General features: G+C 38.4%; 53 protein-coding genes, 1 other RNA gene and 1 pseudogene (2 of these 55 only partly in view). 1 reads left to right on the top strand and 54 read right to left on the bottom strand.

The window, feature by feature from the left end; translation table 11 throughout:
- The 16 genes from A3G9_RS0101715 to ezrA form a co-directional block, all read right to left on the bottom strand.
- Window positions 1-1,647, bottom strand: the 5' portion of a protein-coding gene (locus A3G9_RS0101715; RefSeq protein ID WP_002821756.1) for an ABC transporter ATP-binding protein. 201 nt of this gene lie to the left of the window's left edge; 1,647 of the gene's 1,848 nt are visible here — the first part of the coding sequence; the start codon lies at window positions 1,645-1,647; the stop codon falls past the left edge of the window.
- Window positions 1,640-3,391 (bottom strand): ABC transporter ATP-binding protein, encoded by a 1,752-nt coding sequence (locus A3G9_RS0101710; RefSeq protein WP_002821755.1) that lies wholly within the window; start codon window positions 3,389-3,391, stop codon window positions 1,640-1,642. Before A3G9_RS0101710 ends, A3G9_RS0101715 begins: the two co-directional genes overlap by 8 nt.
- 45 nt (window positions 3,392-3,436) lie before the next feature.
- Window positions 3,437-4,090, bottom strand: a complete 654-nt coding sequence (gene trhA, locus A3G9_RS0101705; protein ID WP_002821754.1) for a PAQR family membrane homeostasis protein TrhA — start codon at window positions 4,088-4,090, stop codon at window positions 3,437-3,439.
- 50 nt (window positions 4,091-4,140) lie between these two features.
- A complete protein-coding gene (gene recA, locus A3G9_RS0101700) occupies window positions 4,141-5,271 on the bottom strand; it encodes a recombinase RecA (RefSeq protein ID WP_002821753.1) in 1,131 nt (376 codons plus the stop codon).
- Between the two features lie 116 nt (window positions 5,272-5,387).
- Window positions 5,388-5,948, bottom strand: a complete 561-nt coding sequence (gene pgsA, locus A3G9_RS0101695) for a CDP-diacylglycerol--glycerol-3-phosphate 3-phosphatidyltransferase (RefSeq protein WP_002820342.1) — start codon at window positions 5,946-5,948, stop codon at window positions 5,388-5,390.
- Window positions 5,945-6,919 (bottom strand): helix-turn-helix domain-containing protein, encoded by a 975-nt coding sequence (locus A3G9_RS0101690; protein ID WP_002821751.1) that lies wholly within the window; start codon window positions 6,917-6,919, stop codon window positions 5,945-5,947. Before A3G9_RS0101690 ends, pgsA begins: the two co-directional genes overlap by 4 nt.
- Before the next feature lie 20 nt (window positions 6,920-6,939).
- Window positions 6,940-8,217 (bottom strand): EF-P 5-aminopentanol modification-associated protein YfmH, encoded by a 1,278-nt coding sequence (yfmH, locus tag A3G9_RS0101685; RefSeq protein WP_002821750.1) that lies wholly within the window; start codon window positions 8,215-8,217, stop codon window positions 6,940-6,942.
- Entirely contained in the window at window positions 8,207-9,460 is a 1,254-nt protein-coding gene (locus A3G9_RS0101680; RefSeq protein WP_002821749.1) for a M16 family metallopeptidase, read from the bottom strand. The genes yfmH and A3G9_RS0101680 overlap by 11 nt, the downstream gene beginning before the upstream one ends.
- A 7-nt stretch (window positions 9,461-9,467) precedes the next feature.
- On the bottom strand, window positions 9,468-10,901 hold the full coding sequence (gene cls, locus A3G9_RS0101675) for a cardiolipin synthase (protein WP_002821748.1): 1,434 nt from the start codon (window positions 10,899-10,901) through the stop codon (window positions 9,468-9,470).
- Between the two features lie 3 nt (window positions 10,902-10,904).
- A complete protein-coding gene (mreD, locus tag A3G9_RS0101670) occupies window positions 10,905-11,450 on the bottom strand; it encodes a rod shape-determining protein MreD (protein WP_002820347.1) in 546 nt (181 codons plus the stop codon).
- On the bottom strand, window positions 11,443-12,294 hold the full coding sequence (mreC, locus tag A3G9_RS0101665; RefSeq protein WP_002821747.1) for a rod shape-determining protein MreC: 852 nt from the start codon (window positions 12,292-12,294) through the stop codon (window positions 11,443-11,445). The genes mreD and mreC overlap by 8 nt, the downstream gene beginning before the upstream one ends.
- 12 nt (window positions 12,295-12,306) lie before the next feature.
- Window positions 12,307-13,314, bottom strand: coding sequence for a rod shape-determining protein (gene mreB, locus A3G9_RS0101660; RefSeq protein ID WP_002821746.1), 1,008 nt, complete (start codon window positions 13,312-13,314; stop codon window positions 12,307-12,309).
- Window positions 13,315-13,359: 45 nt separating this feature from the next.
- On the bottom strand, window positions 13,360-14,574 hold the full coding sequence (locus A3G9_RS0101655; RefSeq protein WP_002820351.1) for a bifunctional folylpolyglutamate synthase/dihydrofolate synthase: 1,215 nt from the start codon (window positions 14,572-14,574) through the stop codon (window positions 13,360-13,362).
- Window positions 14,567-17,275: a valine--tRNA ligase gene (locus A3G9_RS0101650; RefSeq protein ID WP_002821745.1), complete on the bottom strand. Its 2,709-nt coding sequence runs from the start codon at window positions 17,273-17,275 to the stop codon at window positions 14,567-14,569. Before A3G9_RS0101650 ends, A3G9_RS0101655 begins: the two co-directional genes overlap by 8 nt.
- A 1-nt stretch (window position 17,276) precedes the next feature.
- A complete protein-coding gene (locus A3G9_RS0101645; protein WP_002820771.1) occupies window positions 17,277-17,486 on the bottom strand; it encodes a hypothetical protein in 210 nt (69 codons plus the stop codon).
- A gap of 141 nt (window positions 17,487-17,627) precedes the next feature.
- Window positions 17,628-19,331: a septation ring formation regulator EzrA gene (ezrA, locus tag A3G9_RS0101640; protein WP_002821744.1), complete on the bottom strand. Its 1,704-nt coding sequence runs from the start codon at window positions 19,329-19,331 to the stop codon at window positions 17,628-17,630.
- 271 nt (window positions 19,332-19,602) lie between these two features.
- Between ezrA and rpsD the strand changes: the two genes are divergently transcribed.
- Window positions 19,603-20,217 (top strand): 30S ribosomal protein S4, encoded by a 615-nt coding sequence (gene rpsD, locus A3G9_RS0101635; RefSeq protein ID WP_026163821.1) that lies wholly within the window; start codon window positions 19,603-19,605, stop codon window positions 20,215-20,217.
- Window positions 20,218-20,301: 84 nt separating this feature from the next.
- Here the strand turns inward: rpsD and pnuC are convergent, their stop codons facing one another.
- The 38 genes and pseudogenes from pnuC to A3G9_RS1000000110185 form a co-directional block, all read right to left on the bottom strand.
- Entirely contained in the window at window positions 20,302-21,072 is a 771-nt protein-coding gene (gene pnuC / locus A3G9_RS0101630; RefSeq protein ID WP_002821742.1) for a nicotinamide riboside transporter PnuC, read from the bottom strand.
- A gap of 150 nt (window positions 21,073-21,222) precedes the next feature.
- Window positions 21,223-22,857 carry a chaperonin GroEL gene (gene groL / locus A3G9_RS0101625; RefSeq protein ID WP_002820778.1) on the bottom strand — a complete coding sequence of 545 codons (1,635 nt, stop codon included), beginning with the start codon at window positions 22,855-22,857 and terminating at the stop codon, window positions 21,223-21,225.
- A gap of 3 nt (window positions 22,858-22,860) precedes the next feature.
- Window positions 22,861-23,136 carry a GroES family chaperonin gene (locus tag A3G9_RS0101620; RefSeq protein WP_002820779.1) on the bottom strand — a complete coding sequence of 92 codons (276 nt, stop codon included), beginning with the start codon at window positions 23,134-23,136 and terminating at the stop codon, window positions 22,861-22,863.
- A 112-nt stretch (window positions 23,137-23,248) separates the two neighbouring features.
- The gene (locus tag A3G9_RS0101615; RefSeq protein WP_002821741.1) at window positions 23,249-23,914 is read right to left on the bottom strand and encodes a redox-sensing transcriptional repressor Rex; all 666 of its coding nucleotides are present in this window, start codon (window positions 23,912-23,914) and stop codon (window positions 23,249-23,251) included.
- An 83-nt stretch (window positions 23,915-23,997) separates the two neighbouring features.
- A complete protein-coding gene (gene tsaD / locus A3G9_RS0101610; RefSeq protein WP_002820781.1) occupies window positions 23,998-25,023 on the bottom strand; it encodes a tRNA (adenosine(37)-N6)-threonylcarbamoyltransferase complex transferase subunit TsaD in 1,026 nt (341 codons plus the stop codon).
- On the bottom strand, window positions 25,020-25,535 hold the full coding sequence (gene rimI / locus A3G9_RS0101605) for a ribosomal protein S18-alanine N-acetyltransferase (RefSeq protein ID WP_002820782.1): 516 nt from the start codon (window positions 25,533-25,535) through the stop codon (window positions 25,020-25,022). Before rimI ends, tsaD begins: the two co-directional genes overlap by 4 nt.
- A complete protein-coding gene (gene tsaB / locus A3G9_RS0101600) occupies window positions 25,519-26,244 on the bottom strand; it encodes a tRNA (adenosine(37)-N6)-threonylcarbamoyltransferase complex dimerization subunit type 1 TsaB (protein WP_002820783.1) in 726 nt (241 codons plus the stop codon). The genes rimI and tsaB overlap by 17 nt, the downstream gene beginning before the upstream one ends.
- On the bottom strand, window positions 26,241-27,239 hold the full coding sequence (galE, locus tag A3G9_RS0101595) for a UDP-glucose 4-epimerase GalE (RefSeq protein WP_002820784.1): 999 nt from the start codon (window positions 27,237-27,239) through the stop codon (window positions 26,241-26,243). The genes tsaB and galE overlap by 4 nt, the downstream gene beginning before the upstream one ends.
- Window positions 27,240-27,273: 34 nt before the next feature.
- Window positions 27,274-28,023, bottom strand: a complete 750-nt coding sequence (locus A3G9_RS0101590; protein ID WP_002820785.1) for an acyl-[acyl-carrier-protein] thioesterase — start codon at window positions 28,021-28,023, stop codon at window positions 27,274-27,276.
- Complete coding sequence (gene rsmI / locus A3G9_RS0101585) at window positions 28,016-28,879, bottom strand: 16S rRNA (cytidine(1402)-2'-O)-methyltransferase (protein WP_002821739.1); 864 nt, start codon at window positions 28,877-28,879, stop codon at window positions 28,016-28,018. Before rsmI ends, A3G9_RS0101590 begins: the two co-directional genes overlap by 8 nt.
- A complete protein-coding gene (locus tag A3G9_RS0101580) occupies window positions 28,851-29,753 on the bottom strand; it encodes an AAA family ATPase (protein WP_002820787.1) in 903 nt (300 codons plus the stop codon). Before A3G9_RS0101580 ends, rsmI begins: the two co-directional genes overlap by 29 nt.
- Window positions 29,753-30,079 (bottom strand): cyclic-di-AMP receptor, encoded by a 327-nt coding sequence (locus A3G9_RS0101575; RefSeq protein ID WP_002820788.1) that lies wholly within the window; start codon window positions 30,077-30,079, stop codon window positions 29,753-29,755. Before A3G9_RS0101575 ends, A3G9_RS0101580 begins: the two co-directional genes overlap by 1 nt.
- Window positions 30,076-30,717, bottom strand: a complete 642-nt coding sequence (gene tmk, locus A3G9_RS0101570; RefSeq protein ID WP_002820789.1) for a dTMP kinase — start codon at window positions 30,715-30,717, stop codon at window positions 30,076-30,078. Before tmk ends, A3G9_RS0101575 begins: the two co-directional genes overlap by 4 nt.
- Window positions 30,714-30,941, bottom strand: a complete 228-nt coding sequence (locus A3G9_RS0101565; RefSeq protein ID WP_002820790.1) for a hypothetical protein — start codon at window positions 30,939-30,941, stop codon at window positions 30,714-30,716. Before A3G9_RS0101565 ends, tmk begins: the two co-directional genes overlap by 4 nt.
- On the bottom strand, window positions 30,938-31,543 hold the full coding sequence (recR, locus tag A3G9_RS0101560) for a recombination mediator RecR (RefSeq protein WP_002820791.1): 606 nt from the start codon (window positions 31,541-31,543) through the stop codon (window positions 30,938-30,940). Before recR ends, A3G9_RS0101565 begins: the two co-directional genes overlap by 4 nt.
- Window positions 31,543-33,327 (bottom strand): DNA polymerase III subunit gamma/tau, encoded by a 1,785-nt coding sequence (gene dnaX, locus A3G9_RS0101555; protein WP_002820792.1) that lies wholly within the window; start codon window positions 33,325-33,327, stop codon window positions 31,543-31,545. The genes recR and dnaX overlap by 1 nt, the downstream gene beginning before the upstream one ends.
- A 20-nt stretch (window positions 33,328-33,347) precedes the next feature.
- An RNA gene (gene ffs / locus A3G9_RS1000000109765) (signal recognition particle sRNA small type) lies at window positions 33,348-33,443 on the bottom strand.
- Window positions 33,444-33,466: 23 nt separating this feature from the next.
- Window positions 33,467-35,854 carry a Xaa-Pro dipeptidyl-peptidase gene (locus A3G9_RS0101550; protein WP_002820793.1) on the bottom strand — a complete coding sequence of 796 codons (2,388 nt, stop codon included), beginning with the start codon at window positions 35,852-35,854 and terminating at the stop codon, window positions 33,467-33,469.
- A 65-nt stretch (window positions 35,855-35,919) separates the two neighbouring features.
- Window positions 35,920-38,661 (bottom strand): cation-translocating P-type ATPase, encoded by a 2,742-nt coding sequence (locus A3G9_RS0101545; RefSeq protein ID WP_002820794.1) that lies wholly within the window; start codon window positions 38,659-38,661, stop codon window positions 35,920-35,922.
- A 148-nt stretch (window positions 38,662-38,809) separates the two neighbouring features.
- Entirely contained in the window at window positions 38,810-39,280 is a 471-nt protein-coding gene (locus tag A3G9_RS0101540; RefSeq protein ID WP_002820795.1) for a nucleoside deaminase, read from the bottom strand.
- Entirely contained in the window at window positions 39,255-39,869 is a 615-nt protein-coding gene (locus tag A3G9_RS0101535; protein WP_002821737.1) for a class I SAM-dependent methyltransferase, read from the bottom strand. Before A3G9_RS0101535 ends, A3G9_RS0101540 begins: the two co-directional genes overlap by 26 nt.
- A complete protein-coding gene (locus A3G9_RS0101530) occupies window positions 39,862-40,098 on the bottom strand; it encodes an acyl-CoA carboxylase biotin carboxyl carrier protein subunit (RefSeq protein ID WP_002816842.1) in 237 nt (78 codons plus the stop codon). Before A3G9_RS0101530 ends, A3G9_RS0101535 begins: the two co-directional genes overlap by 8 nt.
- Before the next feature lie 78 nt (window positions 40,099-40,176).
- A complete protein-coding gene (rplL, locus tag A3G9_RS0101525; protein ID WP_002820797.1) occupies window positions 40,177-40,542 on the bottom strand; it encodes a 50S ribosomal protein L7/L12 in 366 nt (121 codons plus the stop codon).
- 34 nt (window positions 40,543-40,576) lie between these two features.
- Window positions 40,577-41,170, bottom strand: coding sequence for a 50S ribosomal protein L10 (gene rplJ, locus A3G9_RS0101520; protein ID WP_002821736.1), 594 nt, complete (start codon window positions 41,168-41,170; stop codon window positions 40,577-40,579).
- Window positions 41,171-41,362: 192 nt separating this feature from the next.
- Entirely contained in the window at window positions 41,363-42,055 is a 693-nt protein-coding gene (gene rplA / locus A3G9_RS0101515; protein ID WP_002820800.1) for a 50S ribosomal protein L1, read from the bottom strand.
- 173 nt (window positions 42,056-42,228) lie between these two features.
- A pseudogene (rplK, locus tag A3G9_RS0101510) lies at window positions 42,229-42,645 on the bottom strand (50S ribosomal protein L11); the annotation flags it as partial.
- Between the two features lie 121 nt (window positions 42,646-42,766).
- Window positions 42,767-44,266, bottom strand: coding sequence for a gluconate:H+ symporter (locus A3G9_RS0101505; RefSeq protein WP_002821734.1), 1,500 nt, complete (start codon window positions 44,264-44,266; stop codon window positions 42,767-42,769).
- Between the two features lie 34 nt (window positions 44,267-44,300).
- A complete protein-coding gene (gntK, locus tag A3G9_RS0101500; protein ID WP_002820803.1) occupies window positions 44,301-45,857 on the bottom strand; it encodes a gluconokinase in 1,557 nt (518 codons plus the stop codon).
- A 309-nt stretch (window positions 45,858-46,166) separates the two neighbouring features.
- A complete protein-coding gene (gene nusG, locus A3G9_RS0101490) occupies window positions 46,167-46,724 on the bottom strand; it encodes a transcription termination/antitermination protein NusG (protein WP_002816367.1) in 558 nt (185 codons plus the stop codon).
- A 71-nt stretch (window positions 46,725-46,795) separates the two neighbouring features.
- On the bottom strand, window positions 46,796-46,972 hold the full coding sequence (secE, locus tag A3G9_RS0101485) for a preprotein translocase subunit SecE (protein WP_002816368.1): 177 nt from the start codon (window positions 46,970-46,972) through the stop codon (window positions 46,796-46,798).
- 128 nt (window positions 46,973-47,100) lie between these two features.
- Window positions 47,101-48,819, bottom strand: coding sequence for an arginine--tRNA ligase (argS, locus tag A3G9_RS0101480; RefSeq protein ID WP_002820804.1), 1,719 nt, complete (start codon window positions 48,817-48,819; stop codon window positions 47,101-47,103).
- A gap of 275 nt (window positions 48,820-49,094) precedes the next feature.
- Window positions 49,095-50,504 carry an arginine-ornithine antiporter gene (gene arcD, locus A3G9_RS0101475; protein ID WP_002821733.1) on the bottom strand — a complete coding sequence of 470 codons (1,410 nt, stop codon included), beginning with the start codon at window positions 50,502-50,504 and terminating at the stop codon, window positions 49,095-49,097.
- 656 nt (window positions 50,505-51,160) lie between these two features.
- Window positions 51,161-52,588 carry an arginine-ornithine antiporter gene (gene arcD / locus A3G9_RS0101470; protein ID WP_002820806.1) on the bottom strand — a complete coding sequence of 476 codons (1,428 nt, stop codon included), beginning with the start codon at window positions 52,586-52,588 and terminating at the stop codon, window positions 51,161-51,163.
- A gap of 485 nt (window positions 52,589-53,073) precedes the next feature.
- On the bottom strand, window positions 53,074-54,015 hold the full coding sequence (gene arcC, locus A3G9_RS0101465) for a carbamate kinase (RefSeq protein WP_002820807.1): 942 nt from the start codon (window positions 54,013-54,015) through the stop codon (window positions 53,074-53,076).
- A 109-nt stretch (window positions 54,016-54,124) separates the two neighbouring features.
- A complete protein-coding gene (gene argF, locus A3G9_RS0101460; protein ID WP_002820808.1) occupies window positions 54,125-55,180 on the bottom strand; it encodes an ornithine carbamoyltransferase in 1,056 nt (351 codons plus the stop codon).
- 16 nt (window positions 55,181-55,196) lie between these two features.
- A complete protein-coding gene (gene arcA / locus A3G9_RS0101455; protein WP_002820810.1) occupies window positions 55,197-56,444 on the bottom strand; it encodes an arginine deiminase in 1,248 nt (415 codons plus the stop codon).
- Between the two features lie 101 nt (window positions 56,445-56,545).
- Window positions 56,546-57,235 (bottom strand): Crp/Fnr family transcriptional regulator, encoded by a 690-nt coding sequence (locus A3G9_RS0101450; protein WP_002820811.1) that lies wholly within the window; start codon window positions 57,233-57,235, stop codon window positions 56,546-56,548.
- Between the two features lie 244 nt (window positions 57,236-57,479).
- Window positions 57,480-57,671, bottom strand: partial view of a competence protein ComX gene (locus A3G9_RS1000000110185; RefSeq protein WP_226489933.1) — the final stretch only. It continues 210 nt past the right edge of the window; only the last 192 of its 402 coding nucleotides appear in the window; its start codon lies off the right edge, out of view — the gene reads right to left on this strand; it ends in the stop codon at window positions 57,480-57,482.

Here is a 57,671-nt window from a genome sequence, read left to right as displayed (position 1 = left end):
AATTAAAATTTCTGTTCGCGTATCAACAGAGCTGGTAGCTTCATCAAGGATTAAAATTTCCGGATCAGCAAGAAAAGCCCGGGCAATCGTTAACAGCTGCCTTTGACCCTGCGAAATATTAGAAGCCGATTCATTGAGGATTGTTTGATATCCCTTGGATAGCTGGCGGATGAAACCATCGGCATAAGCCTCTTTGGCCGCAGAAACTACCTGGTCTTCAGTCGCTTGTTCGTTACCATATTTAATGTTGTCAAAAACAGTTCCGGTAAAGAGCCAAGTTTCTTGAAGAACCATTGCAAAATGAGAACGGGCTTCCGGTCGCGTCAAAGTCCGGGTATCAAAACCCTTATATCTAATTGAACCATCTTTTACATCATAAAAACGTTCGAGAAGATTAATAATCGTTGTTTTGCCAGCACCGGTCGGTCCAACAATTGCAATCATCTGGCCTTTATCGACTTTAAGCGAATAATCTTTGATTAATAAATTATCACTGTAACCAAATTTAACGTGATCGAAAGACAATAAGGATTTAGGATTCTTGATATTTTTCGGTAAATTTTTGAAATCGTTAGTCATTTCTTTCGCATCAAGAATTTCGAAAATTCTTTCGGCACTGGCAATCGTCGATTGAATTGTATTACTTAAATTGGCAATTTGAGTAATCGGTTGCGAGAATTGATTGGTATATTGTAAAAATGCCTGAATATCGCCAAGCGGCAACTGACCATTCGCAACTTGAATCGAACCAAAAACAGCAATTAACAAATAATCCAGATTATTTAAAAACTGCATCGCCGGAAAAATCAAAACAGAAATAAATTGAGCTTTCCAAGCGGCTTGATAATATTTTTGACTTTGTTTTTCAAATCTATCAATCACTGGAATTTCACGATCAAAGGTTTTAATGACCTCATGGCCAGAAAAAGTTTCCTCGACTTGGCCATTCATAATTCCCAATACTGCCTGCTGTCTGGCAAACAGTTTCTGGGCATGCGGAGCAATAAAACGAACAACAAAAATGCTGATTGGCACCGTAATGAAAGCAATCAAAGATAAAGACCAACTAATAGTCAGCATAAAGAAAACAACGCCGAGAAAAGTTAAGGCGGAAGTGACAATTTGAATCAGCGCTTGTTGAAGAGTCCCGGAAATATTATCCATGTCGTTAACAACCCGGCTCATAATATCTCCATTTTGATGCTGATCATAATATTTGATCGGCAAGCGAGCCATTTTGGCTTTGAACTCCGATCGCAAACGAAAGATCGTTTTCTGAGAAATTCTCGTCATGATAACCTGCTGAAGAAAACTCATAAGGGCCGAGAGAACATAAATAATAGATACTTCAATCAATATTTTGATAATTGGTTGGTAGGAGATTTGATATTTTTCGGACTTCAAACCAGCAACAACCCCTTTATAAATGATCGTTGTAGCCCGACCCAAAATTTTCGGTGCAGAAACAGACAACAAAACCGACCCAATCGCGAGAAGAACCGAAAAAACAACACCAATTCTGTTCCGACCAAGATATTTAAACAGTCTGACCGTCGTACCCCAAAAATTATGCGGGTGTTCGGCGACTCTTGCCATCGGCCTCGGTCCATTGCCGTTTCCACTCATTCTTGCGGCCGGATTACGCATAAATTTTACCTCCGGACTTGGCTAAGATATCATTTTTATGAAGTTGGGAATCGACAATTTCTTTGTAAATCGAATTATTTTTCAACAATTCTTGATGCGTGCCAAGACCAGAAATTTTTCCATCCTCCAAAACGAGAATCTGGTCAGCATCTGCCACGGTCGAGACACGTTGAGCAACAATGATTTTTATTGCATTTTTTATTTTTTTATCTTCGGAAAGTGCCTGCCGTAAATTGGCATCAGTCTTAAAATCAAGAGCAGAAAAAGTATCATCAAAAATATAAATATCGGCCCGTTTAATTACTGCCCGGGCAATTGATAAGCGTTGGATCTGACCACCGGAAAAATTATTGCCGCCTTGTTCAACCGGTGCATCCAAGCCGCCTTGTTCTTGAATAAAAGAATTTGCTTGGGCAATTTCCAAAGCACGATTCATATCTTGTTCACTGGCTTGAGAATTGCCATACTTTAAGTTGCCTCGAACAGTACCTTCGAAAAGAAAAGACTTTTGGCTGGTAAAAGAAATGTGTTTATGTAGATCACTTTGAGAAAAATCACGAACATCGTCTCCGTTAATCAGCACCTTACCGCCGGATACATCGAATAATCGAGGAACGAAATTGATAAGACTGCTTTTCCCTGACCCTGTTCCTCCAATAATCGCCAGCGTTTGTCCTTTATGAATCTCAAAATTAATGTCATCAAGGACTTTCTTACTCGAACCGGAAAAAGTAAAGTCGACATGGTAAAACTTCAAATCGTCAATTGGATCAAGTTTTTTCGGTTTAATCGGATCGTTAATAGTGTCCTTGATATCAAGAACTTGCTGAATTCTTTGTGCAGATGCCTGAGCCCGTGGAACAACAACAAAAATCATTGAAAGCTGCATGAAAGAAAACAACATTTGTGTTGCATATGTAATAAAAGACAAGAGATTGCCAACCGGCATCAGACTCCCGGCAATTAAATGAGCACCAAACCAAACAATCGCTATATTCGATGCACTGATAATGAAGGTCATCGCCGGACTCATCAAACTGGTAATCACGTAAGCGTTAATTGCATTTTGTGTGAGATTTATATTAGCCTTTTTAAAACGATTTTGCTCGAATTCATCTTGATTAAAGGCACGAATAACCCTCACTCCAGTTAATCCTTCACGAAAAACCAAATTGATTTGATCCGTTAAAGCTTGAATCTTTTTAAAAAGGGGTACCGATTTGGTCATGACCAAAATGACAACCAAAGCCAAAACCGGCATTGCGGCAGCGAAGACCAACATTAAACGAGGACTCTTAAAATAAGCCATCACGCTGGCACCAATTAACATCATTGGAGATCTAATCATCATCCGAAGCATCGAATAAGTGACATTCTGCATTTGGACAACATCATTGGTCGTTCTCGTAATCAGTGACGCCTGACCAAGTTTTTCAAAATCGCCATCCGCCATTTTTGTAACCTTGCGAAACATAAAACTTCGCAGTTTGACGCCAAGTTTTTGAGAAGAAGTAGCTGCCAGTAACTGGTTACAGATTGCTCCGACAATTCCAAAAAAACTAACAATCAACATAACCAGACCGGTTTTCCAAATATAAGAAATATCATGTTTGACAACACCAATATTAACTATATTCGCAGTAATCGAAGGCAAAATAAGATCAGCGGCTACCTGAAAAAACAAACAAAAAATAGCCAGAAAAACAACGAATTTATTTAAATTTTTATAAGCCAGCTTGAACATGCATTTTAAAATATATGTTACGCCAGTTTTAAAAAAAAAATCAAATTACATTGTCAGATAGATTGAAGAATACATTAAAGCCGTCCCGAGAAGAACAAACAAATGCCACCAGACATGGTTCCACCAAATTCTTGTATTCAAATAAAAAAAAGTTCCCGCCGAATAAGAAATTCCGCCCCAAAACAGCATCCAAAGTGAACTAGTCGGAATACTGTCTTTAACAATCGGAAATAGAAAAACAATTAACCAACCCATTGCCAAATAGATCAAAACCGAAATCCAGCGATACCTGCCGATAAACATGAAATCGTAAACAATTCCTCCGATCGCCAAGATAAGGTTGGCAACCCATATCCACAAAGCAATCGGGTTTTTAATGAAAATCCAACAAAAAGGGGTATAGGTTGCCAAAATTATTAAGAAAATCCCTAAATGGTCAAAATGTTGGAAGATCCAAGCACAATGGGTAAAGATCAAAGCATGAAAAAGAGTGGAATTTAAAAGAAAGATAATCAGACAGACTGAATAAATAATCAAGGCCGTTAGGTCGATCGCCGAAGTATAGCCTGTGTCTGCAGCTCGAATAAAAAGAAAAATAATTCCAATGATTGCGGCAGCAAAGCCGAGACCATGAGTAATCGAATTAAAAATTTCTTCAACGATACCAAAGGTTTTTACACTATGCTTTTTACTGTCCATCGTTCAAGTTTACCCTAATAAAAAATCCGACTCGCGCGGATTTAAAATAATTAATAAATATCATCGTCGGATAAATCATCGCCGGGATCACTCGACTTAGGATTGTAGTTAGGATCATCGAAAGGGTCCGAGGCAGAGTCTTTACTCTTTTTATTGTCTCCAGGATCTTCATCTGAATCCTTCTTTTCACCAATTCCATATTGATCGCGGACAGAAGTGAAAATTTCGTCATGTTCCTTTTTGTGTTCCGGACTGTCTAGCCAAGAAATAGCGTTAACACGGCCTTGACCAATTTTCTCTCCTTGGTAGGCATACCAAGCACCAGACTTATTGATAATGTCTTTATCAACCGCAAGATCAATTAATTCTCCGGTTTGGCTAATACCTTTTCCGTACATAATGTCAACTTCGGCAACTTTAAACGGAGGAGCAACTTTGTTTTTAACAACTTTAATTTTGGTATTATTTCCAACAATATTCGTGCCATCTTTAATTTGAGCAGATCGACGCACTTCAAGTCTAACAGTCGAGTAAAATTTCAAAGCACGGCCACCCGGAGTTGTCTCTGGATTTCCAAACATAATTCCTATTTTTTCACGAATCTGGTTAATAAAAATTGCAATTGTACCGGTTCTATTCAGTGTACCGGCAAGTTTCCGAAGTGCCTGGCTCATTAAACGAGCCTGTAAACCAACATGAGAATCGCCCATTTCTCCTTCGATTTCAGCGCGTGGGACCAAAGCCGCGACCGAATCGATAACCAATAGATCGATTGCCCCGGAATTAACCAAATCATCAGCGATTTCCAAGCCCTGTTCTCCGGTATCCGGTTGGCTAAGCAGCAAATCGTCAACATTTACGCCAAGAGCTTGCGCGTATTTCGCATCCAAAGAGTTTTCGGCATCGATATAAGCCGCCGTGCCGCCCTGTTTTTGGACTTCAGCAACCGCATGCAAAGCAACAGTTGTTTTACCTGAAGATTCCGGTCCGAACACTTCAATGATTCTTCCTTTCGGATAGCCACCAACCCCTAAAGCAATATCGAGTTTTAAAGAACCTGTTGAAATAACATCGACCTGTGTATGAACATTTTCACCCAAACGCATAATCGATCCCTTACCAAAATCTTTTTCAATTTTCTTTAATGCTGCATCGAGTGCAGCTTTTCTTCCACTAGCCATAAAACCTCACTTGTTTATTATGCTACGAAAAGTAAGCATATACGAACATTTGTTCGTACTTTAAAATAACTTAACCTTCGAAATATTAATACGTTTTTTTCTAGTATTTTTGAAAATTACATACCATCGGAAAAAACAGAACGATTTTTAACGAAATAATCGATTCCAGAATATATCGTGAAAATAACGGCCAAATAAATCAGAATCTGTCCAATCGGAAAACTAATTCCAAAATTGCTGCAGTACAAAAAAATAATTGCAAACATTTGAGTAAAAGTCTTGATCTTACCAGGCATCTGAGCTGCAAAAACTGTTCCACTGTTTTCAACAATCAAAGTTCGAAGACCAGTAATCGCCAATTCGCGTATCACGATGATTGAAGTAATCCAAGCTGCAACAACGCCATAACGAGTTAGAAATATCAGTGCTGTCATAACAAGCAGCTTATCTGCCAAAGGATCGGCGAACTTACCAAAATTAGTAACAAGATGGCGACTGCGGGCAATTCGTCCGTCGAGCAAGTCAGTGATTGAAGCAATCGCGAAAATAATCGCGGCAACAATCCATCCAGTTGAATGTCCGAAAGTCGAAGACCACTTAAGCGGCAGACTCAAAATCAAAATAAAAATCGGAATCAAAAAGATCCGAAAAGTAGTTAACTTATTAGGTAAATTCATTGTGAAACCTTCTCCCTTTTAATGATTATATTCGTGATTTGAACCGAAGATCCGGACATAAAGTTCGTATTTTTGCCATCAAATAAGATTTCTGTATTGTAGGGGTTGCCGACATGAATCGTGGCTTCCTTTTGGCCTTTACTTAAAGTGACCTCTTTATAACTACCGGCAGGAATCGTCGTTTCGAATTGGGTAACGCTGTCAACTGTAAAAATCGTCCATGAAGCGCTGCTGGCCTGTACCTGAATTGTGTGAGCCTTGTCGTCATAAAAAGTCATCGTTGCCGTATTACTGCTGAATTGTGGTTTAGACAAAGCTTCTACATTGGAACTGCTGGATGACGATGAACTGCTCGAACTGCTCGATTTTTGCTTTGAACTCTGCATTTGCGCCGAACTGGAATCGATTTTTGTTGACGTTGTCGAATTGGGATGAACCTTGCCAATAACAATCCAAGCCCCAAAAGCCAAAATAAAAAGCAGGGCAACAATAAGCAAAGGAATCTTCTTCATCAAACGCTGCGGCATTGAAAGCGATAAATTCATTCCCGCTCTGGGAATTCGATCGGAACCAACGCGAATAGAATTCTTGGAAATCTTTTCGTTGCCGGTCTTGTCTTTATCCGTCTGACGATCATTCCAAGTACCTTTCGAATCTTCTTCATTGAAAAAAAGCGAATCCGGATTATTTGAATTTTCCTGGTCGGATTCAAAATCAGAATCCAGATCTTTGTCCCTGTCCTCCGAGGTATCCAAGATAGTGTTTGGATCCAACCCAACCGTATTGGCGTATTGGCGAATAAAGGCTTTCACATAAAAAGGACCAGGGAGTTTATCAACTTGGCCAGTTTCAATTGCCTGCAAATAGCGCACTTGGATCTTGGTTGAAGAAGAAATGTCTTCTAAAGTTAATCCATGATGCTCACGTGCGTCCTGTAGATGCTTTCCAATTGCTCGGTAATCAGTATCCATTCATAAAAATTATAACAATCTTATTCAACAGGATTTACGCAAAAACTACTAAATGAATCAAGATTGTAATAGCTTTCAAATAAATTAACCGCTTTGCGATAAGTTAACTCCCGCAACTTTTCAATTACTCGAAAAATATTTACGTCCGTATTAAAAACATCAGCAATTGTAAAAACATTATTTTCCAGCTGATCTAAAGACATCGAAAGTTCCCCCAAGGAAGCTTTCTTTTGCCATTGGAATTCTTTTTCCAGTTCTTGACTATAAGAGATATTTTTCAATTGAGAATATATCTCCTTGAACAATTCTTTATTTTCGGAATGGCCAGTAAAAGTGATGAAATTATAATTTCGGCCAACATCGGCTTGTGCCGAGAAATCGTCATTCAAAAATCCTTGATTATAATTCCTTAAATACCAATCGGAGGAATCCGAAAAATAAATGCCTAAAATCAAATCGCTTGAAAAAGACAGATCAATCGCCGTATCTATGTCAGGCAGGTTCCCACTGCCTTTGATACCTGCTGCTAACAAAGGAAGAGCAACCGGCATATTCTGTTCGGCGCTTTTTTTAACCGGAATTTTAGCGTTGAAACGATTGACTCGCGAAAAATTAATCCTGGGACGCGTTAACCGAGCCTGTGTCTGTTTCAACAAAGCTAAAAGACCGGTGGGATCAATATTGCCGGCAATTTTCAATTGCAAGTTGCTTGGCTGGTAGAAGTATCGATGAAATTTATAGAGTAAATCAGCGTTTATTGTTTCGATGCTGTCAATATTGCCGGCAATATCCTCTCCAAGAGGTTGTTTCCGATAAAGATTTTTCATTAGTCCAAAAGATGAAACCCAGTCCGGCATATCTTGATACATTGATATTTCCTGTCCGATAATTCCCTGTTCCTTAGCAACCGAAGCCTCGGTGTAATAAGGTTCCTGAACAAATTGCAACAAAAGTTTGATCGATTGATCAATATTTTCGGTTCCCTGAAAATAATAAACGGTCTGGGACTGACTAGTGTAGGCGTTGGAAAAGGCCCCATATGCACTGAATATTTCACTAACATCGCCATTTTTCTTTTCAAACATTTTGTGTTCCGCGAAATGTGCTGTCCCGGAAGGAAAAATAATCGTTTCACCCTTTTCATCAACAATTTGTTGATCGGTTGCTCCGGCATTAACAAAAAGAGCTGCAAAAACGGAATGGAAATCTTTTTTTGGAATTAAAGTTATTTTAAGACCGTCGTTTAAGGTCTCTGAATAAACCCGTTGATTGTATGATCGGAAATTTTCAGTTTTCATTTATTAATAAGGCCTCGGTTTGTTCAATAGAATGTCGAGAAAAGTCGGATACCTGATCCTTTGTAACTGAATTAATTATCCTAATAGCGTCATTCGGATCTACTTTATATCCGCTCAAAAAACTGTTCAAATGGTTTTCAACTGCGCTCCCCTGATAATCCTCACTCGATATAATGCCTGTCGTCAATTCTTTTTTAATTGACGCAAATAATTTATCGGAAAAGTTACCATGTTTAATATTGGTAATTTGTGCTCTTATCTCCTTTTCGACTTCAACTAGATTATTTTTGTCAAGTCCAGCCTGAATAACCATCAGACTATCTTGGCCGATAATTGAAGAATTAACATAATAAACCAAGTGCCTTTTCTCGCGAATGTCAGAAAAAAGCAATGACTGGCTGGAACCGCCAAGCAGCCTTGAAAATAAAATCGCCAGAAAACGTTGTTCCGAAGAATAATTGTAATCGATTAAACTGTAGACATCTTCAATTAAGGACTGATCTCCTCTTTCATAAAGCCTTACCTTTGTAAAATTATGCGTTTCCTGCCTATAATTCAAGTCCTTCAAAGCGGCCGATTCCGTTGATAAAATCGGCCATCTTGCAATAATTTTTTTGATATTTTCCTTTTCAATCGGACCGGAAACAGACATTGTCACATGATTGGTCAACAGCATTTGTTTAAAAGCCTCAACGATTAAGAAATTTTTTAATTTTTTAATAGAATCGGCATCTCCTTCCGGCGATACTTGCATATTTGGATCGGAAAAATACTTCATCAAAGCCTGCCGATGAAGCTTGTAGCTTTTATCGTCGAAAGCTGCCAAATATTCTGCTAAAAAGTTCTTTTTTTCGGTTTGAAAAAAAACTTCCGGAAACAAATCATTAATAATTAAAGGTCGGTAAATTTGTTCAAATAAAAAAGCTAGTCCCTTTTCAACCAGCGGATAACCATCAGCAATATTCGGATTCGGCAATTTTAAACTAAAACGAATCTTAGAGATCTGCCCAAAGCGAACAGTTGAAACAGAAAAATGAGCCCCATAAAGTCTATTTAACTGTCGGGCAATTAACTGACGATTAGAAAAAGCCTGGGAACTATTTTCAAGTATCCTCGCCAGCATCGCTCTGGGCGCAGCAGATTCTTTTTCAAAGGATTGACAAAAATCAACGACTATTTTAACCGACTCAAACTGATCCGTACAAATTAGATCAAGATTTATTCCATTAGATAATTTTTCCATATTTTCCTTAAAGTATCGGTGATAGCAGACGAGAAAATTTCTGTAATACTGTCATCCAAAATCCCTGTGTTTCGAAATCTTTTTTGCTTAAAAGCTTTGACTTGGAAATGTCAATCGAAATTTGTTTCTTGATTTTTTTAGCGAAATAGCTGCTGTAAATGAAAGCATTTGCTTCAAAACTTAATTCAAAAGATCGAATATCCATATTGGCTGAGCCAATGCTGACGATTTCATCATCAATAATTAAAAGCTTGCTGTGCAAAAAACCACCATCATAACGATAAACGTTTGCTCCGAAATCAATAAATTCCTGCGCATAGTACTGAGTTGCCCGGTAAACAAAAGGATGATCGGGACGATCCGGAATAAAAATGTTAACTTTGACGCCGGCCGCTAAAGCTATCGTAAGACTTTCGTAAATCGGTTGGTCGGGAATCAAATAAGGGGTCTGGATGGTAATTGATTTTGTCGCCAAAGTTATCATTTTCAAATAACCCTGTTTAATTTGCGCCGTTAAAGAATCCGGCCCCGAAGAGACAATTTGGATTGGATGAATTCCATTAACTTGAGTCGCCGGAAAATAATCTTCCAAAAAAGACAATTTGTCTTGTTTCTTAGCGGTTGCATTCCAATCGATAAAAAAACGCGATTGTAAAGAAAGTACCGAATCACCAATAATTTTAAGTTGGGAATCACGCCAATTGCCAAACCTTTTCGACTTGTCAAGATACTGATCACCTATATTGAATCCTCCAATATAACCAACTTTTCCATCAATCACAACAACTTTTCTGTGAAAACGAAAATTGATTCGCAGGGCTAATAATTGAAAGCGCCTGGTTAAAAAAGGATAAACGGTCCCGCCGGCTTTCAGTAAACGATGATACATTCCTAAATGAGTTCCGTGAGATCCGTATGCATCATAAATAACTCTAACCTCAACTCCCTGACGGGCTTTCTTGGCCAACAGATCAACTAATTTATTCCCGATAACATCATTGCTGATTGCAAAATAGGCTAAATGGATATGGTCCTTGGCCTTGTCTATTTCAGCAAATAAATCATCAAAAAAAGCCCGGCCATCAAAAAAAGTTTCCAGATCATTGCCATAAGTCAGTATTGATCCGGAATTATTTTCAAATAGTTCAACAAGCATACTCGCTTTTTGATTCAAATGTAAATGATGACCATAATATTTTTGGTTATCTCTGATTTGCTCGCGACCGACGATTTCCTGACTTGTAAAATCAAAGATTTTTTTATCGGAAATTCGGCGACCGGCAAACCAATAAATAACGAAACCGATTACGGGAACAAAAACCAAAACGACTAACCAGGCCCAAATTCTGCTAACATCCCTTTTACTCCAAAAAACCGTAATAAAAGATAAGGTCGCGTTTAGTACCAGGACTATTAAAATTACAGCAATCAACAAATTCATGAGCTATTTATTAATTATATAAGTTAACGACTCGACTGGCCGGTAAAAAATAATTTCAATAAAAGCATTAAAAATAATTGTTGGTAAAACGGTGAAAATTATGTAATTAGCAAAGGCAATATCGGTTTCATTAACTAAAATTCCAGCTATAAAAACCAAAAAATAAAAAACCAAAAGCCCGGTCGCGATTGTCCAAAAAGTTGACCAGATTCGGTAAGGCATGCGTTGATCGATTAGATAAACCACATAGGCGCTAACCAGATAAGAAACCAAATAGGTTCCAATCGCCTGTGTGTAATATAAATCAAAAATAAGGCCAACGGCAACTAACCACCACCAAAAAGCGAAGTGCTTATCGGAATGAAAATGAATTGCGTAAAATATGCCAACAAAAGTTAAATTAGGAAGAATACTAAAGTCATAAAAAGACAAAAAATTTGAAAATCCGGACATTAAACTGCCATCAAAAAAAACTAGAAAAATTAAAAAAATCGGATAGACAATTTTTGGGCGCAAATAACGGTTGTTTGAAGTAATTTTATTATTCATTACCGCCAACTCCGGTTACTACAAGCACACTGGAAATATCCGATAGATTTGCGGCTGGTTTTATGTAAATTTCTTTGGCAATACCGTAAGTATCGTCACGAACACTAACAACTTTACCAACGTAAAGTCCCTTTGGCAAAATTCCTCCAAGTCCGGAAGTTTGGACAAGGCTCCCTTTTTTAACTGTAGATTTTGAAGTTAATTCATCAAGAACAAGTTCATCCGTATCAGAGTCGTATCCTGAGATAATCCCATTAACAACTTTTCCACCACTGGTGACCTGAACAGGAAAACGATCAGAATCAGAATCGACATTCGAAATAAGTGTAACTTTACTGCTCGTATCGGAAACCTGGGTTACTTTACCGATCAAACCTTTGGAATCCAAAATCGGCGAATTCTTTTTTACACCGGCATTCGAACCCTTGTTAATAATCAATTGTCCATTCCAACTGCTGGGAGTTCGACTAACAACGACCGCGCTGGAAGTACTGTAGTCGGTTAAAGAATCTTTCAGTTTTAAATTAGCCTTGAGTTCCTTATTTTCTTTTTTTAACGTCTGAATTTTCACTTGATCAGCAGCAATCTGATCCACACGCTTAACAAGACGCTGATTCTCTTTGTATGTTTTAAACAGTTGCGTCAATGAATTGGTCGATTTTCCTAAGGCACTAGTTGGTGCCGAAACACCGCGACCAAAAAAAGCCCCTACATCTGAAACAAAGCGCTGGACAACCGGTATTTCTTTCGCCTTGCTATAAAAAAGACTTGACCCAATAATCAAGCTGACAGCTACAACGACTGAAATTATAGTAATTAAAATTTTCTTTCCGTTAAATCGCAAAACTAACCTAATTTATCCTTTAAATTGTAACTGGGAAGAGCGAAGCATCTCACCCAGTCCGTTAACAACTGCTTCCTGTGGATTTGGCGCAATAAAAACTGGAACGTGAACTGTATCGGCAATTGCCCGATCCAAAAAACGCAAATTAGCGCCACCGCCAGTTAGAGTAATACCGCGATCAATAATATCTGAAACCAATTCTGGGAGAGACTCTTCCAAAGTTGTCTGAATCTCCGTCAGAATATGATTTACGGGACTGGCAATCGCTAAAGCGACATCCTCTGCTGTAACATCGCGTTGAGCCGGAAGGCCGGAAATTAAATCAATTCCTTTGACAGTCGCCGAACCTAATTGTTTTGAAGCCTTAACATTTGCTGAACCAATTTCTTCTTTAAGGATTTGAGCATCCCCTTCGGAAATTCGGAAATTATAACGCTGCAAAACCATATCTTTAATTGCATCGTTCATTGCGTCGCCGGCATAAACGGTCGAACGGGTTGCGTTAGCTTTACCCAAACTGATCGTAGCAATATCAACCGTTCCGCCACCTAAATCAACTACCATTGTTCCCGGGGCATCGTAAACCGGAAGTCCTGCGCCAACGGCAGCAGCGATCGGCTCGTCAATAATATAAGCATCTTTAACACCGGCTGATTGAGCAGCATCTTTAACAGCCCTGCGTTCAACCTCTGTAACACCACTAGGAACACCGATAATTGCAACTGGTTTTCCCGGATGATTATTGTAGGCAACGTTTAAAAAATAATTCAAAAGTCCGATCGTCGCATCCAAATCGGAAATAACGCCTTTTCGTAATGGGCGGATGACCGAAATAGTTGGTGGATTCTTTTCAAACATTTTGTGAGCTGCTGAGCCAACAGCCATTAATTCGCTTGTTGCTGTATCTTTTGCAACAAAGCTTGGTTCGTTAATAATAACTCCGGATCCTTCTAAAAAGACCAGAGTATTGCTTGTGCCGAGATCGATCCCGACATTTTTTTGTCCAAATCCTAATGCCATATGTGTCCTATCCTCATAAGTATAACACGCTGTTTTCTTACCTTTTTAATTGCTTTTTGCTAATTTTGCTTTTAAATATGCGCGTGCTTGGCTAACAAAATAAAGCGAACCGGTAACAACGATCATTTGTTTTTTTGGGTCGATTTCGCGCAACAGATCATCTAATTGCCAATGCCATTCTTTATAGCTGCTAGACTCGGCTGTTTCTTTATAAGCCTGCCAATTAACCGGAAAAACGGTCGCCAACGGCAAATCAGAAAAACTAGCGACCGAAATATTTTTCTTCTTCAAGTGGCCAAAAACAATCAATTGTTCTCGATCGCCATACTCTTTTAGTAATGAATCATTAAGTGTCGCAATACCTTGAATGTTATGAGCTCCATCCAAAATTATCAAGGGGTCTTTAGAAATTTTTTCCATCCGTGCCGGCCAGGAAACATAATTTAAAAATTTGATCAATTTATCCTGTGGCCAGCTGTCAATAATTTTCAAAAAATGATCGGCTTTTGCCGTCTCATGCAGATAAAGTTTAACCGCCGCCCAAGCCAATGCAGCATTATAGCGTTGATAATAGCCACGCGAAAGTGGAAGTTTGGAATCGATTTGTCCATAAGGAATCTTCAGTTCTTTTGCACGCGCTTCAATCACATCTTTGGCTTCATTCGGGATCCGGCCATAAACCAAAGCTTTGGTACTCGGCTTAACGATCCCAACTTTTTGAAAAGCGATTTTTGCAAGTGTGTCGCCTAAAATATCCATGTGATCAAGCCCAACGCTGGTAATAACGGCAACAGTCGCATCAAGAACGTTCGTGGAGTCCCAAAGACCGCCAATCCCAACTTCGACGACTAGAGCATCCAAATGAGATTCGGAAAAATAAAGGATTGCAATCGCGGTAATGACTTCAAATTCAGTCTGGTCAGTATAATTTTCAAAAACAATCCTGGTGTATTTAAGCAAATCGTCATCTGAAATATACTTGCCATCGATCTCAATTCGTTCATTGAACTTAATAATAAACGGAGAAACAAATAAACCGGTGCGATATCCGGAGGCAGTCAAAATTGCCTGTGAAAAACGAGAAACGGAACCTTTGCCATTGGTCCCAGTAACATGAATAATTGCCGGTAATTTCTTTTCCGGATGACCGATTTTTTCCAGCAAATTCAACAATCTTTCTTGCGTATCGTGTTTAGCCCGCTTCCCTGCTTTCGTCAAGGAATGAATCCATTCGACTGCTTCATTTTCATTTTCAATCATGATTTTCTTTCAATTCTTTAATACGGGACTCGGTGGCATTTAACTTCTTTTGCCAGTCGCTAAGTTTACTCCTTTCAGCTTCGACAACTTGTTTTGGTGCACTATGAACAAATTTATCATTCGATAATTTTCCCGATGAGCGTTTGACCTCTGCGGTAAACTTTTTTGCTTCTTTTTGAAGACGGTTTATTTCTTCATCCAAATTAATCAGTTCCGCTAGGGGAATGTAAACAGTCGCTCCCGAAATAACCCGTGACATCGATAGCGACGGCGCTTGAATTTTTTTGGAAATTTCCAACTGTTTAGGGTGTCCGAAACGATTGATATAATCAATATTACTCCGAAAAATTTCTTCCAATTTTTCGTCATCGATTTGAATAAGAATGTCAACCGGAATTGAAATTGGTGCTTTTGCTTCAGTACGAATATTCCGAATTGCAACAATTAAATCCTGTAGGATTGTAAAGGATTTTTCCGCCTGTGGATCATTCAGAGCTTTATCAATTTTTGGATAGTCGGCAATTACCAAGCTTTGATTATCTTGGTGTTGAGGCAATTGTTGCCAAATAGCTTCAGTAACAAAAGGCATGATTGGGTGCAGCAAACGTAACGTCTGATCCAATACATAGGCTAAAACCTGTTGAACCGGCCTTTTGTTTAGTGCTGAATCATCATTCAAAGTTTCCTTGGTCATTTCAATATACCAATCGGCAAAATCATCCCAAATAAAGTTGTAAAGTTGACGGCCAGCTTCACCAAACTCGAATTTATCGAAATTTTTTGTTACATTCTCAATCGTTGAATTCAAACGCGATAAAATCCATTTATCGGCCAAAGCTAAAAGATTTCGATCGGGCAGCTCGATTTTTGTATCAGTTTCCAAATTCATCAAAACATAGCGAGAAACATTCCAAATTTTATTAATGAAATTCCAAGCTGAATCCATTTTGTCATTGGAAAAGTTCAAATCCTGTCCCGGAGTTGAACCGGTAGATAAGAACCACCTTAAGGCATCAGTTCCGTATTTGTTAATTACATCCATCGGATCGATTCCATTACCCAAAGACTTGGACATTTTGCGGCCCTTTGAATCACGTATCAGTCCATGAATCAAAACGTTTTTAAAGGGTCGAGTACCGGTAAATTCTTTGGCTTGGAAGATCATCCGGCTAATCCAAAAGAAAATAATGTCATAACCGGTAACCATTGTCGAAGTCGGATAAAAACGTTTGTAATCGGAGTTATTCGTATCCGGCCAACCAAGTGTTGAAAATGGCCATAGAGCACTGGAAAACCAAGTATCCAACACGTCCGGGTCTTGTGTCCAACCATCGCCTTTTGGAGCAGTTAATCCAACATAGGTCTCTTTTTCGCCTTCTTTCGTGTCACGATACCAAGCTGGAATTCGATGTCCCCACCAGAGCTGTCTTGAAATAACCCAATCATGAATATTGTTCATCCAAGTCTGATAAGTATCTTCAAAACGAACAGGCCAAAAATCAACTTTGTCATTTTGTTGTTTTTGCATTTTTAGGGCCTGCTCTGCCAAGGGTTTCATTTTTACAAACCACTGGGTGGATAAACGGGCTTCGACTTGAACATCGGTTCTTTCGGAATGACCAACTGAATGGACAATTGGTTCGATTTTCAACATATAATTGCCATCTTGAAGATCATCAACAATCGCTTTGCGAGCTTGGAAACGGTCCATACCCTGATATTTACCGGCGTTTTCATTCATCGAAGCATCTTCATTCATTGTGTTGATTCTGGGTAAGTTATGACGATTACCAACCTGAAAATCGTTTGGATCATGAGCCGGCGTAATTTTAACCATTCCAGTCCCGAAATCTTTATCAACGTATTGATCGGCAATAATTTCAATTTCACGGTTAACTAAAGGAACGACAATCTTTTTGCCAACTATTTCCTTGTAACGTTCATCAGAAGGGTTGACAGCAACAGCGGTATCTCCAAACATCGTTTCCGGACGGGTTGTCGCTATTTCAATATAGTTCTTGCCATTGAATTTGAATTTTTTATCGACAAAGGGATATTTAACGTGATAGAAAGCTCCTTTATCATCTTTATGAATAACCTCAATGTCGGATAAAGCAGTTCGAGCCTGAGGATCCCAGTTGATAATATATTCTCCACGATAAATCAGCCCTTTTTTATATAAATCAACAAAGACTTTTCTAACAGCTTCATTCAGGCCTTTGTCCAAAGTAAAACGTTCCCTTGAAAAGTCCAAAGAAAGACCCATTTTGGCCCATTGTTCTTTAATTATCGAGGCATATTCATCTTTCCACTGCAAAACTTTATCAACAAATTTTTCCCGACCTAAATCATAGCGAGAAATACCATCTTCACGCAAACGAGCTTCGACTTTCGCCTGAGTAGCAATTCCGGCGTGATCCATTCCTGGTAGCCATAAAGTGTCGTAACCCTGCATTCTCTTTTGTCGAATCAGCATATCCTGCAAGGTTGTGTCCCAAGCATGTCCCAAATGAAGTTTTCCGGTCACATTTGGTGGCGGAATAACAATTGAATATGCCTCAGGCTGCCCATCGGCATATTTTGCAGGTTTTAGCTTCTTGTCAACATCCGGATTGAATAATTCTTCTTGCTGCCAATGGTCGTAAATTCCCTTTTCAATCTCGCTTGGATTATATTTAGTCGACATATTGATTTCGCGCATTTTATTTGTCCTTTCGACGAGTGTATATAAAGGTTGCCAAAGCAACAACTAACAAAATAATAGCCGCCAGATGCATTTTGTCATGAAAAGCTAATTCTAAAATTTTCTTAATTAAAAATAATCTTGCTCGCATAATCAAAATAAAAACGCCCTGAGAAAATCTCGGGACGCTTTTGCGTGGTACCACCCAAGTTGCTTGTTGCCAAGCCACTTAATATCTTCCGTTTTCTATATCTTAGCAACCTTCGATTTAAGCGTTCTGATTTTCACCAACCATCAGATCTCTATAAACGTTATCGTCTACTCCTCTAAGTTGACTATTAGTATATCTAACCAACGATTTGCTTTCAAGCTAAAAAGGTGTCTGATTGCGATTAGTATAACCATCTTTTAATCGCTCATAACTGCCGGGGTCAACCTGATCCAAAGCCCGGCCGACCAAATCAACCGTTCTTCCGTAATCAAGATCCCGTTCATAGTACAAACGTGCCTGCTGCAAAGCCGAAATAATTTCTTGGCGATCGGAAAAACGATTTGCATAATGAATCAACTCGACAGCCAAATTGGCATTAACATACAACTCCGAAGAGCTGGACTTAAGATCAGCAAGATCCGTTGTCACCTCATGAGCCTGCCGCTGAGCATCATCAAGATTGACTCTTGAAGCCGAAACCATATTATTCAAAGCCTTAATTTCATCTTGTACCGAAATAAACTGTAAACGATAATCTGCCGGAAGCCCTGGCATATCGACCTGTTCCAAAATTCGACGAATGTTTGACAGTTCGCCTGAGTATTGAAGGGAAATTCTTTTCAGATCATCAAAAACCTGTGGATATGAACTAATTGTTATATAAAGATCTTTTTGATTCTTAGCAATCTGGTCTAGTTGTTCAAATAAGCCATTTTGAATTTCGCGGATAGCAGTAAAAGGAGCCTTCTTTTCGTGCCAACGTTTTTTACTCTCTTCGTTTTGCTCGGAAACGGATTTGATTTGTTCTCCCCAACCACGGGTGTCTTCTACCTCTGAATGCGAGAGCGTAAAACGATGTGCCAGACGATCAATTTCAAGTGTCAGTTCTTGATTTTGTGCACGAACGTGTTTTAATTGATTAGTTAATCGACGATCATTTTTCTTGACATCGTATTCGGCGCCATATTCGTTTTCAATCGTATCGTAAAGAGTTTTAATCTGTACTTCAAGAATTCTTTCGGCATCCGCTGTCTTTTTCATGTCCAAATTTTTCAAAGCATTTAAAATCTGGCTATGGCTCTTTTTCATGTCGGCAATTACAACATTTGGATCGGCATCGAAAACAAATCCTTGTTTTGTCAATTGATCGGCACCGTTTTGCAATTCCTTGAAGTTCGTTGGATAACGATTGACTAATTTATCATATAGTGGAGGAATATCAATCATTTTCTTTTCCAAATCGTTAGTCTCGACACGAAGTTGTTCATAAACATCAGTCGCAGCCGTATGGTCACCCGATTCGGTTAATTTAACAAACTTGGCAAAATTATCTTCCAAACCGGAGAGAACATTCTCTAGCGGCTCGGAGGCCGGACCATATTTAAAGGATTCGGCCAAAATTTTCTTCCGCAACTTGTCATATCTTAATCGAAGTTCATCAACCGCCTTGTGGTGTTCCTGATCGACTTCGTTCAATTTCTCCAAGCCGCCTTGAATACTGGCAATTTTTGCTTTCGTTTCTTTTAAAGTCGAATTCAAAGTGTTGAATTCATCGCGCGTTTTAAAAACATTCAATCCACGCGAATCAAAAACGACCGAATTGGCTAATTGGTCAATATGCAGGAACTTTGAATTCTCAATATCGTTATAATCGGCTTCCAACTGCTGATACTCATGCAGGGATTTTCCGGTTAAACTTAATTTACGGGCATCCAAAAGCGCTTGTCTGACGTTAATCTGTGCCAACTTGTCTTTTTCTTCTACAACTTCATTCGCTCGTTTTGCATAGGAACGCTGAAAAAGTACGGCGGCCAGGTAACTGACCAGTAAAATTATCGAAATTATTAATAAGACCCAAATCATAGCTGCTTACTATTTTATGTCTTATGGAGGCAAGTCAAAAGCAACATCAGCTTTTCTTAAAATATAGTTCGCTTTAATACGAACATAGCCAGTCCTCATGCTTGCTTTTCAGCCATTGAGCGCGTATTATGGAATGGTTGTTTACAGCAGTCAAGCAGGAAGCTCGTCAACAAATCGATTTCAAAGCAAATCTTTGAGTAGGCAAGCTGTTAGACCGAAGTCGATTTGCACGAATCTTGGCTTGGCCCATTTACAACAGAATGGAGAATATATGTCACGTTATACCGGACCAAAATGGCGTTTAAGCCGTCGTCTCGGTATTTCTCTTTCTGGAAGCGGCAAGGAATTAGCAAGACGCCCTTACGCTCCCGGTGATCATGGAAATACCGGACGTCGTCCAAAATTATCAGAATATGCCACGCAATTGCGTGAGAAACAAAAGCTTCGTTTTACTTATGGATTGTCAGAACGCCAATTCCATAATTTATTCTTAAAAGCCGGCAAAATCCGCAAGGGTTTGCACGGTACCAACTTCTTTATTTTACTTGAGACACGTTTGGATTCAGTTGTTTTCCGTCTTGGACTAGCGTCTACCCGCCCACAGGCTCGTCAACTAGTAAATCACGGACACATTCTTGTCGATGGAAAACGAGTAACGATTCCTTCTTATGAGGTTAAGCCTGGACAGATCATTTCTGTTCGCGAACGTTCAAAGAAAATCGTTCCAATCCTTAACTCGGTAGAGGCTTCATTGAACAACACTCCCTTTGTTGAGTTCGATGCAGATAAGCTGGAAGGAAAGTTAACTCGTTATCCAGAACGTGAAGAACTTGGTGCTGATATTAACGAATCTCTAATCGTTGAATATTACAACCGTCTTGGTTAATTTATTAATTAAGAATCACCTGATGGTGGTTCTTTTTTTTACAAAAATATACAAAAAAAGAAGCCCTTCGGCTTCTTAGTTTTTTCAATTGCTTGTTTTAACCGTATGGTGGAACCAAGCTATTTTTTTGTCCAGCAATGCAACGGCATCATTGGCCAAATAAAGCATGTAAGTGAAGAAGAGGACCAGTGAGGCATCTCCTTGAACAGCAGTAACTCCCCACAATGCAACTTGGGCCGCTCCCTGAATAATCCAAAAGTAATAAGACTCTGAAAAACGCAAAGTTGTTAAAAGTGCTCCAGTTATTCCGATCGCCGCAGTGAACGAATCGATAATCGGGCGAGGTGTCTTGGTAATATAAATCTCAAAGAAATATAAGACAATCCAAGCTGCAAAGAAAACCACTGAAAACATTTTGTACCAATAAGACGAATCATGTTTCTCATTACGAGCTCCGACTTCGGAAATCTTGCGTACTTTCTTTTCAACATCAATCGCCCAATTTGGTGAAATCAAAACAGGTATGTCAAGTAGAACAATATAAACTCCCTGAAGAATCGCATCAGAAGGGTTTTTAGCGTGGATTGCAACCACAATATAAATTAATGCGGAAATCAACCCAAAAACTCCATTTAAGGGACGTGTATTCGTAATTGCAAGTGTTGTAGTGAAGCCTAAAATAGCGGCTACAAAAGTCCAAATTGCAATTGCGTTCAAGGGTGCGCTAAATGTTTGCCATGCAATAAAAAGATAGCCAAATAGCAAGAGTATGTATGACGATGTTGACCAACCAGACATTTGGTGAATGTACCAAGATGGTTTAAATAAATCTTTAAAAGTATGTTGTTGCTCCATATAATTCCTCCAATTTTTTGTTCTATACGCGAGCGCGCGTTATTAAGAGTAACAAAAAAATCCTGATCGAAATCAGGATTTAAAACAGTAATTTAAATTTATTCAATTAACTTTACTATCATTAAAAAACTTAATTAAAAATAGAGAATTTTACATCATTCCCGGCATACCGCCAGCATTAGGAGCAGCTGGAGCAGCTGGAGCGTCTTTCTTAGGAAGCTCGGCAACAACTGCTTCGGTAGTCAAAATCATAGCTGAAACAGAAGCGGCATTCTGCAAAGCAGAACGAGTAACTTTGGTTGGATCAACGATTCCAGCATCAATCATGTTAACCCATTCGCCTGTCGCAGCATTGAAACCAACTTCTGGTTTTTCGCTCTTAGCACGTTGAGCAATAACCGAGCCTTCCAAACCGGCATTTTCAACAATTTGGCGTAAAGGCTCTTCTAGGGCACGAAGAACAATTCTTGCACCGGTAGCAACATCGCCTTGTAATGAATCAGCAACTTTCTTAACTTCAGGAATTATATTAACAAATGCGGTTCCCCCACCTGCAACAAAGCCTTCTTCAACGGCAGCACGAGTGGCATTTAAAGCATCTTCAATCCGATACTTCTTTTCTTTTAATTCGGTCTCAGTTGCAGCACCAACTCTAACAACAGCGACGCCACCAGCTAATTTAGCAAGACGCTCCTGGAGCTTTTCGCGATCAAAGTCCGAAGTAGTCGAATCGATTTCTTGACGAATCGACTTGATTCGATCAGCCAAAGCAGTCTTGTCGCCTTTGCCTTCGACAATTGTCGTTTTGTCTTTTGTGATAGTTACACGATTGGCTTGTCCCAATTGGTCAATAGTTACATCTTTAAGTTGTAAACCAAGATCCTCAGTAACAACCGTTGCACCGGTCAAAATTGCAATGTCCTGTAACTGAGCCTTGCGACGATCACCAAATCCAGGAGCCTTAACAGCAGCAACATTAAAGGTTCCACGCAACTTATTCAATACCAAAGTAGGAAGAGCTTCTCCAGTAATATCGTCCGCGATAATCAAAAGAGAACGTCCCTGTTCGACAACGCTTTGCAAAACTGGCAGAATATCTTGGATGTTTCCAATCTTTTGGTCAGTAATCAAAAGATATGGATTGTCCAAATTTGTTTCCATTTTGTCATTATCGGTAACAAAGTATTGGCTCATATATCCACGATCAAACTGCATACCTTCAACGACATCCAATTCGGTCTCGATACCTTTGGACTCTTCAATCGTGATGACACCATCATGACCAACTTTTTCCATGGCATCGGCAATTAATTTACCAATTTCTTCATTAGCAGCAGAAATAGAAGCAATCTGTTGGATAGAAGATGAATCCTCAACTTCGTGGGAATTCTTGTTTAAACCAGCAACTGCGGCTGCAGTTGCTTTTTCAATTCCACTACGGATACCAACTGGGTTAGCACCAGCTGTAACATTTTTCAAGCCTTCATTAACAATAGCTTGAGTCAAAACAGTTGCTGTAGTTGTTCCATCACCAGCGACATCATTAGTTTTGGAAGCTGCTTCCGTAACAAGCTTGGCTCCCATGTTTTCATAATGATCGTCCAACTCGACAGCTTTCGCAATTGTGACACCATCATTGGTAATTGTTGGTGTTCCATAGCTTTGCTCCAAAACAACATTGCGACCCTTAGGACCGATCGTTGTCTTAACGGCATCCGCTAATTTATCGATTCCAGCTTGCATACGAGTGCGAGCATCTTCAGAAAAGCGTACTTCTTTAGCCATATATTACAATACCCCCAAAATATCTTTTTCGTGAACAATGAGGTAATCTTCCCCGTCGATCGTAACTTGAGAACCGGCATATTTATCAAACATAACTTTATCGCCGACTTTAACAGACTTGGGAGCTTTTGAATCTCCAACACTTGTCTCCGAAATTGCCACAACAGAACCCATCACTGGTTTTTCTTTGGCATTATTTGCAATTAAAATTCCGCCAACCTTTTCTTCTTCAGGTTGGTCAATACTAAGAACAATTCGATCGCCTAATGGTTTGATCATGTATGTAAAACCTCCTTTTAATTTGTTCCGCGTAAAATTATAACGCAATTGGTCAAAAAAGGTCAAACTTTTTGACAAAGTCTGACCTTTTTAAAATTAAATTGAATAATGCCTATTTGGCACTTTTAATGTTTTCAAAATTATCAACGAAATAAATCAAAGTCTGCATCCCGGTCGTTAAATCAACATTCTGGACCCTGACACTATTTGGAACCGTGATTCTAATCGGAGAGAAGTTTAGAATGCCCTTAATACCGGCATCAACCAATTGGTCGGTAACTTCCTGGGCGGATTTTCCGGGAACCGTCAGAATTGCAATCGTAACATTTTCTTTATTTAATTCGCTTTTTAAATCGCCAATCGAATAGACCGGGATCGTTTCACCCTTTTCATTATCGATCTTCAGTTCCTTTTTCTTTGGATCGACATCAAATCCCATTACAATCTGAATGTTGCTTGAATGAACAAAGTTGTATTTCATCAAAGCTTGGCCTAAATTACCAGTTCCGACCACGGCAACTTTATTAAGCTTGTCCTGAGACAAAACCTTGCTAAAGAAATCCAGCAAAGCCGAAACATCATAACCGAATCCACGCTTTCCAAGAGCTCCAAAATAAGAAAAATCACGACGAACCGTGGCTGCGTCAAATTTGATCGCCTCGGAAATTTCTGTTGAATTGATCCGCTTTATGCCTGCTTCATGCAGCGAGGATAAATAATAATAATAAATCGGCAAACGTTGAGCGGTTGCGCGTGGTATCTGTGTATCAGCAGTCATAGTATATTCAAATCCTTTCATTGACCTAAGATATATTAATTGTAAACGAATTAGATAAAAAGATCACAAAAATTGTGAAATGCTCACATTCTTGCAAAATTTAAAGATGGATCAACATTCAAATCAAGTGGTGCAAATAATCTCTGTTTGTAATTAAGATAAGCAGCTGCACCGATCATTGCTGCATTATCACCGGATAATTTAATCGGTGCTTCCGTAAGTTCAATTTTATATTCTTTCGATAAATTTTCAAAAGCAGTTCGTAAAGCCAAGTTGGCAGCAACGCCGCCACCGAGCAATAGCTGCTTTGGTTGAAACTTTTCAATTGCCAATCTACTCTTTTCGGTAATTGCTTCAACGACTGCTTTTTGAAAACTTGCAGCAACATCGTTCCTATTGAATTCTTCTGAGACCTGTTCGTGATGGTGAACGTAGTTTAATACAGATGATTTCAAACCGGAAAAAGAAAAATCAAAATCGTCTTCGGTATGTGCAATTGGAAATTTAATAACAGCCTTACCGTGACCAGCCATTTCTTGAATTTCTTTGCCAGCTGGATATTTAAGGCCAAGAATCCGACCAACTTTATCAAATGCTTCGCCGGCAGCATCATCAAGCGTTGTACCGATGATTTGAAAAGTATTCTCTTTTTCCATCCAAAGTAATTCCGTATGACCTCCGGAAACCATAATTGCCAATGCCGGATAAACCGTTGCTTTGACAAAGTTGGCTGCACTGATGTGCCCGGCTAAATGGTTAACGGCAATAAAAGGTAAATGATGGACCATAGCAAATGTTTTCCCTGCCATCAGACCAACCAATAAAGATCCAACTAAACCAGGACCGTAAGTTGCTGCCACCGCGGACAATTGCCGTTCAGGATCATTAATACCGGCTTTTGTCAAAGCTTCTTCCGTTACGCGATTGATCCATTCTAGATGATGGCGGCTGGCAACTTCGGGAACGATTCCACCAAACCTTTGGTGGCTGGCAATTTGAGTGGCGACAACATTGCTGAGAATTGTATTACCGTTTTTAACAACTGCCGCACTCGTTTCATCGGCTGAAGATTCAAAGGCTAATATTATATCATCTGTTTTCTCATTCATAAGCACCATTCCATCTCAATTGCATCCTCATGATCATCATCGTAATAACTGGGCAATTCCTGTATCTCTTTAAAACCGAGCGTTTCATAAAGCTTACGCGCTTTTCTATTTGAACGGCGAACTTCCAAAGACAGAATTCCCAGATTGTTTTCTTTAACCAATTGCCCGGCAAACTTAATCAAGTAACTGCCAAGTCCTTTGTTTTGCCAAATCGGCAGCACGGCAATATTCGTAATGTGCAAATCATGTTGCCGTTTGCGATAAGAGATACCAATGAAAGCAATCGCCTGTCCACCAACATTGGCCGACAAATACAAATTGCCGCGGCCTTGATTGATTTCCGAAACAAAAGCAAATTGATTCCAAGGGGCGGAGCCGGTATAAACAGCCTCTTCAATCGCGACTAATTTTTTCGTATCTTCCAAATCGACCTGGCGAATCAAAATTTGTGTGTTGGCAATCTCGATCCGTCGTTCGCTAAAACCCTCGATTTTTTTAGACTTCAGAAACATATTTGCTATATTCCCCATCCTTCGCTTCCGGATGTTTCGCTTCCCAATTCATTTCGGCAGCTGTTTTTCGCAGGTAATTGGGAACAAAGTGATCAGGATCAATGACCGGTAAAAACAAAGCCGACTTTGCCAGAACTTTTGGATCGATTAAACGATTGGATTTCTGCTCGACAAATTTAAAAGCATTATCCTTGATTTCATTTTTGAACTCGTCGCCGCTTCCTTCTTCAAAAACAAAGCAGCTATTCTTTGGCAGTTGTTTTAGCAGCTTGGAAAAAACCCAGTGTTTTTCAGAAACTACAACTTTTCCCTGCTGATCATAAGCTGCGGCAAAAACGTTATGGTTGCGAGCATTAATCAGCGGTACTTTCAATTGACCGGCAGTAAGCTTTATTGAATCACTAATTGCAAAAAGGGTTGAAACCGCCACCAAATCGCAGGAAAGCTGACTGGCCAAAATTTTGGCAACCGTTGCGCCGATCCTTAATCCAGTAAAAGAACCAGGCCCGGCTGTTACCACTATTCTATCCAAATCTTTGTAATCCCAAGCTGCTTTTCTCATGAGTTCGGAAATAGCCGGTAAAATCTTCATCGAATGTGTTCTGGCCAGATCATGCTCATGATTATGAGCAAAAAAAAGGCCGGTTGTCGAATCGAAAATACCGACATTCAGCGTCGATCCGCTTGTATCAAAAGCTAAAATTTTCATTGTTCTTTATCATCATAGCCATTTGGATGTTTAGTCATCCAATTCCAGGCAGATTTAATTTCATCCTCAACGTTACTTAATTTAGGATCCCAGCCAAGTACTTCCTTGGCTTTTTTCGGGCTAGCAACCAAAGCGTCCGGATCACCGGCGCGGCGGGGGCCAATCTCAACTTTAAAATCAATTCCAGTCACCTTTTTGGCGGCACTGATTAATTGTTTATTTGACATGCCCATTTCTGTTCCCAAATTGAAACGATTGGATTTATTTTCTCGTTGCAAATATTCCAAAGCCAGAACATGAGCATCTGCCAAATCAACAACATGTACGTAATCACGAACGTTTGTACCATCAGGAGTATTGTAGTCATCCCCAAAAATAACCATTTTATCTTTCTTGCCCTGGGCGACCATTAAAATATTTGGAATCATATGCGTTTCCGGATTGTGATCTTCGCCAATTGAACCATCGGCCTTGGCTCCGGCAACATTGAAATATCGAAGGGCAACCCCTTTAATTCCATAAGCTTGATCGGACCAAGCCATAATTTGTTCCATCTGTAGCTTTGTCAATCCATAAGGATTAATTGGCTTTTGTATTTCATCTTCGGTAATCGGGTTATGTTTTGGAACTCCATATGTCGCAGCGGATGAAGAGAAAACGATCTTTTTAACATTGTGATCACGCATTGCTTCAAGCAAAGAAATCACACCGAAAGTATTATTGTCAAAATAAAAAAGTGGTTTTTTCATCGACTCGCCGACTTGAGTTAAAGCGGCAAAATGAACGACTGCATCAAAATCGTTCTCATCGAAAATTTTTTTAAGAGCTGTTTTATCGCGGACGTCGGCTTCATAAAATTTAGCCTGATCCGGAACCGCTTGGCGATGACCGGTCCAAAGATTATCCACAACTGACACCCGATCGCCGTGAGCAAGCAAACGATCGACAGTATGAGAACCAATATATCCGGCGCCGCCTGTAACTAATACATTCATTTTCAATCTCCCTTAATTGTCTCTGATAATGTTATCACTCAACTTCCGACCACTCAATTTCAGCTTGAGCATTAATCAGCGAATTATCCGATATTTCATGGACGCTATGCAAAGGACCGATAAATTGAGCCATCGAAACGACTGACTGGCTCAGCCGGATCTCTTTAACATATTTAATCAAAATTCGTTTCGGTTCATGCCTCAACAAAAAATTTTCCGCAACCGGGACTAAAAAGAACTTTAAATAATTGGAATTATTAACATGTTGATTGGTATCGATATCAAAATAATTCGCTTTAATTTCTTCGACCGAAATTGAAGCTCCGCTGAAACTTCGATCAAGATCGGCCGGCTTCTCCAGTCTCTCAAGACGATCAACGAGATTGCCTTTTAATGGATCCACAAATTCAGAGTCGATACTAACCAGACGGCGACGCTTTAAATCAATCATTGCCCACAAAGAATCAATATGAATTAAAGTATTTCCATCTTGATCGAAAAAATCAAAATCGCGAAAGGCAAAAAAACGATTATGTCTTTTTGGATCAGTCCTGATCTTGATCTTTTCGCCTAAATTCGGACGACGATTAATCTTAATATCATACTGTAATAAGATCCAACCATGATGAGCTTCGACCAAACGCTGCATACCGATTCCCATTTCAACAGTCTGCTTGGAACTGACCGAAATTGCCAATTCCGTGATCATCGGCAAAGAAAGTTTTGCTGTTCGATCACAATAGAAGTCCTCAATATAAAGTTCTTCGGAATAAATTTCAGACATCGTTTTTCTCCTTATGGTAAATTTTATAAACATCGGCTCTAATCAGGCCCAACAGCTTTGCAACTGCTTTAATAGCATCAATTGGTTTCGTTCCAGAAGCAATTCTTTCATCGATCAAATCGACAATTAACTCATCAGAAGGCACGATTGCTTCGTGAATTTTTTTTATCAATAAAACAAATTCTCCTCGCGGACGATTGCTTTTTATAAAATTCAGTGCTTGAGTAATATCACCACGATAATAGGATTCGAATTTCTTTGTTAATTCTCTTGCTAAAACAACCTTGGTTTTTTCACCGAATATTGCACGAACATTTTCCAAAGTTTTGCCAACACGAAATGGAGATTCATAAAAAATTAAAGTTGAGTCTAAGGGCATCAATTCTTCTAACTGTTTTTTCTGTTCGGAATCCTTTTTCGATAAAAAGCCAATAAAAGTAAATTTATCAGCTGGAAGGCCGCTTGCAATCAAAGCTGTGATCCCAGCCGAAGCGCCCGGCAGGCTGATTACATCAACCCCATTTTGGATTGCCGCTAAAACCAACTCATGACCCGGATCGGAAATCGAAGGCATTCCAGCATCCGATATCTGTGCAATATTGAGACCTTTTTTCAATTTATCGACTAATTCCGGTACCCTTTGGGCATAATTATGTTCGTGTAAACTAATTAAATCTTTTTTTATTTGGAAGTGTTGAAGAAGGATTCCTGAATGACGTGTATCTTCCGCAGCAATCAAATCAACTTCTTTCAGCGTCGAAACAGCTCTGATAGTCATATCATCAAGGTTTCCTATCGGCGTTGGTACCAAATAGAGTTTTCCATATTCACTTGTTTGAAAACTTTTCTGTTCCATTAACCATCCTTAAAGCTTCCAAAGTAAATGATTCAAGCATTGTCTGCCAGCTGACGGTAAATCTCGATCGTTGATAAATTACCAGCCATCTATCCAAGATATCAGCCAAAACCGAATTGGGTGCCTTTTCCAATCTCATCGACAATTCGCTCGAGAGGGCAAGATTGAAAATATTCTGATGTTCATTCGTATCGACAAAATTCAACAAATCGCTTTGTACAAAAGCAAACGATTTTTCTTGACGATTAAATATTTCATCAAGCCACTCTGTAATCGATCTTTTCAAATTAATCGCGAAACCGTCTAGCAAAAGATCGTCTGCTTGGCTGATTGATTTACTAATCCGGCTGATAAAGATTGCTTCGTCTTCTTGAATGCCCTTATCGACTAATTGTTCGCTAATTTCCGATTTTTTCTGTTTGGGAATATTAATTAATTGAACTCGTGACAAAATTGTCGGCAAAACCCGATTGCGGTTTCTAGCCTGTAAAAAGATATATTGGCGATCATAGGGTTCCTCGATAAATTTAAGAATCGAATTGGCAGCGGAATCGGTCATTTTATCAGCGTCATCAATTACGGCAATCTGGGGATGCTCCGATTTTTCGGCGAATATATCACGAACTGTGCGCATCTGGTCGACCGATAACGTTTTTTTTCCTTCAGGAATCTTCACTTCGATTAAATTGGCATTTTCAAAAACATCGTCACCAGTTTTTTCTCGTAAAATTCGGCTGCTGATCGCAGCAATCAAATTATGTATTTCTCTTGGATCTTCACCAAGAAAAAGGTAAGCATGAGAAAGCTTACCCGATTCAATCAAATGCAAAAAAAAATGCTTTAAGTCATTAACTTTTGAAACTTGGTTTGGCATTAAAAGTGTTGAAAATCCTCGATCGCCTGAACAATAATTGTCGCTCCACCGATTTCAACTTCAATCGGTTGGCCAATCGTATCAATACTCATATCCAAACCAACTGGTGGAGTCACAAATTGTTTGCGTGTCTTGGAATGCTCCTTAATGACTCCGATTGTAGTATTGACTTCGTCATCTTTAACGGCAATCAGGAAAGTCGAATTCCCAGAACGTAAAAATCCGCCGGCAGAAGCCAAACGGGTCGCACGAATATTATGCTCGACTAGAGCATTGGCAACTGAAGAAGCATCCTTATCTTGTACAATTGCAGTAATAAGTTTCATATCCAACCTTTCAAACTTTCTTGAATTAATTGTAAAGCATTAATAGCTATTTTTTCAGGACTTTGTGTGGCATCAAGCACTTTTATCCGATTTGGCTGATCTTTGGCGAGCTGCAAATAGGTCTGACGAACCTTTTTATGGAAAACAAGTCGATCCTTATCCAAACGATTAACCTCATCACTACGATGCTTCATAATTCTTGCAATCCCGACTTCGCTTGGAAGATCAAGCAAGAGTGTTAAATTCGGTTGCAACCCATTGGTAGCAAAGTTATTAATTTCGCCGACAGCTTCAATTCCCAGTTCGCGGCCACCACCCTGATAAGCAATCGATGAATCAACAAAGCGATCCGACAAAACAATTTTTCCATCTGCCAAAGCCGGTTCGATTTTTTCCACCATATGTTGAGCCCGCGCAGCTGCAAAAAGTAGTGCCTCCGTTCGTCGATTCATTTCCGGATATTTCAGCCCCAGGACAATTTTTCGGATCGCCTCGGAAATTCTGACACCGCCAGGTTCTCTTGTTTCGATCAGATTATCGCCAAAAATATCTCTGAGAGCCGGCATTAAATTATCCAATAAGCTGGTCTTTCCGGCACCATCCGGTCCTTCTATGGTAATAAAAAAACCTTTTTTCATTTTCTAATTCCTACATCCTTCAAACGGACTTGACGCATCAGATAGGCCTGTTTATCTTTTGCCAGCATCGTTCTGGAATGAATAAAACGCTGGTTAACATGGCCGGACTGTAGGTTACGTTCCGTTTGAAGACAGGCATCGTAATCATCCTGTAAGCGACTGACTGCATCAATCAGGCTTTGATGAAAGAAATCGCTGTATGAAATTTTCTTTCCCCAAATCATATTTCCGTCCTCCCGTTTACTGCTTGTGTAAGTGTTAATTGATCAGCATAATCAACATTCGTGCCAACCGAAAGTCCACGAGCCAATCGAGTAACCTTAATTCCCGAAGGTCTGATCAAACGTGCCAAGTAAAGAGTTGTCGCTTCGCCTTCCGTTGAGGCATCCAAACCAATGATTACTTCTTTGACTTCTGAATGGTCAGACAGGCGCGTAATCAAACTAGTGATATTAATATCTTCCGGTCCCCGTCCCTCCATCGGCGACAAAACACCATTTAAAACGTGATAAAGTCCGTGATAATCATGAGTATTTTCAATTGCCATCTCATCTTGACTATTTTCGACAACGAAAATCTTACTTTGATCACGGGACTCATCGCTGCAAATAACACAGGGATCATCATCTTTGGAGGTAATAAAACCGCAAATGCGGCAAAAAGTCAGATCGGATTTACTGGCTGACAGACTTCTAGCAAAATTCTTAACATCGTCGTCAGACATTCCCAATGTATAAAAAGCCAAACGAGTCGCCGATTTTCGGCCGATACCCGGTAATTTACTATAAGATTCAATTAATTTTGCAATTGCTTCCGGATACTGCATTACTTATTTTCATCCTTTACTTTGACAATATCACCAAATAATTTTTTCGCTTTATCGACAACATCACGATTTTCAGATGATTCGGCCGGTGTTGCTTTCGCTTTGGAAGTTTCTGATTGAGTCGAATTCGGCAGCTGTGTTTCCTGAGTACTTTTATCCTCAATTTTTGCACCGCGAAGTTTTAAAATATAATTTTTTCTTAGGGTCACCCAATCGGCTTCGCTGATAAAGACCAGCTGATATTTAACTCCAAGCAAATCGAGAAGACTTTCGGAAAGTTTTGCAACAAAGTCCGGCGTTCTGGCAGCCGCCTCGGCCAATTCAGGATGGTTGAAAGAAATTATAAGTCCCTTTTGACTGGCGGCAACCGGTTCGGAATTTTCTGCCAGCATTGCAACAGATTCATCGAAATCCGCAACGATATCCGGCCAGGCATCTTTGACAGCCTGCAGTTCGCTTTTAACCGCTGCCTCCATTACTTGCCACGCCGAATCGTCATCCGTTTTTGCCAAACTAGGGCTTTCAAGCGGTTCCTCATTTTGAGATGCCGGTTTCTCGGTTGACTCGGGCACTTGATTGCTCTTTTCGTTTTTTTCCGCAATATCAACCTGCGCCTGAGGATGATTGTCAAAGTCACTTGCCATGCTTTCTGCCGAGCTTGCATTGCTATTAACAAGCACAGCCGAAGAACTCATCTCTGTTTTCGCTGGCGATGGAGTCTGAGCTTGTATGGCTTTCTGATCGACTTTTTTTAAACGAGAAGCGATTTTAACGGCAAGAATTTCCAAATATAATTCAGGACGAGTTGTTTGCTTCATTTTCATTAAATTATCGGAAACATCGTCGATTGCCTGTTCGAAAACTGAATTAGAAAACTCTTTGGATAAATTTTCAATCTGATTAAAAGCATTTTCAGAAACCAACTCCGGTGCGATTTTAATCAACATTAAATTCTTCAAGAGAACCAGTAAATCTTCCGCGAAACGAATCGGATCTTTACCATCCAATAATAATTTGTGAATATCTTTAAAGGCTTTGGCTGTTTGTTTCTCCAAAACATGTTGCAAAAACCCAATTTGTTGATCGATTGGACTGGTGCCGGTTATTTTAAAAACGTCGTCTAATTCGACACGGCCGGTTTTTGTGATTGCAACTGCCTGGTCAAGAATAGAAAGTGCATCGCGCAAACCGCCATCAGAGGCGTTGGCGACTATTTTCAAAGCCGCCGGATCATAAGCGATTTTTTGATCATCCAAAACGAATTCAAGCCGCTTAACGATTTGGTCGACATCGATCCGATGAAAATCAAATCGTTGAACCCGGCTTAAAATTGTTGCCGGAATTTTTTGCGGTTCGGTAGTTGCTAAAATGAATTTCACCTGGGCCGGAGGTTCTTCTATTGTTTTCAAAAGGGCATTAAAAGCTCCCGTCGAAAGCATATGTACTTCATCAATGATATAAATTTTAAATTGATATTCGATCGGTGCGTAATTAGCAGCATCGCGAAGATTTCTAATTTCGTCGACTCCATTATTCGAGGCGGCATCAATCTCGATAATGTCGGAAAAACTTTCACGATTATTGTCGTCCGGGATTCCCTCGATCTCGCGAGCAAAAATTTTTGCAACCGAAGTCTTCCCAGTACCACGCGGTCCGGCAAACAAATAAGCGTGCCCGACTTTATTAGACTTGAGAGCATTTTCCAGAGTTTGTGCAATAACTGTTTGGCCGACCAAATCACTAAAAGTACGCGGCCGATATTGTCGATAAAGTGCTTTATACATTATTAAAATTCTAACATTGAGATAAAACAAAAACGAGCACAATACCTGACTAGCTTAAGGCTGCTACATTCCTGTCCTGACCTGATTCACTAGTGGCATCTGCCCGCTTCTATATTGTAACGAATTTTACAAAAAACTGTCAAAGAATGGGCAAAATAATTTTGCTTTCTTTTAAATCAACAGTATATTCCTGGATTTTTTGAGGATGCAATGTATATTGCATATCGCTGGCAAAAATAAACAAAACTATTTTCGAAGATGCTGTTAAACGATATATCGTTGGCTGAAGCAATAGCTTTAAATCAAGAAACTGATTCTCATATACCTGATTAACAATATTTGGTCCCTGAATATTTTGCAAATTAATGTGGCCGTTAGTAATCAGGTGCTCGTCTGTTTTTTTGGAATAAAAATCGCGTAAAGGAATCGCGTGATCCTCAAAATTAATCTTAAAATTACGGTTTAAAACAATTTTGGTAACTTTGCTGGAATGTTTCCCGGCATTCATTTCGACCAGAGCCGCTGTTAAAAGACCTGTCCGGGAATTTGTTTTAATTCTTAAATTTAATTGAATGCGCCCATTAATTGTCGAATCAGCGATTGTCGGTAAATTTATTTTTAAAAGGGAATTATCGAAAATTTCCTTAGCAGAATAAAAATCCTTCTCGTAATTTTCATAGTTTGAATAATGATTATGATAAATTTCTGTAAGATTATCTTTATAACTGGCCAGTTTTTCACCGGCTAATCTGGCTAAATTAAATTCACTTTTGCGTTCTGTTTGAGTCCAGTCGGACTGGCCATGCCAAATTTCCGGATCGATATTATCTTCGACAATGACTTTCGGAAGGGTCTTTTGAATAGAATTTTCCAATCCAAATAATTCATGAGTCAGCCAGGCGTTGCAAATATCAAGATAGTCAAAAGAACGAATATCATGGGGACTGATATGTTGTCCTTGATGAAGAATTACATTCACGCTTTGACCACTATGCTTCGATAATTTGGCAAGAATATTAAAAACATTTATCGGTTTAACATTCCAATCGTTTAAGCCATGGACGTATAAACAATCAATCTTGATTTTTTCTGCTTGATTTAAATAATTTCGTTGATCCCAAAATTCGTTGTAATTTCCGGTTTGGCGGTCTTCGGCCTTTTTCATTTCCGACAAACTTTTTTCAAAAATCGATTTAATTTTAAAAAACTGTGATCCATCAAACCAACGAGAAAAGGTATCCAAAGCCAAAACGTCCGCATCTTCGCCCTGAAATCCTCCCGGAGCAACTACCAAACCGTTTTCACGATAATAATCGTACCAAGAAGAAATCGCCGACTCGGAAATAATCGTTTTCAAACCAAGTGGATTACGAGTGGCGCAGGCCGTTGCGAGCGTGCCAAGATAACTTCGGCCAGTCATGGCAACCGACCCGTTTGACCAGGCTGCCCGAATCGAATTAGAGGCAGCTTTATCTGTAAATGCTAACCTGTGCCCGCTTAAATACTCAATTGCCGCACAACAAGCCGTTGTCTCATCGGGACCGCCAGATGAACGCAGTCCATCTGAACCACGAGTTCCCAAACCACCATAATACGCAACCGCAAAACCACGAGCCAAAAAATAATCGTTTAACGGAAAGGTCGACGCGCCGGTCTTACTGCTTCTTTTAAAAGATTCTTCCTCAATGACTTCTTGTTTTTTTAAAGCCGGTAATTGCTTTTCGGTCTCGGACGAACTGCCAATTTGAAAATTAAAATCGTCTTTAATCGATAAATCTCCTTCTGGGCTGTGAACATCTTCCTGCATATCATTTGTTCCGTAAAAATAGGGATTGGCCGTCAAAATTACCGGAACTTTAAAATCGGCAACTTCCTTTTTTGGTCGGCTAATCGTCAATAAAAGCAGATCATTTTTCCGATCTTGATCTGTGTCGATTCGTGTATCGATATATACCCTTTCATGAAGAAGATCTTTTTTCTGAAAAACTGCCAATGATTTACCGGCAAAAAAGAGTGGTTTTGGAATTTTATTGGCAAAACTTTCGATCAAAAAGCCATCGCTGACTAAATTATCAATCAAACTTAAACCGTTCGCTGATCGGAGAATCAAAGCATTAAAAAGAAAATCGGCCAAATTAGTCGAATCGATCTTCACTGCTGACAAAACCTGTTGGCCACTGTCGATCAAGAATTGCTTCCCACTGCCAAAATCAATTTCCAAACCCAAATTAAAATCAAGTAATTGATCTATCACTAAATAAAAATCTTCAGCCGAAATCGACTGGAAATCTCTTTCCAAATAAGTTGATAAATCATTTTTCCCGTTAACTAAAATTGCTTTTTCTGCTTCTTTTTTAGCTTCAAAAGAGTGACAATTGGGAAACATTCGCTTAAAGAAAATTTTCAAATTATCATGAAAACTATTTTCAAAAAAACTATCATCAAATAAATTAATTCTCTTCAATTCATCAAAAGGATCAAAAAAAGAATCATCAGTAAAAGCATTGTATTTAAAATTATTTTTCAAAACATCATTCCTTTTATTTAATGATTTAAGTATAGTGAAAACTAGATAATTAGCATAATTTTAAACTAATCATGCTTTCTAACCCAGGCTTTTCGCCCTTCTTCGAGCAAAATCATTGGTAGCGGAACACAGGCCAGAAGAAGCCACTCAAGCGGTTTTAGAGGGGCTGTTTCAAACAAATTCTGCAAAAAAGGAACGTACATTAATACAATTAAAAGTAAAATTTCGAAGAAAATCCCAAAATCGACATGGTGATTGGAAAAAATCCCAATTTTAAAGACTGAAATTTTTTCCGTCCGGGCATCAATTGCAGCCGAAATCTGAAAGAAAACAATTGCTGCTAAGGTCATCGTTGTCGCTTCACGATAATTTGCCCCGGAGGAAACAAGTGCTTGCCCAGGCCAGCCAAGTGTCCAGTTAATAAAGAAGTACGCGGCGGTCGAAATAATTGACCCCCAAAGTCCATACCAGCCAAAAGCTTTGACTAAAAGATTTTTTGTTAACAAGTGGGCCTTGCGATCCCGCGGCGGCTGTTCCATGACGCCAGCCTCGATCTTCTCGGCTCCCAAACCCAAAGCCGGCAACATATCGGTTCCGAGATCAACCGTTAAAATCTGCATAACCGTTAGTGAAAGCGGAATAATTCCTCCGGAAAGCAAGAACAAAACCGACGGAATGGCTTCCGGCATATTAGAGTTCAAAATATAAAGCAGGAATTTTTGAATATTGGAATAAACCGCTCGTCCTTCTTCAATCGCTGATACGATCGAAGCAAAATTATCATCGGTTAAAATCATATCAGCAGCATCTTTAGCAACATCAGTCCCGGAAACACCCATTGCAACACCGATATTGGCTTGTTTTAAAGCAGGAGCATCATTCACTCCATCACCGGTCGAAGCAACGATATGACCCATCGATTGAAGAGTTGTGACAATTTGATATTTTTGTTCCGGAGCGACCCTTGCAAAAATAATCTCACCGCTAAGGGCTTTCTTCAATTGATCGGTATTCATCCGGCTGAGTCTCTCTCCGGTAACAACCTGCACCTTTTTTGATACCAATCCAATTTTCATAGCTACCGACTTGGCCGTCAGTTCTGAATCACCGGTTACCATAATAATCTTGATTCCGGCTGAATGAGCCTTTTTAACTGCCTGATAGACTTGTGGACGAGGTGGGTCTGACATTGACGCCAGGCCAACAAAAATTAAATGTTCTTCCGTATTATCAATTTTGTATTCTTTTGGATCAACCTTATTATCAGTCTCGCGATAGGCAAAAGCCAAAGAACGCAGACCATCGCTGGCATATTTTCGATTGGCATCGAGGATTTCTTTTTTATCGTTTTCCGTGATCGAACGAACTTTTCCATTATCTAAAATTCTATCGGTAACTTGAAGAACAAAATCCAAAGCCCCTTTCGTAAAAATAACCCTTTTATTGTCAGCAAGTTGATGAATGGTACTCATTCTTTGACGACGAGAATCAAAGTGAACTTCGTGAATTCGAGGCATTTTCTTTTTCAAAGCAACAAAATCGATTCCTGATTTTTCAGTCAAAATCGTCAAAGAAGCCTCGGTAGGAGTGCCAATTATTTTCGGACTGTCTTTTAAAGATTTTGGTGCTTGAACTTCTGTGTCGTTATCAAGACTGGCAATTTTAATTAATTGTTCTAAAGATGAATGTTCACTTAAAACAACCGGCTTGTTTTTCTCCCGAATTTCACCATTATTAATGTAGCCTTCGCCCGAGACCTCATATTCGGATTCTTTGGTCCAAATATGATTAATCGTCATCTGATTCTGCGTTAAGGTACCGGTTTTATCTGTCGCGATAACCGTTGTTTCACCCAGGGTCTCAACCGAATTAAGATTCTTAACCAAGGCATTTTTATGAGCCATCCGTTGAACAGCTTGTGCCAAAGAAAGTGTGACTGTCGGTAAGAGACCTTCCGGAATAAATGCAACAATCATTCCCAAAGAAAATATAAAGGACTTGGCAATTGGATTTTTAACCAAAAAGACGGCAGCGAAGAAAAAGACAACTCCGATCGAAATGGCAATGATTGACAACTGCCGAGTCAAACGATTCAGTTCGATCTGCAGAGGGGAATCAACCCGTTTAGCTGTCTGCGTTAATTGGGCAATTTTTCCAAACTCTGTTTTCATGCCGGTTGACAAGGCAATTGCCAAACCAGTTCCAACGGAAACAGTCGTTCCGGCATATATCAGATTTCCGTAAGCAAACTTGCCCTGCCCTTTTGAATAGTCGGGCGATTTACTGATAAGTGTCGATTCGCCAGTTAGTGCTGATTCGTCGACTTGCAATTCATCAGTTTCGATCAAACGAGCATCGGCCGAAATTGAATTACCAGCCTGTATCGAAAAAATATCTCCCGGAACCATTTTCGTTGCTTCAATTTTTGTTAATTTTCCGTCGCGATAGACGCTGGCATATGTTGGGAGCATTTTCATTAAAGAATCAGTTGCTTTTTTAGCAGCGAATTCCTGCCAGAACGAAAAAAGGCCGTTTATAACGTTAACAGCCCAAATAGCAATTCCCAGTTCGGTAATTCCGGCAAAAATCGCAATAATACCGGATACCCAGAGCAAAATTGCCATCATGCTGCTAAAAGATTTAAAAAAAGTTTTTATTTGAGATTCACCGCGTGCGCGGGTAATAATATTTGAACCGAATTTTTTTAATTTTTGTTCGGCCTGCGATTGTGTAAGACCGTTCTTGTTCGAATCCAGTTGCTTGTATAACTCTTTTAAATCGATTTCAGCAAAATCTTTGTCATCCATATTAAATTAAAACTCCTCAAACAGTAAAGACTATCGCTGCTAATAATAGATACCAAAATGAGACAATTTATCGAGATCAGTATTCAGCTACATTATATATCTCTTCCAGGGAATGGATTCTTTCAATCAACAATGCAGTTCTGCTTTCTTATTGATTTTTTCTTAGCTTTCTGAAAAAATCCTGCATTAAATTAGCCGATTGTTTGGCCAAAACATCCGGATATACCTCGACAAAATGATTTGAGCGACTATCTTCCAACAAATGATAAAGTGAAGAAACACCACCAAATTTCGGATCGGCGGCTCCATAAAATAATCTTGGAATTCGACTTTGAATGATAGCTCCACAACACATAACGCAGGGTTCGATAGTCACGAATAAGGAGCAATCATTCAAACGCCAGTCACCCAGAGAACGATTAGCCCCTTCGATTACTAATTTTTCGGCATGAGCCGTAGCAATTCCGGATTGTTCTTTTCGATTATGGTCGGCTGCAATCACTTGGTTATCTTTAACCAAGACCGCCCCAATTGGGACTTCTCCTTCATCAAAAGCCGTCTGGGCCTGCTTTAAGGCCAATTGCATGAATTCTTCAGTCATTGACTGATTGTAAGACATAGTAACCTTTATTGCGTTTTAGAATTTCGACATTTTCAAATGTATTTTTAAGATTCTTTTCGGCTGAAGGCGCTCCCTGCTTTTTCTGGAGAACAGCTAAAATTATGCCTCCGTTGATTAAATGCTTTTTACTTTCTACAAGCATTTTGGTAACAACGGTTTTCCCGGCTCTGATTGGTGGATTAACAATGATCGCTGCGTAACTGCCAGTAACATTTTCATAAATATTGGACTGAAAAACATTCGCTGAAAAATCATTCAGTTCCAAATTATTTTTTGCCAAATTTAAAGAACGCTGATTGACATCAACCATATCAATCTTCAAATCTGGCTTAAGCGCTTTGAGACTGATACCGACTGGTCCGTAACCGGTACCGAGATCGAGAATTTTTCCGTCTGGAAGTTCTTGAAAATGGCTATGAATAGTTTCCAAAAGAACCTTCGTACCAAAATCCACTCTTAACTTTGAAAAAACACCGGCATCTGTTTTGAAAATAAGTTCCCTGCCGGCAAAATTAAAATTAATTGTATGCAAATCATGTGCCGAAGTCGGCTGATTTGTAAAATATTGTTCCTGTTTTTTATTCATCGCTCGCTATTTCAAACAAAGTATCGGTTGCAATTACTCGATCTCCAACATTGACATTAATTGAAGAAATAATCCCGGTCGTTTCACTCAATATTTCGTTTTTAACATTATTAACACTCAATGTGCCAATAACATCACCAGCATTAACCTTCTCTTTTTGCTTAACTTGAATATCAGTAATTCTGCCTGCAACCGGAGCCAGAATTCTAATCGATCTTTCTTCTTTCATATCTCTTCATTATATCCTGAGGAAAATTGAAATTAAGAGACAAAAAAACCGCTTAAGCGGTTTTAAAAAAATCTTAAATTACTTAAGGGTAACAGTAGCGCCGGCTGCTTCGAGCTTTGACTTCAAGTCATTAGCATCAGACTCGTTCAAGTCCTTTTTAATAACTGATGGTGCACCGTCAACCAAGTCTTTAGACTCTTTTAAACCAAGGCCGGTTGCGTCACGAACGGCCTTAATAACACCGATCTTAGCCTGTCCTGGTTCAGTTAACTCAACATCGAATGAATCTTTAGCTGCAGCATCGTCGCCAGCAGCGCCGGCTGCTGCGACTGGAGCAGCAGCCGAAACACCGAATTCGTCTTCGATTGCCTTAACTAAGTCGGCTAAATCGAGGATTGAAGCTTCTTTCAAAGAAGCGATAATTGCATCTTTATCAAATGCCATGTTTTTCCTCCAATATGCAGATTAATTCTGCGCTTTATTTGTTTTCAGTAGTCGAAGCATCGGATGCTTCAGCCTTTGTAGATTTTGAATCGTCACTAGCTGTTTCCTGTGCTGGAGTCTCAGCTGTTTCACCATCTGCTTCGCGCTTTTCGGCAACAGCTTTAACTGCGTACATAAAGCTGCGGAGCGGTGACTGGAATTCGGCAAGTAATTGCTGGAGCAAAGTCTCCTTGGAAGGCAATGCAGCATAACGATTAATTGTGTCAAGATCCGCAACTTTGCGATCGATGACTCCACCTTTTAATTCCAAAGCATCAGCAGTACCACTGAATTTCTTTAAAATTCGAGCAGGGGCAACCACATCCTCTTTAGAAAAGGCAATTGCTGAAGGTCCCTTGAACAAATCATTTAACTCTTGGTAACCAGCTTTTTCAGCTGCACGAGTTAAAATCTTGTTTTTGATAACCTTGAGTGAAACGCCTTCGTCACGAAGCTGGGCCCGCAAATCATCAGCCTGGGCAACAGTCAAACCACGCACGTCAGCAACAACCGCCGATACGGAATTTGAAAACATATCAGCAACTTCGTCAACTTTTTGAGCTTTGACTGCAATCGTTTTTTCGCTCATGAGATATCCTTTCCGTAAATAGTTCTACACATAAGAAAACCGCGCAATAGACGCGGCCATAAAAAAGCTTAGCTTTCCTCGGCAGGAATTACACCTTACGGCAACCGACGTCTTAGGTAAAAACGATATTTACTTTAATGATGATACACAAAACGACTCGATTTCTCAAGTCGTTCGGAAAATACTTGCTAATTATAATGAAGAAACATCAAGTTCAACACCAGGTCCCATTGTTGAAGCCAAGTGAGCACTTAATACATAAGTTCCTTTAACAGTGCTTGGACGAGCGCCAAGAATCGTTGAAGAAACACTTTTGATATTTTCAGCTAACTTATCACTATCAAAAGAAACTTTTCCAACCGGAACGGCAACATTACCATTTTTATCAGTCCGGTAAGTTACTTGACCACCCTTGGCATCACTAACGGCTTTTGTAACATCCATCGTTACAGTGCCTTCCTTAGGGTTTGGCATCAGGCCTTTAGGACCCAAAGCGCGACCAACTCGACCGACTTTGGCCATTTGATCAGGAGTTGCGATTGCAACATCGAAATCAGTCCAACCGCTCTGAACTTTTTGGATCAAATCATCAGTACCAACGAAATCAGCACCGGCTTGAGTAGCATCTTTGGCTTTTTCACCATCGGCAAAAACAACAACCGTTTTTGGATTACCAGATCCATTCGGCAAAACAATTGCACCACGTAATTGTTGATCCGCTTTAGTTGTATCGACATTTAAATCAAATACAACTTCAACATTGGAATCAAAATTGGTAAATGAAATATCTTTTACCAAAGTTGCGGCATCGACAAGTGAATACTTTTTGGAATGGTCGATTTTCTCGGCGGCAGCTAAATATTTTTTACTGTGTTTCTTAACCATTATTCAGCGCTCCCTTCCGCTGGAGTATCAGTTGCATCAGCATCTTCATCATCTTTTTTGACCGTAACGCCAGCTTCGGCAGCAGCACCTTCAGCTTCAGCTTCAGCTTCGGCTTCGGCAATTTCAGCACCGGTTGCCAGACGGGCAGCACCTTGATCAAGGGATTTGCCATCAACAAGAAATCCCATTGAACGAGCCGTTCCCTTAACAATGTTAATAGCTGCTTCAAGGCTGCCGGCATTCAAGTCAGGCAGCTTGGTCTTAGCAATTTCTTCAATTTGTGCTGAAGTCACGTTAGCAACTTTCAAAGTATTCGGTTGTCCCGAACCTTTGTCGACCTTAGCTGCTTTCCGTAATAAGTCAGAAGCCGGTGGGGTCTTTAATACAAAAGTGTATGAACGGTCTTCGTAAACCGAAATTACGACTGGAACGATTGATCCCACCATATCCTTTGTCTGTGCATTAAAACTCTTGGTAAATTCACCAATATTAACACCAGCTTGTCCTAAAGCTGGTCCAACCGGTGGGGCTGGAGTAGCTTTAGCGGCTGGAATTTGTAATTTAACAATTTTTACGACATTTTTTGCCACGATAATGTCTCCTCTCATAAATCTAGCGGTGGAAACGTAGCCGTGACGCTACTTCCGCACATGATCGTTTAAAACATGCAGAGTTAATAATACGCTGACTTGATAATTTAATCAACAATAATCAGTGGAAAATCGTCGACAACAAAAGAACCATTAATAATCCAACTACGGAAATCAAAGTCTCCAATACAGTCCAGGTTTTCAAAGTTTCTTTAACATCCAAATCAAAGAATTCCTTGAACATCCAGAAACCAGCATCGTTAACATGGCTGGCAGCTAGCGAACCGGCACCGATAGCCAAAACAACAAATGCCGGGTTAATAGCTGTTTGCGAAGCTACAATCGGAGCAACAATACCAGCTGAAGTCATTCCGGCAACAGTCGCCGAACCAACTGAAACACGAATTATTACAGCAACCAACCAGGCAAACAGAATCGGCGACATTGACGAGTGAGCAAAGGCCTGAGCAATTGTGGTTGAAATTCCACCGGAAGTCAGGACACCTTTAAAGGCAGCTCCACCACCAATAACCATCAGCAAATTCGCAATCGATTTGATAGCATCGGTTAATGTATTATTAACATCTTTAATCGAACGCCCCTGAAGCGGTCCCATTGACCAAAGAGCAAACAATAAAGCAATTACCATCGCAATTAAAGGATTGCCAAGAAAAGCAATGATTTTCTGAAAAGTTGTTGGATGAAGCAGATAACCTTTTTGGTCCGCAGTTCTCATTGCCTTCCATGCAGCATCACCGATCGTACCGGTGTAAACCTTTTTTCCACCATTAACAACCATCGTAATAATTGTTGTAATAACCATAAAGATAACTGCCATCAAGGAAGTCAAAATAGAAATTCCAAATGACGGGGTATCCTCTAATTTAAATTCCTTAACTGTTCCCAAAGCGTCTAGATGCTTGGTAATTTTAAAAGCTTTTGGTACATATTTTTGGGCTATTCTCGTAAACACAGGACCAGCGATAATCATCGCCGGAATTGCCACGATAATTCCATAAATCAAGACCATTCCCATGTTGGCACCAAGAAGATTGCTGACCGCCGTCGGTGATGGTTGAGGAGGCAGAAAGCCTTGGGCCGCCGACAAGGCGGTCGCCATTGGAATACCCAAATAGAGCAAAGGAACATCGGCTTCCAAGGCGATCGTAAAGACGATTGGAATCAAAACAACTAATCCAACTTCAAACAGCAGGGAAATTCCAATAATAAACGAAGCAAAAGCAACCGCCCATTGGAGCCTTTTCCGTCCGAATTTAGCAATCAAAGTTTTGGCAATTCGATAAGAACCACCGGAATCGGAAACCAAGCGGCCGATCATAGAACCAAATCCGAAGACAACAACCAATTCGCCCAAGGTTCCACCAATTCCGTTTTGTATTGCCGCAGCAATCCCGGCCGGATTCATTCCCAAAGCGAAAGCAACAATAATTGAAACAAGGATCAAAGTAACAAAAGTATTGATTTTAAATTTTAAAATCAAAGTTAAAAGTAAAGCGATTCCTAAAACTAAAATCAGGAAAGGCCAAATATTAAACCCGTTAACCAGCCAAGAAAAAAAGCCGGTTTTCGGATCGACAGTAATAGCTGCAAGTGACGACATATTTCCTCCAAAATCCAAAAAAATTAATAAACGATTACTTTTCCGTTAGTTTAATGTGAACATGTTCACGCTGGAAATTAGCAATGTTTTCGTATTCCGTCTGTAATTGACGACTCAAGCGAATAAAAATTGGTGTAAGTTCACGATAAGTCTCGTAATTTTCTGGATTTGGTTTGTACGTTTCAGCACCGCCAAGCATGCCAGATATGTTTTCAATTTTGTCCGTTAAGCCTAAAGCTTTTTGTCCAACAACCGTCGCTGCCAAAGCACCGGATTCGATCTCCTGCGGAACGGTCACGGATTGTTCGAAAATGTCGGCCAGCATTTGCCGCCATAAAGCCGAATGAGCGAATCCACCAGTTGCCTGAACCGATTTCAACTCGCCAACTACTTCTTCCAGGGCTAAGGCGACCATATAAATATTGAAGATAATTCCTTCAAGGACCGCCCGTACCATATGAGCACGAGTATGATAATGCGTCAGGCCAAAAAAGGATCCGCGCGCATTGGCATCCCAAATCGGTGCTCTTTCACCACCGAGATAAGGATGAAAAAGCAAACCATCAGCACCAGCCGGAACTTTCGAAGCTATTTCAGTCAATAAATCATAACTATCGATACCTAAAAGCGCAGCCGTTGATTTTTCGGCATCAAAAAGATTGTCGCGAGCCCAACGAAAGACATCACCGCCATTGTTAACCGGACCGCCGACAACCCAATGATTGCGATCAAGGGCGTAAGTAAAAGTACGTCCTTTTGGATCTATTTTTGGTTTGTCTGTAACAACCCTGATCGCACCGGAAGTACCAATCGTAACGGCAGCAACCCCTGGCTGAATAGCATTCACGCCAAGATTTGATAACGGACCGTCACCAGCGCCATAGATAAATGGAGTATCAACCGGAATGCCGATCACCTTAGCGTATTCTTTGCTCATACCACGTTCGATTTCATAAGGTTCAACCGGAGTTGGCAACTGATCTTTAGACAGTCCGGTAATTTGTAAGGCCTGTTGATCCCAATCCAAATTGAAAATATTGAAAAGGCCGGTTCCTGAAGCAATCGAGATATCCATTTTATTTGTTTTAAACAAACGATGGAATATATATTCCTTGATGCCAAGGAAATGCTTGGACTTTTTATAAATATCCTGTTGTTCGTTTTTGAGCCACAAAAGTTTACTCAAAGGTGCCATTGGATGAATCGGCGTGCCGGTCTTGCTGTATATTTCCTGGCCGACGCCGCTTTCTTTTAATTGTTCGGAATATTTAAAAGCTCGTCCGTCGGCCCAAGTGATCACGCGAGTTAACGGCTTCCAATCTTTATCAAAAGCAATCAGCGAATGCATTGCAGAACTAAAAGAAACGCCGAGAATCTTATCGTCATTCTCTAATTTTCCAGCGCGAACAACATCCGTGAGAGAATCAATCAAAGCTTCAAAAATTTCGACCGGATCTTCTTCGGCCATATCCGGTTTGTCGCGATAAAGCGGATATCCCTTACTCGAAGAGGCGATTATATGGCCCTTTAGATCAAATAGTACCGACTTTGTACTAGTTGTTCCGAGGTCGACGCCAATCATGTAATCCATATCTTCCTCCTAATTTTTCAAAAATAATCTAAATTAAAAATTTGAAACTATTTTCATTGACGCAAAGCAGTTAAAAAAGATTCAAATTATTAAAAGGAAAACCGGATTCCGAAAGGACGATCAAACAAGAAATCCATTGTAGCGATTCACTCGGAAATATTTTGGTTAAATTTTCATAATCAAGTTTAAGAAAAATCGTCAAAATAAAAACTTGCAAGCAAAGATTATAAGTCGATGACTGAAGTTTTATGTAATTTGAAATTATTTCTTCCTTTGGCAGGAAAACGGTTTCCTTAATTGATTATACTATCAATATATTTTATCGATGTCATTAAATGGAACTTCTGTTTCGGTTTCACGCCCAAACATGTCGACAAGTACTTGGACTTCTTGCTTTTCCCTATCAATGGCAGTAATTTTACCTTCCATGCCATTCATGGCGCCACCGATAATCGAGACAGTTTCTCCGACTTTAACATTAAGATCATCGACTTTGCGCTCAATCAAGCCCATTCGATGCATAATCCGATCAATTTCGTCTTTTGTAACAGGATTTGGTTTTGACCCTTGACCATGGGAGCCCAAAAATCCGGTTACTCCCGGAGTATTACGAACAACGTACCAGGACTGATCGGTCATTACCATTTCCACCAAAACATAACCAGGGAAATCATTTTCAACAACTTTTTTTAATTCGCCATTTGGGCCAGTTTTGATCTTTTCATTTTCAGGCACGATAACTTGAAAAATAAAATCAGTCATTCCCATCGATTCACGACGCTGTTCCAAATTTTGTTTAACTCGATTTTCATAACCTGAATAGGTATGAACAACATACCAATCTTTTTGTGGTTCTTCTTCAGCCATAATTACCTCTTTTAGTTCAAAATAAAAACCGCGGTCCCCCTCGGTTTCTCTATACTCAATATAACTGATTTCTATTTATTCATCAAGAACTTTATGCCAATACCAACTAATAAATCAACCAAGGCCAAAAATCCCGAAAAGAATAAAGAAGTAATAATGACATAATTAGTATCCCGGCTGGTCTCATCGCCATTCAACCAAGTAACATTTTTCATTTCTTCGATTGTACCTTTTATATAACGAATCATACTGCCAATATCTTAACAGATTTAAGCGGTAGTGTCATTGTCATTTTTTAAACCATAAATAATGATTTTTCCAACAAAGCATAGTCACTCTAAATTAAAAAAACATAAGAGACCGTAAAAAAATAATTTCACATCTGATCAGGGGCTTGTACATCAAGCAATTCAAGACCTTTTTTTAAAACAATTGCAACTGCATCAACAAGAGCTAAGCGTGAACTCAATTGTTTGTCTTCTACCAAAATATGAACTTTAGAATAATAAGAATTAAATTCATGCGCTAAATTCAATAAATACTTCGCAATAATAGATGGTTCGCGCAAAATCCAAGCACGTTTGACAATATCAGGATAAACTGAGAGTTTTGAAACAACAGCCCAAGAATCATTATCAAGTAATTTTATTGCATCATTTATATCGATTTTTATGCTAGATTTACGCAATATACTAACAGCCCTTACATGAGTATATTGAACATAGGGTCCAGTATCCCCTTCAAATTTAACTATTTGATCTAGATCAAAATCAATAGACAGAGTTCGATCGTTCATTAAATCATTAAATATTACTGCACCAGTACCAACTTGTTCAGCGACCTTATCGGAATTAGATAAATTAGGATTTTTTTCTGCAATCTGATTTTTTGCTAATTTATGAGCTGAATCTAAAACTTGTTCAAGCTTAACTACGTTGCCCTTTCGTGTAGACATTTTTTTACCATTGAAAGTAATTAAACCAAAATATATGTGTTCCATATCGTCTGACCAATTGAACCCAGCAAGTTTCAAAATGGCTTTAATTTGTTTAAAGTATTCCTTTTGTTCGGCACCAACCACATACAAACATTTGTCAAAATGATAAGTAGTTTGACGATAAAATGCAGTTGCAAGATCGCGGGTAGCGTACTGAGTAGCACCATCCGAACGTAAAATGATTGAAACCGGAAGATTATAAGCAGGCAATAAGCTCGGTAAATCTACAATTTGTGCACCCCGGGATTCTGTTAAAATACCTTTGTTTTTAAGAAGATCAATTATCACACTCATCTTATCTTGATAAAAAGATTCGCCATTCATAGAATCAAAAGTGACCCCAAGGCGTTGATAAACTTTATTAAATTCTCTTAACGAAACATTTTTGAACCACTTCCAAAGTTCTCTGGCTTCTGGATCCCCGTCCTCAAGTTTTTTAAACCAAGATCGTCCAGCCTCAGACAATTCAGGATTAGTCTCAGCTTCTTTATTTATGCGAACATATAATTTGACCAATTCATCAACTGGATTCTGCTCAATGATATCTTTGTTTCCCCACAATTTATATGCTTCAATCATTAAACCGAATTGAGTTCCCCAATCCCCTAGGTGATTAATTTTAATTGTTTTATAACCATTTTCATTAGCAATTCTGCTTAGCGATTCCCCGATCATGGTCGAACGTAAATGTCCCATTGACATCGGCTTTGCAATGTTTGGAGAAGATAATTCAACAATAATAGTTTTTTTATTTCCAGCATTATTTTTGCCATATGAATCGTTGTTAATAATGTCTGATATTAGTGTTGAAGCCTCTCTTTTCCTGTCCAAAAAGAAATTAATATATGCACCATTATGTTCAATTTTTTCAAAATTGGTATCGCTTTTATTCAGTCTGTTATAAATAGAAAAAGCAACTTGGTCAGGAGAAAGATGAAAAATTTTAGATAAACCAAAAACCGGAAAAGCATAGTCACCATTTTTGAGCATCTTAGGTTTCTCGACCAATTTTTTTAAATTAAAATTCATCGGTAAATCATAACCTGATTCCTTAATTGCAATTGATAGTTCATCCACGATTTTTTCTTCGTTAGTCATAATACCCTAATTATACAAAGACTAGAGTAATGGAATCCTTAAAAATTAGAGTTCAAGTAAAAATATAATATTGATTAAACAAAAATTTAATAATTAATATTCTTTAACAATTCAATACTGTTTTGCTATGTGCTGTAGAGATTTGCACTGGCTTCCACTAATAGGTGTCTATGCATAAGCCTTGTAAAAGAATTTCAATCCCTCATAATTTTCCTGGTCTCAGAAAATTATAAATTTCTATTTTCTATTTTTTCAAGTTTTAATAAATCCAAGTGCTAATAATCCAATTGCCACAAAACCAAAAAAACAATTAGAGTTGCAATTTTTTTTTCGTTATTAGAAAAACCGTATTTCCCTTGTTCTTTCCTTGCTCTAACATAGCAATATATACCAGGAATATAAGCGATTAGACACAATAACAAATACTGAATTCCAGCCAAAATGATTACGTTAACTTGAAATACAAAAGCAATAATTCCATAAAAAAACTGTCTCTTATTATTTAACTCTTTGTCCAATAAAGAAAATTTTATTTGATAAGCCGCTACAAAAACGTAGGTAACAATCGTTGCAACAGTACAAAGCGAATATGCAAAAATATAAGCTTTGTCTGTTACAAGGAGAGTAAGAAGAAACAACTGAAATAAACACTCAGTAGAGAATAAAGCAAAAGTTGATGCGTTACGTTTATTCGTCCTTCCGAAAATTTTCGGTAACAAGCCTTCATTTGCCATATCGCTCATTGTTTGAGCTGGAATCATTGTCCAAGACAACCACGAACCTGTAATCGATATGACTACTCCCAAACCAATTAAAGTTCCGCCCCATTTTCCAACCATGCGTTGAAAAAGATATTGCATAGAAGGGCTACGCAATTGAGAAAGCTTAGCTTGGCTTAGTATTCCATAAGGCAGAATTGAAACAAGCACATAAATTGCAAGCAAACATGATAGTCCGAGTACTGTAGCGAGGCCGACATCTCGCTTAGATTTAGCGTGTTTCGCCATCACCGAAGCGCCTTCAATCCCCACAAAGACCCACATGATAACCATGAGACAGCCTCTAATTTGATTTGCTACATCACCAAAATGAAAACCAGAAGAAATGTTGCTATTAAACGTACTCCAAAAATCGGAATCAAAAACATTAAATTTAAAAAGAATAAAGGAGAAAGTAATAAAAATAAATATAGGTATTAATTTGCAGATTGCGATAAATGTGTTTATAAAAGAAGCCGATTCAATTCCCCGATTTACAAGAACGGTTAAAACCCACGACAAAATAGAAGCAGCTACAACCGAAGGAAGGTTCTGTCCGTTACCAAACACTGGAAAGAAAAACCCAGTTGCTGACATTAGCATCGTAGCAAAAGCAATATTGCTTAGCCAAGAAGATAGCCAATAACCCCAGCCAGAAATAAAACCAGCGAATGGCCCAAAACCTTCCTGAGCATAAACGAAAATACCATTCAATTTAGGTTTCTTTAATACCAAATTATTAATCGAGAGAACAAGCCCTAGAATGCCGATACCGCAGATCATCCAAGCTATAAGTGCTGCTCCTGGAGAGGCAGAACTTGCAATTCCAGAAATTAAACCAAAAATACCTGCTCCAATAGATGAATTTATAACAATAGCAATTAAAGAAATTAAGCCAATTCCAGATTTTTTTGTCCTTTTTTTCATAAATTAATGCTCTTTTCCTACTTACAAATAAAATTGTCCTTGTAAATAGATTACTTTTAATTTCAACAAACTAATTTGCTCAACTAATTTATAAATTGAAATCTAAGATTTAGCTAATTAATAATTCTATAAAGATTCTCAATTCAGTCTAACCAAAGTTATAAGTAATAACGAATATTACATAATATTTATATTATGTAATTAAAAATTTTTGCAAAGTACTTTCGATTACAGTAAATGGCTTTGGCCACATAGAACTCGGCCAAAGCCATTTAAAAGGTTAAATCAATTTAAAAATATCTAAATGTCAACGTATATACATCTACTCTAATGATCTTATAATTTAGATTGTTCAAAACATGCTAGTTGAAAAAACAACACATTAAATTATTTTTTGCCTCAAATAATCATATGCACAAAAAAGTTCAAACTTCGTTGAGTATTTAATTTCAAAATGCAATTAAAGCAATAAAAGTTGCACTAGCAAATACACACAATAAAGAATTGAAAAATTTATAGTACTCCTTCGTTATTAATATGCTACACATTAAATTTTCAAGTTAATTATGATCATTATTTTTGAGTAAACGATTAAACAAATATGAAATCTAATTATAATAATTTTCATTCAAAAAATGCTTACATCTATAGCAAAATTAAAAAGTAATCGAACCAACAATTAAACCATAAATAGCATAGATGGCAGCTAGAACTGTCAAACCCGCAACAGCTAATTCAATAGGACCAAAAACTTTAGTATGATTGTCGTGCTTCTGTAGATAACAATAAACAGGAATTCCAGCTGCAAATAAAAGCATTAGTAAAAGAAGATAATTTTCACCAGCTGCAAACACAAGCCAACAAGCATATATACTGGCAATTACTCCAATTACGACGTTCCTGCTACGTCCTGGATCATCTTTATTTTCATTAAGCGAATATTTAAGTTGATAAAATGCTGAAAAAGCATATGGAATTAAAATTCCAGCACTAGAAATTGAGTAAAAGAAATTATAAGCTGAAGCAGTAATTAAAAAGGAAAACATAAAAAGTTCTACACAAACATTCGTAAAAATAAGTGAATTTATTGGAGCACCATTTTTATTTTCTTTTGCGAAGAGTCTAGGAAATGAACCCTTTTTCGCAGCTTCGTATGGTAATTGACCGGCAAACATGGTCCAAGAAAGCCAGGCTCCTACAACCGAAACAATTAATCCTAAATTAACAATCATTGCTCCCCAAGAACCAACAACGCTCTTTAATAGATAAGCCATTGCTGGTTGGCTTAGATTAGCTAAACCGCTACGACGCATAACACCTAAAGATAGCAACGTGACTAGCATGTAAATTAAAGTAACAATAATAATGCCTAAGACAGTTGCTCTGCCAACATCTTTGCGACGATTTGCTCTGCTTGAGAAAACAACAGCTCCTTCAATTCCAATAAACACCCACACCGTAACAAGCATCGTTGAACGAACTTGGCTCATAACGTCTGTAAACTGAAATTTTCCATTTGGAGTGTACCAGAAACCATGCGTGAAAATACCCATTTTAAAAGATATAATCATGATGACCGTAAAGATAAAAATTGGAATTAACTTTGCAATCGTTATAATGGTATTCACAAATGATGCTGATTTTGCACCATGCAAAATCATAAAATGGCATCCCCAAAGAATAACCGAGGCCATAACTATAGAAGCGAGATTTTGTCCATTTCCAAAAACTGGAAAAAAATACGCTGCAGCACTCATTAAAAGCGTTGCATAACCAACATTTCCTAACCAAGCAGAAAGCCAATAAGCCCAAGCTGAATCAAATCCCATATAACTTCCAAAACCAGCTTTCGCATAACTATAAATTCCAGCATCAAGATCTGGCCGCTTCATTGTCAAATTCTGGAATGTAAATGCCAACATAATCATTCCGATAGCGGTAATTATCCACCCAATAATTATGGCTCCAGCTCCAGCTCCAGCAGCCATATCATGCATTAAGTTAAAAATTCCACCACCAATAATTGAGCCCACCACAAGACCGATTAATTCTATTAGGTTTAATTTGCCCTTTGAATTGTTCATATAAAATCACCTCTTTTCATTAAATACTAAGTTCACATAGACTAATAAGGATAAAATCGTTTACAAGTGCAAATTAACAACATTTCATTAAGCAATTAAGCTATTACACAAACAAGTCATAACAGTTTAGTAACCAATGGGATTACCAAATATGAATTAATCAGAATTATTGAGGAATCATTATTTAATTAGAGAAGTAAAACCTTGTTCCCGATCTACGTATTGATATTTATAAGAAAAAACTTGAATTCCTAACATTACTAAATTTGAGAAAGATATTTAATATTCTTAATAATTTAAAAATTTGTTTTATTTAAAAATTGTATCCATATTCATCTAAGAAAATTTAAACGCTTGTTTAATTAAAATCCTGGTTTGGAAGTATTTATTTTCTAAAATTTGTTTTACCGAAACGTATATTAAATATTCCGTTAAACAAACAATTGCAAAAATTTTCAATATAAAATAAATGTATAGAAAACAAGCTACTTTGTGATAATCGTTCCTGAACCTTTTTGCAAAAAGTTATTAATATTTTTAAGCGAAGTTACCACAGCCTCTCCACAACCATTATTCACAAAATTAATTGCAGCTTGAACTTTCGGTAGCATGCTGCCCTTTGCGAATTGGTTTTCATTAATATAATTTTCGAGTTCTTCAACGGTTACATTTTCCAATTTCTTTTGATCCGGCTTATTAAAATTAATATAAACATTATCAACAGCAGTTAATATAATTAATAAATCAGCTTTAATAAGTTCTGCCAATTTTTCAGAAGCAAAGTCTTTATCAATTACAGCTTCGCACCCAATCAAATGATTTCCTTCTCTAACGACCGGAACGCCTCCTCCACCAACAGAGATTGGAATCACGTTATTGTCTACTAAGCTATTAATGACTTGATATTCTCTAACATTAACTGGTTTAGGTGAAGGAACAACTCTACGGTAACCTCGACCTGCATCCTCAACGTAGATATATTCGGGATGTAATTCCCTTATTTTATTAATATCTTCCTTTTCGTAGAAAGGACCAATTGGTTTACTTGGATTTTGAAAAGCAGAATCATTTGCATCCACCTCAACTTGTGTGACAACGGTTGCAGCACTTTTATCAATTCCTTCGTCTTCCAATACGTCATCCATGGCATTTTGCATCCAGTAGCCTATACTTCCTTCAGTCATTGATACAGCTGTATCAATCGGCATTGCAGGATTACTTTTTGTGCTACCAATCATTTGTTGCAATAGCAAATTACCGACTTGAGGACCATTTCCATGAGTGATAATTAATTTTTCATTTTCTTTTACCAGACTGACTAACGATTTTGCTGTTTCACGTAAAGCTGCCTGTTGAGCTTCAGCTGAGGCATCTTTGGATAAGATAGCATTGCCACCAAGCGCCACCACAATTTTTCTATTTGCCATAGATCATAATCCACCTTTGAATTTTATTGCTTAACAAAAACAGTTAATTGAGAATGCCAATTTTTGCTTTATTTTTTATCGCAATCATTATTTTCTATATTCAAATTAATTAAACATGCGGAATAAACAAATTTCCAAGAGTAGCTGCCATGATAGCTTTAATACTATGCATACGATTTTCTGCTTCTTCAAACTGTCGAGCGTATATAGAACGAAAAACCTCATCGGTCACTTCCATTTCTTTTATTCCATATTTCTCAAAAATTTCGTGCCCATAATCAGTATTAATATCATGAAAAGCAGGTAAACAATGCATAAAGATTAATTGATCATCAGGGGTAGAAGTTTTCCTTATTGTCTCCATATTCACCTGATAAGGTTTCAATAATTTAACTCGATCCTCCCAGTCACTTTCTCCCATCGAAACCCAAACATCCGTATATAAAACATTAGTTTTAGAAACACCCTCATCGATATTATCTGTAATTAAGAATCTTGAACCAGATTTCTCAGCAAATTTTTTTGCTAGTTCTGTTGTTTTTTCAGATGGCTGTAATTCTTTTGGAGAAACAATACGAATATTAGCTCCAAGCATTGACCCTGTTATAAGTAAAGAATTAGCTGTGTTATTTCGTCCATCTCCCATATAAGATAAGTTAATATTTTTAATATGACCGAAGTTTTCTTTGATTGTCATAAAATCAGCTAACATTTGAGTCGGATGCCATTCATCAGTTAAGCCATTCCAGACTGGGACACCAGAATATCTTGCAAGATCATCAACTACACTTTGTTTGAATCCTCTAAATTCAATTCCATCAAACATCGATCCAAGGACCCTTGCTGTATCTTCTACCGATTCCTTTTTCCCAAGTTGAATATCATTTGAGCCTAAAAATTCTGGATGAGCACCCAAATCAATTGAGGCAGTTGTAAAGGCAGAGCGGGTACGTGTAGATGTCTTTTCAAATAGCAAGGCTATATTTTTTCCTTCTAAGTATCTATGAGATATTCCCAATTTTTTTAAAGCTTTCAAATGTAATGCGAAATCTATCAAATATTCTAATTCCATAGGAGTAAAATCTTTTTCAGCCAACAAACTTCTACCTTGAAAAACTGAATTAACTACATTTTTCTTTACCAAATTTCCTAACTTTTGTTCCATTTAATTTTTGCCTTTCCTATTTTTTAATATCATCACGATAAATTGGCATAGTCATACAACGCGGGCCACCACGGCCACGAGACAACTCACTTGAAGGAACTTCCAAAACCTTTATCCCGTGTTTTTTTAAAGTGGCATTCGAAACATAGTTCCTGTCATAAGTTACAACAACACCTGGCGCAATAGCTAAAGTATTAGATCCATCATTCCACTGCTCCCTAGCAGAGACAATTGGATCTCCGTTTCCGGTGGGAATTAAATCGAGTTCGCTAAGATTTAATTGGTCTTTTAAAACTGCTTCAAGATTATGATAATTTTCAATTCTTATTTGATTATCTTTATCCTTGTGCAAAACAAAAATTGGAATATTTCCACCAGCTCCCATGATTCCTGGATGAACTGTAAACTGGTTTAAATTAATCATTGTAAAAACAGTATCCAAATGCATCATAGCGTGATTATGAGGTATTAGAACAGTAATAATCGTGTCATAATTGCTATCTTTAAATAACTTATGTGCAATATCTTCAATAGCATCAGCCTGAGTTCTTTGAGAAATTCCAATAGCAAGTACATGATCATTTAAAATAAGTTCGTCTCCACCTTCAATGTGAGTAGAGTGATTTCGGTCGCGCCACACATGCAACTTTTTGTTTGCAAAACGCGGATGATAATTAATAATTGTTTGCATAAACAATGATTCACGCTGACGAGCCTGAAATGTCATGCGATTAATACTAAGCCCTTCGCCAATTGACGCCTGAGGATCACGTGTAAAATAAAGATTCGGCATCGGGTCCAAAAAGAACTGATAATTCTTTTCTTCAGAAAGACTAACTAAGCCTTTTTGTACAAAATTAACTTCCTTTTTTTGAACACCCTCAATAATTTTATTAACCATAGATTTGGTATCAAAATCTAGCAAATATTCTTTTAAAGCGTCATGAACTATGCCTGAAGCATACCCAGATTCTGTTAACATTTGTTTTACAAATTGATCTTTGATCTCACTGCCACCGGTATCAAGCGCTTTTACTACAAGATCTTCTAGGTATAAAACTTCTGCACCATTTTTTTTCAATGTTTCAGCAAAGACATCGTGCTCATGTTGAGCAACTGGTAAGTATGGAATATCATCAAATAACAAACGTCGCATACTATCTGGTGTTATATTCTCAATTTCATGTCCTGGACGATGGAGAATTACAGTTTCTAATTTTCCAATTTCAGAATACACATGAATTGGAACTTTCTTATCCATCATTTTTTACTCCAATCCGTAACTATCATTGAGCTACAGTTTTATCTTAGAATAAAAAAAGAAATCCCTTATATTTAAAATAAACACTAAAAAAGTGATATTTATCACATCTTTTTTTCAAAATGAAAATGTGTGACAATCACTCCATCATGATTATGATTTATATAACCATTAATAAATCTGCTAGCTGTTTCACGAGTAGTACCAGATAATTTGGCAATTAAAAATATCGGAATTTTATAAGGAATTACAATAAATTCATTTTCAGGGCCATTCGATCTACCTAATTCACAAAAAAGCCAGGAAATTGTTTTTCTAATACGCTCGGATGCATTAGTTTCAAGAGAAATACTTAGTTGCTTTTCATAACGATTCATAGATTCGCTAACATGTTTAAGAATCCCTAACGCAAATTCATTATTTTGACGTAAAAGCTGTTCAAAATCTTTCCTTTGAAAAGTCACAAAAGAAATATTTGTAATAGCTTCGACTGTATAATTAAAATAAAAATTTTTATCTAACAGCCTATAAAGGGGGAATAATTTATGTGCGGAAATTAAATTAACATATTCTTGGCCATCCTCGTCAATCCTAGTGGCTTGAACCAAACCAGATATAACAAAAAAAAGACGCCATGCTGTGTCCCCTTGTTCAAAAATAATCTGTTTTTTGGTTGCAGTTCGATACTTCATATTTTTTGTCAAAAAAATAAATTGATCATTACTTAGCGATTTAAAAATTTCTGATGCATGAATTTCTAATAATATATCAGATTCTACTTGATCAAAAAGCATTTTAAGAAACAGCCTAGCCTTTCTAATTCATAGAAACGAAATTGTCTGTATATGAATTACTAATAAGAACGCTTACATAATCATGTTAGTTCTTTTTTGGCATTACAAAAAATAATTTAAGAAGTAGTTTTTAATTCCTTTAATTACTTAAAATAATAAATTATGTCGCAGGCGTTTTAACAGATTTAAGCGGCAGTGTCATTGTCATTTTTTAAACCATAAAAATATTTATAGGTCTCATTAATCAAACGTTTTTGCCGATAATCCAAAGAATGTGCCTTGGTTTGTTTCTCAATTTTTCAGATAGTTCGGCATTGCCAAATAAGTGCTGAACGGCCATATTTTCCTGCTTGCAGCTATGAAAATTCGTTTGGCTAATCGCATCTTCAAAATCCAGCTTTGTTTGTGCATGGTTCCAACTATGGCCAACTGGATC

Origin of the sequence: Oenococcus oeni DSM 20252 = AWRIB129, from assembly GCF_000372485.1 — a bacterium.
Classification (GTDB): domain Bacteria; phylum Bacillota; class Bacilli; order Lactobacillales; family Lactobacillaceae; genus Oenococcus; species Oenococcus oeni.
This window is presented reverse-complemented; position numbering and strand designations above follow the sequence as displayed.

Bases quoted from the DNA above. Each gene is read 5' to 3' on its own strand.
- A3G9_RS0101710 (WP_002821755.1), bottom strand. From the start codon at position 3,391: ATGTTCAAGCTGGCTTATAAAAATTTAAATAAATTCGTTGTTTTTCTG.
- trhA (WP_002821754.1), bottom strand. From the start codon at position 4,090: ATGGACAGTAAAAAGCATAGTGTAAAAACCTTTGGTATCGTTGAAGAA.
- recA (WP_002821753.1), bottom strand. From the start codon at position 5,271: ATGGCTAGTGGAAGAAAAGCTGCACTCGATGCAGCATTAAAGAAAATT.
- pgsA (WP_002820342.1), bottom strand. From the start codon at position 5,948: ATGAATTTACCTAATAAGTTAACTACTTTTCGGATCTTTTTGATTCCG.
- A3G9_RS0101690 (WP_002821751.1), bottom strand. From the start codon at position 6,919: ATGGATACTGATTACCGAGCAATTGGAAAGCATCTACAGGACGCACGT.
- yfmH (WP_002821750.1), bottom strand. From the start codon at position 8,217: ATGAAAACTGAAAATTTCCGATCATACAATCAACGGGTTTATTCAGAG.
- A3G9_RS0101680 (WP_002821749.1), bottom strand. From the start codon at position 9,460: ATGGAAAAATTATCTAATGGAATAAATCTTGATCTAATTTGTACGGAT.
- cls (WP_002821748.1), bottom strand. From the start codon at position 10,901: ATGAATTTGTTGATTGCTGTAATTTTAATAGTCCTGGTACTAAACGCG.
- mreD (WP_002820347.1), bottom strand. From the start codon at position 11,450: ATGAATAATAAAATTACTTCAAACAACCGTTATTTGCGCCCAAAAATT.
- mreB (WP_002821746.1), bottom strand. From the start codon at position 13,314: ATGGCATTAGGATTTGGACAAAAAAATGTCGGGATCGATCTCGGCACA.
- A3G9_RS0101655 (WP_002820351.1), bottom strand. From the start codon at position 14,574: ATGATTGAAAATGAAAATGAAGCAGTCGAATGGATTCATTCCTTGACG.
- A3G9_RS0101650 (WP_002821745.1), bottom strand. From the start codon at position 17,275: ATGCGCGAAATCAATATGTCGACTAAATATAATCCAAGCGAGATTGAA.
- ezrA (WP_002821744.1), bottom strand. From the start codon at position 19,331: ATGATTTGGGTCTTATTAATAATTTCGATAATTTTACTGGTCAGTTAC.
- rpsD (WP_026163821.1), top strand. From the start codon at position 19,603: ATGTCACGTTATACCGGACCAAAATGGCGTTTAAGCCGTCGTCTCGGT.
- pnuC (WP_002821742.1), bottom strand. From the start codon at position 21,072: ATGGAGCAACAACATACTTTTAAAGATTTATTTAAACCATCTTGGTAC.
- groL (WP_002820778.1), bottom strand. From the start codon at position 22,857: ATGGCTAAAGAAGTACGCTTTTCTGAAGATGCTCGCACTCGTATGCAA.
- A3G9_RS0101620 (WP_002820779.1), bottom strand. From the start codon at position 23,136: ATGATCAAACCATTAGGCGATCGAATTGTTCTTAGTATTGACCAACCT.
- A3G9_RS0101615 (WP_002821741.1), bottom strand. From the start codon at position 23,914: ATGACTGCTGATACACAGATACCACGCGCAACCGCTCAACGTTTGCCG.
- tsaD (WP_002820781.1), bottom strand. From the start codon at position 25,023: ATGAATGAGAAAACAGATGATATAATATTAGCCTTTGAATCTTCAGCC.
- rimI (WP_002820782.1), bottom strand. From the start codon at position 25,535: ATGTTTCTGAAGTCTAAAAAAATCGAGGGTTTTAGCGAACGACGGATC.
- tsaB (WP_002820783.1), bottom strand. From the start codon at position 26,244: ATGAAAATTTTAGCTTTTGATACAAGCGGATCGACGCTGAATGTCGGT.
- galE (WP_002820784.1), bottom strand. From the start codon at position 27,239: ATGAATGTATTAGTTACAGGCGGCGCCGGATATATTGGTTCTCATACT.
- A3G9_RS0101590 (WP_002820785.1), bottom strand. From the start codon at position 28,023: ATGTCTGAAATTTATTCCGAAGAACTTTATATTGAGGACTTCTATTGT.
- rsmI (WP_002821739.1), bottom strand. From the start codon at position 28,879: ATGGAACAGAAAAGTTTTCAAACAAGTGAATATGGAAAACTCTATTTG.
- A3G9_RS0101580 (WP_002820787.1), bottom strand. From the start codon at position 29,753: ATGCCAAACCAAGTTTCAAAAGTTAATGACTTAAAGCATTTTTTTTTG.
- A3G9_RS0101575 (WP_002820788.1), bottom strand. From the start codon at position 30,079: ATGAAACTTATTACTGCAATTGTACAAGATAAGGATGCTTCTTCAGTT.
- tmk (WP_002820789.1), bottom strand. From the start codon at position 30,717: ATGAAAAAAGGTTTTTTTATTACCATAGAAGGACCGGATGGTGCCGGA.
- A3G9_RS0101565 (WP_002820790.1), bottom strand. From the start codon at position 30,941: ATGATTTGGGGAAAGAAAATTTCATACAGCGATTTCTTTCATCAAAGC.
- recR (WP_002820791.1), bottom strand. From the start codon at position 31,543: ATGCAGTATCCGGAAGCAATTGCAAAATTAATTGAATCTTATAGTAAA.
- dnaX (WP_002820792.1), bottom strand. From the start codon at position 33,327: ATGTATAAAGCACTTTATCGACAATATCGGCCGCGTACTTTTAGTGAT.
- A3G9_RS0101545 (WP_002820794.1), bottom strand. From the start codon at position 38,661: ATGGATGACAAAGATTTTGCTGAAATCGATTTAAAAGAGTTATACAAG.
- A3G9_RS0101540 (WP_002820795.1), bottom strand. From the start codon at position 39,280: ATGTCTTACAATCAGTCAATGACTGAAGAATTCATGCAATTGGCCTTA.
- A3G9_RS0101535 (WP_002821737.1), bottom strand. From the start codon at position 39,869: ATGAATAAAAAACAGGAACAATATTTTACAAATCAGCCGACTTCGGCA.
- A3G9_RS0101530 (WP_002816842.1), bottom strand. From the start codon at position 40,098: ATGAAAGAAGAAAGATCGATTAGAATTCTGGCTCCGGTTGCAGGCAGA.
- rplL (WP_002820797.1), bottom strand. From the start codon at position 40,542: ATGGCATTTGATAAAGATGCAATTATCGCTTCTTTGAAAGAAGCTTCA.
- rplJ (WP_002821736.1), bottom strand. From the start codon at position 41,170: ATGAGCGAAAAAACGATTGCAGTCAAAGCTCAAAAAGTTGACGAAGTT.
- rplA (WP_002820800.1), bottom strand. From the start codon at position 42,055: ATGGTTAAGAAACACAGTAAAAAATATTTAGCTGCCGCCGAGAAAATC.
- A3G9_RS0101505 (WP_002821734.1), bottom strand. From the start codon at position 44,266: ATGTCGTCACTTGCAGCTATTACTGTCGATCCGAAAACCGGCTTTTTT.
- gntK (WP_002820803.1), bottom strand. From the start codon at position 45,857: ATGGATTACATGATTGGCGTCGACCTCGGAACAACTAGTACAAAGTCG.
- nusG (WP_002816367.1), bottom strand. From the start codon at position 46,724: ATGGCTGAAGAAGAACCACAAAAAGATTGGTATGTTGTTCATACCTAT.
- secE (WP_002816368.1), bottom strand. From the start codon at position 46,972: ATGATTCGTTATATAAAAGGTACAATCGAAGAAATGAAAAATGTTACT.
- argS (WP_002820804.1), bottom strand. From the start codon at position 48,819: ATGACTAACGAAGAAAAAATCGTGGATGAACTATCAATTGCAATTAAG.
- arcD (WP_002821733.1), bottom strand. From the start codon at position 50,504: ATGAAAAAAAGGACAAAAAAATCTGGAATTGGCTTAATTTCTTTAATT.
- arcD (WP_002820806.1), bottom strand. From the start codon at position 52,588: ATGAACAATTCAAAGGGCAAATTAAACCTAATAGAATTAATCGGTCTT.
- arcC (WP_002820807.1), bottom strand. From the start codon at position 54,015: ATGGCAAATAGAAAAATTGTGGTGGCGCTTGGTGGCAATGCTATCTTA.
- argF (WP_002820808.1), bottom strand. From the start codon at position 55,180: ATGGAACAAAAGTTAGGAAATTTGGTAAAGAAAAATGTAGTTAATTCA.
- arcA (WP_002820810.1), bottom strand. From the start codon at position 56,444: ATGATGGATAAGAAAGTTCCAATTCATGTGTATTCTGAAATTGGAAAA.
- A3G9_RS0101450 (WP_002820811.1), bottom strand. From the start codon at position 57,235: ATGCTTTTTGATCAAGTAGAATCTGATATATTATTAGAAATTCATGCA.